This window comes from Planomicrobium sp. CPCC 101110 (genome assembly GCF_007859395.1).
Classification (GTDB): domain Bacteria; phylum Bacillota; class Bacilli; order Bacillales_A; family Planococcaceae; genus Planococcus.
On record NZ_VOHD01000003.1, the window covers coordinates 140,904 to 198,574 of the forward strand.

Here is a 57,671-nt window from a genome sequence, read left to right on the forward strand (position 1 = left end):
TGTATTATTTGCTGGGTCTGCAGTTAAGAACTGCAGGACTATCTTGAAAAGCCCTCCCAGGCGTTCAAGGTGTGCTATCTCAAAGGGGACCAGAAGAGGATTTAAGGCAACTATACATAGTTCGGCTTGAGCTCGTCTCAGGCCGTTTTTTATGCAAGTTGCCTTTTTTGTATAGATGTATAAGGGGAAATTGAAGGGGGAAAAGAAAATGAAGAAAAATTTATCACTATTCTCGATTGTGTTTTTGGCAGCGATGCTGTTTATGGCCGGCTGTGGTTCAGGCGGCTCTGATGCCGGTTCTTCAAGTGAAGGCGAAGACAATACATTCAAAGTAGGCTTGGAAGCTGCGTATGCACCGTTCAACTGGACGCAAGGAGACGATTCCAATGGGGCTGTTAAAATTGACGGCAACGCCGAATATGCGGGCGGCTATGACGTGGAAATTGCAAAACGCATCGCGGAAGACTTGGGCAAAGAATTGGTCATTGTCAAAACAGAATGGGATGGCCTTGTGCCAGCGCTGACTTCCGGAAAAATCGATGCGATCATTGCCGGCATGTCTCCAACGGCCGAGCGTAAAGAAACAATCGATTTCTCAGATCATTATTACACTTCAGAGCTGGTCATGGTCGTTAAAAAAGGCGGCAAATACGAAGGTGCCACAACGCTAGCAGACTTTAAAGGTGCTAAAATCACGGCTCAGCTCAACACCTTCCATTATTCAGTCATTGACCAGATTGAAGGGGTCTCTAAAGAAACAGCAATGGAAAGTTTCCCGGCAATGAGAGTAGCGCTGGAATCCGGCATGATAGATGGCTATGTATCTGAGCGCCCAGAAGCGGTAAGCGCTTCTGCAGCCAATGAAAACTTCGCCATGGTCGAATTTACAGATGGATTTGAAACATCAGAAGAAGATACAGCGATTGCGGTCGGTCTTGAAAAAGGCAGCGACTTGACTGAACAGATCAATGAAAGCTTAAAAGCGATTTCTGAAGAAGAGCGCCAGGAAATTATGGATGCCGCCATTCAAAATCAACCAGCTGCACAATAAAGCCATAGTGGTGCCGACTGCATCTTAGTGCAGTCGGTTTTGTATTTTACGCTTTAAAGGTACTCGAAGTTAAGGAAGTCCACCGCTTGAAGTTATATTTAGGAGGAAAACAATGAGTTACGAATGGATTGTTAACATACTCACAAACAACTGGCCGATGTTTTTGCGCGGAGCGGGCATGACGCTTTTGATATCGATAATTGGAACATTGATCGGCGCATTTATCGGATTGGTGATCGGAATTGTCCATACCATCCCGATGCCTGAACGGGGCATGAAAAAAATCTTGCTGAAAATCATTAATTTTGTTCTTTCAGCCTATATCGAATTTTTCCGCGGTACACCGATGATGGTTCAGGCAATGGTCATTTTCTATGGTTCTGCCCTGGCTTTCGGCATTGACATGGATGTATTCCTTGCGGCTGTTTTCATAGTTTCGATCAATACGGGAGCCTATATGTCAGAAATCGTCCGAGGCGGTATTGTTTCTGTAGACAAAGGCCAGTTCGAATCAGCCCAAGCAATCGGCATGAACCATTTCCAGACCATGATGCATGTTGTATTGCCGCAAGTGGTGCGCAATATTCTGCCTGCAACAGGCAACCAGTTTGTCATCAATATTAAAGACACGGCTGTGCTGAGTGTCATAGGGGTTACGGAGTTGTTCTTTCAGACAAGAACCGTATCCGGAAACAACTTCCGCTATTTTGAATCGTTCTTTGTTGCCTGTGTGTTGTATTTTATCATGACTTTTGCTATCACCTTGCTGCTTCGCAGACTTGAAAGAAGAATGGATGGACCGGAAAACTATAGCATGATCGGCGGCCTGCCGATGCAAGTGGCAAAACCGGAAGATACCGAAAATAAAATCAAAATCTAAAGCGGAAACCAAGCAGAGAATGGAAGAGGAGACCTTATGGAAAAAGTGATCGAGATACAGCATTTAAGCAAATCATTTGGCACTCATGAAGTTTTAAAAGATATCGACTTCGCAGTGCATAAAGGAGAGGTAGTCTGTGTAATCGGCTCTTCAGGATCCGGCAAATCAACGCTTCTGCGCTGCATCAACTTGTTGGAGAAGCCGAGCGGCGGCCAAATTATCTACAATGGTGAAAACATTTTGGATGACCGCCACGATATCCATGCGTATCGTACGAAGCTGGGAATGGTTTTTCAGCAATTCAATTTGTTCAATAACCATAACGTCATCAACAACTGTACAGTAGGGCAAGTGAAAGTGCTGAAGCGCCGGAGGGAAGAAGCTGAAAAAGTGGCGCTAAAGTATTTGAAGGTAGTAGGCATGGACCAATACGTCAACGCGAAAGCCCGGCAATTGTCCGGCGGCCAAAAACAGCGGGTGGCCATTGCCCGGGCGTTGTCGATGGAACCGGATGTCATGCTATTTGACGAACCGACATCCGCTCTTGATCCGGAAATGGTAGGTGAAGTGTTAAAAGTCATGAAGGATTTGGCGAAAAGCGGGTTGACGATGTTGGTTGTGACGCATGAAATGGAATTTGCAAAAGAAGTTTCCGACCGCGTTGTTTTTATGGATAAAGGAGTCATTGTAGAAGAAGGGCCGCCAGAGCAAATCTTCAACAATCCAACACATGAACGGACACGGGAATTTTTGAAACGGACATTGAGATAATAATTGATTTAAGGCTGACTCTGTTAAGGAGTCAGCCTTTTTCTATGAAATTTAATTGATGCAATTTAAGGAGCATTTCCTAAAGGTAGAAAATTAAATTAAGTTCTGACATTAAAATAAAAATAATATTTTATTTTTTCAAAATATTATTTCTAAAAAACAATTAAAAGTGTTATTATAGCCATACACTAGAAACTTACATCAGGAGGTCAGGCAAATGGTCACTTTTTTTGCAGCACTTTTATTTCTTATTTTCGGTTATATCTTTTATTCGAAATTTGTTGAACGGGTATTTGTAGTAGATGACAATACGCCGACTCCGGCCTATACGAAAAGGGACAACTTGGATTTTGTGCCAATGAGCTGGTGGAAAGGCAACTTGATTCAGTTGCTGAATATTGCCGGGCTCGGCCCCATTTACGGAGCGGTAGCAGGAGCATTATATGGCCCGGTTGCGTTTATTTGGATCGTTGTTGGCTGCATTTTTGCTGGAGCGGTACATGATTATTTCTCTGGGATGATGTCGATGCGCCACGGCGGAGAGCAGTTTCCGGCACTGGTTGGACGCTATTTAGGCAAACATGTAAAAGTTTTTATTAATGGGCTTTCATTGGTACTCATGCTTCTAGTAGCGGCTGCCTTTACAGCAGGCCCGGCACAATTGATTGCGCAGATTACACCGATCAGTTTCATGATGGCGTTGGGACTTATCTTTTTCTATTTTATTTTAGCGACAATTTTGCCGATCAACCGGATTATTGGACGCATTTACCCGCTTTTGGGCGGGATTCTATTGTTCATGGCAGTTGCGGTAGCAGTAGCATTAGTGTTTTCAGGAAAGCCGATGCCCAATCTAACGTTTGAAAATTTGCATCCGGGGGGTTTGCCGATTTGGCCGCTATTGATGGTTACTATTTCATGCGGGGCGATTTCCGGTTTCCATTGTACGCAAAGTCCGATTATTGCTTGTACGATGAAGAAAGAAACAGATGGCCGCAAGATTTTTTACGGAGCAATGGTCATTGAAGGTGTAATTGCCCTTATTTGGGCAGCTGCCGGAATGGCGTTCTTCAATGGTACAGAAGGGCTTGGGGCGGCGTTGGCGGCTGGAGGGCCTTCCGGTGTCGTCAATGAAATCTCTACTTCCTTGCTTGGCACGATGGGAGGGCTATTGGCAATTTTCGGCGTTATCATCTTGCCGATTACGACAGGCGATACGGCTCTTCGCTCGTCTCGCATGATTTTAACGGATATTCTTTCCAAATTCACAAACATGGAAGGCAAAGTGAAAATTCTCTTAGTGACAATTCCTTTAGCAATCCCCACATTTTATATGGCGACAATCGATTATACGTTCCTATGGCGTTATGTAGGCTGGACTAACCAAGTCGTGGCGACAGTCATGCTATGGACGGCAACAGTTTACTTATTGAAAAATTTCCGCTTCCATTGGATCTGCGGAGTTCCGGCTAGCTTTATGACAGGCGTCGTTTCCATGTATATCTTCTATGCGCCGGAAGGATTGAACATGGATTATCAAACCTCCGCCATCATCGGTGCCTGCGTCACGCTAGTGGTTCTGTTGTGGTATGCAGCTCAGATTATCAAATACAGAAGTTTGAAAGAAGTTAACTCAGAAATTGGGGCTATATAAAAACACAATACAAAAAGCATCCTGGTGTTATAGGATGCTTTTTGTATTGCCTGCCAATGAAACTTTATCGTAAATCAAAAGGGTTGAATGGTAGATGCCGCAGTAGAGTACCCTAGTAGTTTTATGCCATCTAATCAAGTTGCTCCTTAATTTGAAAAATCCTTGATATCCTGTATTACAGTTTCTAATACCTCAATTGACCTCATAACACCATCTCTGGAATCCAGGCTATGGTCCACATTCGGAAAAAGTTTGCTGCTCATATTCGTCTTTCTTTTGATTTGGGCATAACGGTCTTTGATATAACAGCGATCTACATCGCCAATAAAGCACAATCCTTCATTAGAGCTGTCCAGCATTGCTTGAAACACGTCATCCTGCTGAAGCAGCGGAGTCAGCCATACAGCTTTTGCTTGTTGAAAGATTGGCCTTTGCAATTCTATGCCCATTGCAATGGTGCCAAGGGATTTGCCGATAAGATAAAAATTGGCGTAAGAACTGTCTTCTAGTTCTTGATCAAACACTGTTTTTACATCATGTTTGATGGCTGTGCTCAATTCTTCCATTGTGAAATTATCGTATGCTTCATTTTTGTATTGATAATTCACTTTCAACACATCAACCGAACGATTTAAAAAGAGTTCAGTTGAATAATGGAACAAGGGAGAGCTTGTCGTGTAGCCGGCTCCTGGAAGAAGAATGGCCAAGCTGTTTGCTTCATTTTCTGTTTTGATAAATGCGAAGGGCACTTCGAAATCTTTATAGCCTTCTACACTTCTCTTTTCGATTTTAAACATCCATCATTCCTCCTTTGTTCTATTAGTATACTAAGAAGTTAAACGCTGAGTATGTAAACTTGCTATTTTTTTGTATAATTCGAATATTCTTTGTTTGATTGTCTGTACTAGGGCTATTTAAAAGATACATCTCTCGAGATTAATGGAAGAGCCAGCCCAATATAATATCGCATGTATAAATATACGGATAATTATAAACGAGAAAATTTGCAAGCGTATCTTTTGTAATAATTTTAAATATTATCAATTAAAATATTGACTAAAAATTCTTATTAGTGCATAATAATACAATCTTAGTTTTGGTCATGCATGGGATTTCTGTAGAGAGAATTGATGGAGAACGGTTTGTTTACCTATAAAAATTGGGTGGTGACTAGTAAGTGGAAAAGAAGAGAATTGTTGTGAAAATCGGAAGCAGCTCTTTGCTCAATGGTGAGGGCGGACTGTGTACGGTGAAATTAAAAGAGCATGTGGATGCACTTGCGCGCTTGAAGCAACTTGGGCATGAAGTGGTATTGGTTTCATCAGGAGCAGTGGCAGCCGGCCTTACGGATTTGGGATATCTTTCACGTCCGGCCACAATTGAAGGCAGACAGGCAGCCGCAGCAGTAGGGCAAGGGCTATTGCTGCAAGGGTATACAGAGGAATTCAAAAAACATGATGTTGTAGCGGCCCAGTTGTTGCTGACAAAACAAAACATTCTTTATCAGGACCAGTCGAAAAACGCAAAAGCAACGCTTTGCGAATTATTGAAGCGGGATGTCCTGCCAATTATCAATGAAAACGATTCTGTATCGATAGAGGGGTTGACCTTTGGGGATAATGATATGTTATCCGCGTTAGTGAGTGGTCTTGTGCAAGCGGATTTCCTAATGATTCTTACAGACATCAACGGCATTTACAAACAAAATCCACGCACAAATCCCAGTGCCCAAAGATATGACTTTCTTCCGGATATTCCGGTTGAACTGATAAACGCCACTTCATCTGAAGGATCTACAGTGGGAACCGGCGGCATGAAGTCGAAAATAGAAGCCGCCCGGACGGCCTTGAATTCGGGTGTCCCGGTGTTCATCGGAACAGGCATCGGAGCTGAAAAGCTGGTTGATATCCTTAACGGAAAAGGGGATGGCACGTACATCGGAAATTTTCTTGCAGCCCCTGTGGGAAGCTATAAGGCAGCGGCTGGACACCAATAATCCAGCCCATCAAAGCGAGAAAAAGCAAAAATGGAAGGGGCCCAAAGAATGAGTGGAATTATCGAAGTTGCACAATCCAATGAGTTGGTCCGAAAAGCCCGGCAGGCAAAAGCGGCCGCTTCAGAATTGGCAAAAATGACAACCAAACAGAAAAACGAAGCTCTTCAATTGATTTCAGCGCAACTGTTAGAAGAACAGGAATTTATTTTAACTGCAAACAGCAGGGACTTAGAGATTGGAAAAGGCAACGGAATGAATGATTCGTTACTGGACCGTTTGAAACTGGATGAAAAACGCTTGAGAGATATGGCTGATGCTTTGATGCTGCTGACCGAATTAACCGATCCTGTGGGGGAAGTTCTGGAACAATGGGAACGCCCGAACGGCTTGGCAATTTCTGCGGTACGGGTCCCTCTCGGTGTAGTCGGGATGATTTATGAAGCAAGGCCGAATGTGACTGTCGATGCCACAAGTTTATGCTTGAAAACAGGAAATGCGGTCCTGCTCCGCGGCAGTTCTACAGCCATCCATTCAAACAAAGCACTTGTCCAGGCAATCCATCATGCGCTTGAAAAAAGCGGATTGCCAATTGAAGCGGTGCAGCTGCTGGAGGACACTAGCCGGGAAACTGCTTCAGAGATGTTTAAGCTGAACGAGTATTTGGATGTATTGATTCCGCGAGGCGGAGCCAAGCTGATCCAAACGGTCGTGAAAAACGCCACAGTTCCGGTTTTGGAGACAGGAGCAGGCAATTGCCATATCTTCATAGATAAGACGGCTGATCCAAAAATGGCTATGAGCATCGCCCTCAACGCAAAAACGCAGCGGCCATCAGTCTGCAACGCCTGCGAAAGCATTCTCGTGCAGAAAGACTGGGCAGACAAACACTTGCCGGACTTGCTTGCAGCCCTTCAGGTAAAAGGCGTTCAAATTCATGGAGATGCCGTTGTCCAACAGCAAGGGGAAAAAATTGTCCCTGCTGGCGAAGAAGATTGGGGAACGGAATATCTGGATTTGGAAGTTGCTGTGAAAGTTGTGGAAACAGTCGATGAAGCTATTGCCCATATCAATCAGTACGGCACTAAGCATTCGGAAGCAATCGTTTCAGCAGCAAATGAAAACGTAGAGAAGTTTTTCACGGAAGTTGATGCGGCGGCCGTTTACCATAACGCCTCGACCCGTTTTACAGATGGTTTTGAATTTGGATTTGGAGCTGAAATCGGCATCAGCACCCAAAAGCTCCACGCACGTGGACCAATGGGCTTGCCGGCGTTGACTTCGACCAAATATGTCATTCGGGGCAATGGACAGGTAAAATAGGGATAAAAAAGCTGGAAAGCAATTAGTAATTGGCTGCTTTGCAGTTTTTTTTATGTTAAAGATAGAAGTTTTATAATATATAACAATAAATAGGTAATTAGAATTAAGGAATAACTGGAAATGAATATAGACTATATGACCACTATTGATTATAATGAGAAAAAATCTAGAAAAAGGCAAACTTCTCCGAAAGGGAAGGACGCAAAGCTATGAGCCTAACCGTTTTTCAAACGCATGGTTGTCAGGTTGCCTGGGCTTCCTTTTGTGGGCCACGGCTTTCAATAGGGGGAAAGAATGATGATGAAAAAATTAGTAATGGCGGGTGTGGTGCTATTGTTCCTATTTAGCCAAAACACTGGAAATGCAGAAGCGGCGGATCGGAATGTCCGGGCAACATGGCTATGGAATCCATGGATGATTTATAGCGATGAGGCGGGTACTCTTGCATTCTTGGAAAGCAAACAGGTCAACAAAGTTTATGTGCAAATTGATGCCGATATTCCACCGGCAGTGTATCGCAGTTTTATCGAGAAAGCCAGAGTAAAAGGAATGCGCATTTTTGCGCTTGACGGCGCTCCGGGTTGGGTGGCTCCAAATGGCACAGTCCACCAGGATAAGCTGATGGCCTGGATCAAGTCTTATCAAAATGGCTCAACCACTGCGCAAAAATTCGCGGGCATCCATTTAGACGTAGAACCGTATTTATACAGCGGCTGGAATACTAACCGGGCGGCAACGGTCAAAGCATATCAAGCATTATTGACAAAAGCAAAGAACAGCGCCGCAGCGCTCGCTCTTCCTTTAGAAGCGGACATGCCTTTTTGGTTTGATGAGATTTCCTATAAGAATACGTATGGAAAAGGTATCCTTGCTGAGTGGGTGATTGCCAAGACGGATAGCGTTTCCATCATGTCTTACCGGGACACAGCTCCTTTTATAATAGAACTTGTTAAAAATGAATTGGCGTTTGGGCAAAAACATGGAAAAACAGTTGTTGTCGGGGTTGAAACCGGGCAGACTGACGAAGGCGATTCAATTTCTTTCTATGAAGAAGGAGAAGCTTATATGAATGGCCAGCTTGCCATAATCAACGGACATTATGCAACCCATCCTGCATTTGGAGGCATTGCCATCCACCATGTCGACAGCTGGAAGACAATGGCGCCATAAATTTAAAAACGATAAAAAACAATGCTGCCGTACCCTGGTAGCATTGTTTTTTTTTGGGAAGGATATCTATTAAAAATATTTTATTTTCTTGGAAAGTGATACACTAATTTTTCAATGTGTTTAGCAATTTTCATATCGAGGGAAAAGAGAATGTATTGCTTGAATTTACGAGAGGGAAGGGGGAGTAGGCAGTGCTCGAATTGTTCGTTTGGATAGTTGTGGGTTTGCTTGCTGTACAACTATTTATCTTATTTTGTTTGATTTTATGGAAGGCTAAAGCGATAAGCCATGAAAATAAAATCAATGAAGCTTTAAATTCATTGAAGCCCCAATATATCGAATATATTGAAGGAAACCGGCCGGCTGAACCGAGTTTACCAAGAGGAAAAAGCATCCAAACCATGGTTATGGAAAAGATGCTTGATGAATTTTACAGCAGCAATGACGGGGATTTGGAAGAGCGAAAGCTCAACCAGCTGGCGGAAAAATATTTGTCAGCCCATTACCGGCGGACATTAAAAAGGGGAAGCTGGGCCGAACGGATCAACGCCTTGTATTTTATCGAAGACTTTTATCTGCTTTCACTGCGGGAAGATGCTTATAGGCATTTTCTGAAGTTGAAAAAACAGGATGAAGAATTTCGGCAGTGCCTACGGGTCTGCGCTTCGCTCCAGGAAGATCGGATCCTTCCGGTAATTGTGGAAAAAGAAGGGCTATCAACCGGTTTCATCAAAGAGTTATTGTTTCGATTGAATGAAGTGTTGATGTGGGAAATCTTAGAGATAATTGAGGATAAAGCAGATATAGCTGAAAATGTACTGTTTGCTTTTATTACATTCAATGGAGAACAAAAAAATGAACCATTCTTCTCTTTTGTGGAGAAAAAAATATATGATGAACGAAAAGAAGTTCGCTTGAAGGCTATGAACAGCCTATGCAACTACGGAAAAATTTCAGATTCATCAATCCTGGATCCTTTTTTCGGTTCAGAATATTGGGAGGAACGGATGTACGCGGCAAAACTTGCAGGAGCATGTAATCTTCCGCAATATAAACAAACCTTACTGGAATTGCTTTCAGATGCCGTCTGGTGGGTGCGTTTTTCCGCAGCAGAAAATATCCAAACCTTCCCGGATGGTGAGACTTTATTGAGGCACGTTGCGCTATGGGATGAGGATGCTTATTCCCGGGACATCGCTAAACATATGTTGACGAGAAAAGGGGGAATAAGCGCGTGAATATTGATTATTTGACGGATCTGATTGATATTATTTCCTGGGGAATCATTTTTTATATGATTTCTGCCGGAGTAATTTATATAATACTCTTCTTGATTGCAGGCCCCCGTATAAGAAAAGAGAAAAAGCTGAGCCGGAATGAGCAGATTGAAGAGTTGTCCATCAACAAAGACACCTATCCCATTTCAATATTGGTTCCTGCCTATAATGAAGAAGCAGGAGTCGTCAGTACGGTCCGATCCCTTCTGTCGTTAAACTACCCCCAATATGAAGTGATTGTGGTCAATGATGGGTCAACTGATAGAACGAGCGAAAAAGTGATATCGCAATTCCAAATGGAGCCCATAGATTTGGCGATCCGCACTTACTTTAAAACAGGGGAGATTACACGGGCTTACCGTTCTGCTCTCCATCCGGAACTTTTCCTGATCGAAAAAAAGAATGGCGGAAAAGCGGATGCCTTGAATGCGGGGATAAATTTCTCCCGCTACCCTTATTTTTCTGCAATTGATGGCGATTCGATATTGGAAGAAGACGCTCTTTTGAAAACGATGAAGCCAATTATCGATTCTGCTGGGCGAGTCACTGCGACGGGAGGGACCGTAAGAATCGCAAATGGCTGCAAAATCAACAAAGGCGTCATCGAAAGAGTGGCATTGCCGAGGAAACCGCTGGAAATTATGCAGATTATCGAGTATTTCCGGGCCTTCCTGATAGGCCGCCTTGGGTTTAGCCGAGTCAATATTCTATTGATTATTTCCGGAGCATTCGGGGTTTTTGAAAAAAGCCGGGTCATAAAAGTCGGCGGTTATAAAACCGATACAGTAGGGGAAGATATGGAACTCATCGTCAGGCTCCACCGGTCAATCAAGGACGAAAAATCGAAACAGCGGATTGAATATATCCAGGATCCGGTTTGCTGGACCGAGGCGCCAAGCACCATCGCTTCGCTTCGCGCGCAGCGGATCCGTTGGCAAAGAGGATTGGCGGAAACATTATGGACGCATAGAAAGATGCTCTTCAATCCAAAATATAGGGGCATCGGCCTTTTTTCCTTTCCTTATTATTTGTTCGTTGAATTGCTGAGCGCGGTCTTTGAAGTGATGGGATACTTCATCATTATCGGCGGGTTGGTTTTTTCATTCATCAATCCGGACATTGCCTTGGTAATGTTTTTAGTGATGGTCCTTTATGGTTCGCTATTGTCTTCGCTGGCAGTGCTGCTGGAAGAATGGACATACCATAAATATCCTACGGTGGGAAGCATTGTTGTTTTATACATTTATGCTTTAACAGAAACTTTCTGGTACCGAATTTTGATGAATTTTTGGCGCGTCACAGGGTTGTTCTACGCATTTAAGAAAAAATCGGTATGGGGCAACATGGAGCGTAAAGGCGTTTTCTCAGAAGACTAAAAAAGGGAGCCTGTGACAGGCTCCCTTTTTCTTTTGCTATTCGATTTCAGCGAATTTTTTCTGCAAGATGTAGTAAGACTGCTTCAATCGTTCTTCTGTTTCTGGCAACGTCCATTTTTCCCATGAATAGCTTGCCGGTTGTTCAACATCAAACTTTTCAGAAGCGTTGCCATTCTTATTCGTCAGGGAGGCTGCAATGCCTATGCCTTCAACGGTGATCGACGATTCCAGTCCGCCTTTGCGCATATCGCCCATAAATTCATGCTGGCTCGGGTCTTTTGCGTTAAGCAGCATCCATGGAATGCGGATTTCCAAAATGCCGGTTTCATCTGAATAATAGTAGTCATTCAAAGAATCATAGGCTTCATCTTCAGGATCGGCAATGCCGAACTGGAGTTTTCCAGTTTCGTAGGACTCAAAAGGCAGTACTTCTTTCGTATCCGGACGCACAAGTTCCTTGTTCAATGCCAAACGCATTGGATGGAAGTTGGCATTGATATCTTCCTTAGCTTTTGGAATCATCTTCAGCTTTTCATAATAATCATAGTAGAAAGTGTCATAGTCGCCTGCTGCCAACAAATCCCCTTGCTTCTCATCCTCGATTTTAAGATGGAAATCTGCAGAAAAGCTGCTGCCGGATAGGGCGTCGACAGAAACGCCTTTGTCTCCCCGGACATTGAAGTAGGCATTAAAATCCTGTTCTTCCCACCAGTTTTTGTTTGAAGGGTCGAATTCGGCCTTAAGGTAGACATAGCGCTCATCCGAATCCACGGCCAATTTTCGCAGGGCTCCCGCGTCTTTCTCATAAAGCAGCTTGCCATCTTCCCAATCGTCTTCGCCGTCCACTTTTACTTTATGGCGATCAAAGCTTAAAAGGCCAAATTGTTGTTCGTTTGTTTGGGCATTCGACCAAAACGGCCGTTGGTCTGGGTTGTCGTAATCCATTGTATTCCACGTGCGCTTGAACCATTCATCCTGCCACGTGAACACCAGTCCGCCAAGCATTCCTTCATGAAGGATGTCTTCATAAAGATGGGCCGCGATTTCCCCTTGCTGCTTTTCGGAAAGGAACCCTTGGTTCCAGCCGGATGGATTTTCATGGGTTTTTCCTCGTGAAGCCGGTACCCCAAATTCTGCAATAAGAATCGGCATTTCATGAGAGTCATTCAAATCTTTTAAATAGCCGGCATAGTTGTTTTTCTCGCCTCGATGGTCCGTAAATTCTGTGTACTCCTCTTCAAGAGTCAAGAAATCCGGGTAATAAGGATAAACATGATAAGAGGCGAACATCCCGACTTTTTCAGTCCCGCCTTTAGGTTTAATGTGATTTGGATCAACAGTGGCAATATCTTCCTGCACGTTCGGTTCTGCAGGGTGGTCTAAATTATCCGTTGTCGGCCAGTTGGTGAAACTTAAAGGCCGCATGCTTTGGTAATTATCCAGTTCATAGCCAGCCAAGTGATCCAACTGCTGGGCAAGCCAATGCTCCATCGGACTGGCATCTTCTGTATAGACATGATCTCCGGCGTAATCGCCTAAATCCGGATAATCTTCAGCCATTTGAGCGACCGTCAAGGGGAACCATTCAATACCGATCAGCCATCCAATCACATAAGGGGAAATATCGGCATTGTAGGTTCCGTAAGCGTGGCCGGGTTCTTTTTTCACTTTGGCGTTGCCATGGACAACATCCACCACTTTTTGTATTTCTGCTTGAAACTTCTCTGTGATTTCTGGCGTGAAAGCATCCAGTGTATCAACTAACGGCTCTTCATCAATCCAAATACCGTGATACAAGTAGAGAGGCTCCTCCGCTGACGCGTTATAACGCGCGAAAGCTTCATAAAAAGCAGGAGGATGGAGAGTATAGATGCGTATCGCATTGGCATTCATTTCGCCGATAGCTCGGAACCAGCTGTCATATTCTTCGCGTGTAATCGCCGCTTCCCCCGGGAAAGTTCCGGGCTTTGCCATTCCAAGGTTAACGCCTTTAATCGTAAACGGCTCCCAGTTGCCATCTTTATAAACTTCAAATTCCTGGCCGTTTATTCTCGATGGATAGGAAATGCCATCTGTTTCCGCCTGCGGCACCTGTGCTGTTTTCGGTGCCGGTTCTTTGGCGTGGGTATTCGCCAAAATGGTTTTCATCATGGGCGTATACGTTTTCCAATAGAAATTGCTTTCTCCGCCGAGCGCATCAAAGGACAAAATCGAACGGATGTTGGAGAATGCCGCATAGCGGTAAAAGTTTGGAATTTCCCCGACATCCACGAAGTCACCGGCAAAGTAATACACGTTTGACCGGTTCCTTTGCTGGTATACAACGGCAGGGAATGCTTCAGGAATGCCGGCTTCCTTTAGCTTGGCAGTTCCGGCTTCCTTCAGGTTCCACTGATAATCGGCCAGTACTTCCGCTTCTGGATCGGCCTTGTTGATATCAAACCAATAGCCGAAAGAAGGGCTTTCATCCAAAGAAAAGTGTTCCTGACCTTGTTCGGTAAAGGCCACACGTAAACCGCCAGGGCCTACTTCTCCCCGTTCCTCGGAAAGGACGACCACCGTCCCTTCGAAGTCATTGACCAGCACAAAACCGCCGCCCTCAAAGGACCATTCCCGGCCTTCTTCTTTTTCATAACTGGCGGCAATCCATTGCGGGACTTCGCCGGCCGCGAGATTCAAATCCGCAAAATGCCGGCCGCTCCAGCCGCTCCAGTCCAATGCCAGAAAATCGGTGATATCCCTTCTGACATTTTCCGGTGTAGGGGACGCGAATGTATTGAATTCGACCACCAAATCTGCGCCATTGGATTCCACTTGGGTTTTGATGGCCTGCCACTCTTGCATTTCCAAGCCGCCATGCAGAAGGGAGGAGGAACCGGGTTCTTTTTCTTCCGTTTGCCAAGGAAGATCTTCTTCGTAAACCCCGTATGTATCCGCCAGATAGATCAAATCTTTGTCTTCTAGAGAATCAGGCACCGGACGGGTTTCGTAATCTTTTTCAGATTCATTTGGAACAAAACCGAAATAATCTTCACTGGCTTCATAAGGCTGGCCTGCTGAATCAACATAACGGTTATGATTCAAAAGCCATGAAAGCCCTTGATGCTCCCGATAAGTTTCATCGGGGACGGTTTTATCGATAATTGCTACTTCCACATTCTTTTCATCCTTGAAAAACCAGATTAAAATCGGCAGTGCCAATAATGCCCCGATGACTAACAAGGTCAGGAAAATCCTTTTCACCCATAACCACTCTTTTCTTTTAAAAGTAGAAATACTTAAGGCTATTATAGCTTAAAAGTGTTAAAAAATAGAAATGTTTACTGTGCAACCCTCATTGCTTTCTATGGCAGATTAAATGGATATACAAAAAAAGCTCCTGAAAAATCAGGAGCTTTTTCTAAAAAGTGAACTTTAGTTTTGAACGCCTTCGCTTTCTTCCTGGTAGACAGGAACCCAGCCTTCTGTCGTAACAAAAATGCGGACAGCAACTACTTTGCGGTCTTCTGCCAAAGTGAAGTAATGGGTAATATTTTCTGGAACCGAGATCAAGTCGCCAGGGGACAGGTGAACTTCAAAAAAACGCTCGTCTTTTCCTTGGATGATGAAAACGCCATGGCCGCTGACAATGTAACGGACTTCGTCATCAGTATGGATGTGTTTGCGCTGGAAATTTTTCAGCAGCTCATCCAATTTCGGATTGGAATCAGACAAAGAAATAATATCAGCTGCCTGATAGCCGCGGCGTTCTGAAATGTCGTCGATTTCCGCTTTGAAAGCTTTCAAAATTTCATCTTTTTCTTCGTCGCTCAAATCGAATTTTTCGCGCAGGTGTTCAGGCAATTTATTGATGTCCCAATGTTCATAGACTACTTCCTGTTTTTCCAAGAATGCAGCAACCTCGTTATGCGCTTCAATTGTTTCGTTTGTTCCTTGAATTTTAATAATAGCCATTCGAATCTTCCTCTCTTATTTTGAGTATATTTGGTTGAGTGTCACTTGATACTGAAACAAAAACTCACAGGCTTCAAGCAGCTTTTTGGCTTCAAAACCATCTTTCCCCCAGACCGTGATGCCATGGTTCCGTATCAGTACGGCTCCCTTATCGGTGCCAAGGTGCTGGCTGAATTCATCGGCAAGACGGGGGATATCGGCATAGTTCGGAATGATGGGGATGGACAGCAAAGCGTCTTCTTCCCACATGCCGAATGCCTTGATAAGTTCCTGGCCTTGAAAATCTATTTTACCGTCGTCTCCATATAATTCGGATATGACGTTGTTTGCTACGGTATGGACATGCAGGCTGCATCCGGCTGTGGTTTTCGAATAGACCGCGCAGTGCAGCAAGGTTTCTGCGGAAGGTTTTAAGTGTGTTTTCTCCACCGGTTTCCCGGCTGCGTCAACAAGGAGAAAGTCCTCCGCCGTACGCTTCTTTTTGTCTTTTCCGCTTGCTGTGACCAAAAACTTAACAGGCGCATCGCTCACTTTTATGGCCAGATTTCCACTGGTGCCCATGAACCAATCTCTTGCGGCCAATTCATCTTTTATATCTGCAAGTTCAGTCCATCTCTTCTCTTGGAGCGCTATCATAATTTCACACCTAACCGTGAATCGATAATATCCATGACTTCATGGAAGTTGGAAAATGGTTCATAAGGAATGTCCAGTTCCTCGCATTTTTCAATAAGGAAATCACGGGCAATGACGAGGTCTGCTTTCTTGGCTGCTTCTAAATCAGTGATTGAATCCCCGATGACGATGCTTGTTGAGTCGCTTTCAAGCAAGGTGCGGATAATGGACGGTTTGCAGCATCCACAGCCTTGGCTTGTACATTCTTTGTCGCAGCTATGCGGATAATGGATGCGGATGGTTTCACCCGAGAAATCCGCCTCGTTGCAATAAACCCCGGCGAATGGACCGTATGGTTCAAGCAGGGGATGGACGAAAAAGTCGATGCCGCCGCTGACGACGTAAAGTGGTATATTGTGCTTTCTCGTATAAGCGACAAAGTCACCGAACCCTTCCCGGATCTGGGCTTGCTCAAGCACATAAGAAATAATTTCATCTTTTGCCGAAACTGGAAGAAGTGAAAACATCTTGGCAACACCTTCACGTATGGAGAGAGTCTGGTTGAGCACACCATCTTTGACAGGAAGCCATTCGGGCGGCGCAAATTTCTTCATAATGGCCATGATATTGTCTTGATCGGTGATCGTGCCGTCAAAATCGCAAAAAATGATCGGTTTATTCATGTTGCTTACCCCCATAACTCGAGTGCTGTTTTTAATTCGGGATGCTGTTCAGCCGCGTCCGCTAAGCTGATTCCGTTCAAGACGGCATCGATGGCTTGCCTGAAAGCAAGGCCGCCCCCAGCCGCGCCGCCTGGGTGGCCATGCACACCACCGCCCGCATTAATAATGCTTTCGATTCCATAATCGTTTATCAAAAGCGGGACAAGGCCAGGGTGTATGCCGGCCGAAGGAACGGGGAATGTCCGTTTCGCGGTGCTCGGTTTGGTCAGTTCCTCGCCCAGTGCAAGTGCGGCAGATTTTTCAAGCGCTACACTTCCGTAAGGTGAGGGGAACAAAGAAAAATCAGCGCCGGCATACCGGGTCAGCTTGCCGAGGGCAAGCGGTGTCGCGACTCCGTAAAACGGAGAAGAAGTGAAGGCTCCGCTGAAGGCCGGATGGGCCATGAGCGGCAAACCGATGCTGTCATCTTCCGCCAGCTCCTGCAGAACGTCAAAGCCATATGCATGGACGTTGAACAGGAGGGCATCTGCGCCAAGCTCCCGGGCTTTCCGCGCTTTTCCTTTCAAGTCGGAAGTACGTCCCGTCAAATTGGCTGCGTACAATGTACGGTGCCCTGTTTCCTCATAAACTTGGCGGAGCACTTCTTTGCCGGTTGTAATCCGGCTTTCGAATGGCGTCAACGGATTTTCAAATAGAATCTCGTCGTCTTTGACAAGGTCTACGCCGCCGAGTGCCTGTTGGCGGAGCTGATCCGCCAAATAATCCAGGTCGCGGCCGATTACGCCTTTGAAAATGCTCATGACGAGCGGTCGGCTAGAAACTCCAAGTTGGCTGCGGATTCCGTCGATTCCAAACCGAGGGCCTGGAAAGCTGGACAGCAGCTCTTCGTCAAATTCGAGATCAAGCAGCTTCACTTCGCCGTCAAGCGACAATTTGCCGAAAACGGTTGTCAGGATGGCCGGCAAATCAGGTGAAAAATTAAGGCTCGGATAAGAGATTTTCACTTCTGCCCGGATTTGTTCCGGTTTCAATGGATGGCGGACATCTTCGAATTCAGTAACTGACACGACAGTTCCTTTATGGTGTTTTAATTGTTCCTGTTCCAATAATGGCAAGTCGGTCCATGATCCGACGGTTAGCCCAAGCGCGATGCCTTCTGCTTTCTTTCCGAAAGATCCTGCTTGTCCAAAAAGCTGGTACGTAGCTGTCAATCTGCTCAAATAGTTTCACGCTCCTAGGAAAAAATAAAAACCTCTTCAAACAAGAAGAGGTTAAGGGTTTAACAACTTCTTATTTCCCAGCCTGAAGGCTGCAAGAATTAGCACCGTGTCCATCATAGGACCGGTTGCCGGGTATCATAGGGCTCGTCCCTCCACCTGCTCTAAATAAGAAAATATTATATTGGTTTAAAAGTCATTACTCAAATTAATTTTGATTATTCCACGCTTCAGTAGATCTGTCAATTATGTTCTTTGATAAAAATTTTGAAAAATGTGATTGACACTCTATTCTGAACCATGATAGTATTCATTATCGAGCCAACTAACAAAATAAAATCATAAAGTTACTACTCTTATCAAGAGCTGGCAGAGGGATAATGGCCCAATGACGCCCAGCAACCGACCGTAATACCGTTGTGAAACGGGGCGCTTCTGCGCCGGGATGAAAATTCCGCAAGGCACGGTGCTAATTCCATCAGAGGTGAAAATCTCTGAAAGATAAGAGGTGAAGAATCTATTATTCTGCGCCTCTTTCTTAAATGAAAGAGGCTTTTTATATGCCGGAGAAAGGTAGATGACCATGACAACCACGATACAATCATATAAAGCATTAACTGATGAAAGCGCCATTGAATTGGCGAAAAGCCTGGAGTTCTTCCCGCAAGGCGCCAAATTGGAAAGCCGGGAAATCGGGGATGGCAATTTGAATTATGTGTTTAGAATCACGGATAGCGAAAGCGGCAAAGGCTTGATCATCAAACAGGCATTGCCGTACGCCAAAGTTGTCGGCGAAAGCTGGCCTTTGACATTGAAACGGGCGACGATTGAAGCAAATGCGCTTCGGAAGCACGGTGAATTTGTACCGGAACTTGTTCCGTCTGTATATGCTACAAATGAAGAGCTGGCCATTACCGTGATGGAGGATTTGTCTCATTTGACTATCGCTCGTGAAGGTTTGATCAACGGGGAGGCTTATCCGAATCTATCAAAGCATATTGGTGAGTACTTGGCGAAAACCTTATTCCATACATCGGATTTCGCGTTGCATCCATTCGAGAAAAAACGCTTGGCAGCAGAATTTTCAAACCCGGAGCTCTGCAAGATCACGGAGGACCTTATCTTTACAGATCCGTTCTTCAATCACGAAACAAACGATTTCGAGCCGGAACTTCAAGAGGCGGTTGAGGCCATTTGGAAAAACGGTCCGCTGAAGCTCGAAGCGGCCAAGTTGAAGAAAAGCTTTTTAACGGAAGCTGAAGCGCTATTGCACGGAGACCTTCATACAGGAAGCATTTTTGCGAGTGAGGCGGAAACGAAAGTCATCGATCCGGAATTCGCATTTTACGGGCCGGCCGGTTTTGATATTGGTTTGTTTTTGGGCAACCTTATCGTTCAAGCCATCACACGGGAAGGCGAAAAACAGGAAGCGGTCATTCGCCACATCGATAATACATGGAAAGTGTTTTCTTCTACTTATTTGCTCTTATGGGAAGAGCAAGGAGTTGGAGCCTTCAAAGACACTGAAGGATATAAGGAATTTATCCTGGAGAAAATTTTTCAGGATACAATCGGCTTTGCCGGCTGTGAATTGATCCGTCGGACCATCGGATTGGCGCATGTTAAAGATCTGGACGGCATTGAAGATCCGGAGCGCCGAATCCGTTTGAAGAAGCAAGTGCTGCAGACTGGTGAAGCATTAATAGTAAAGCGCAAAGAACTGCCATCAATTGGTGCAGTGATTGCGTTAGTTGAGGAGCAAAAACGATGAGCATTCCGTTATCGATCAAGTGGACAGATCAGCAGCTTGTAATTTTGGACCAGCAAAAATTGCCTCATCTTATTGAGTACATCACGTTGGAAACAATCGAAGATGTGTATGATGCAATTTTAAAATTGAAAGTGCGCGGCGCGCCGGCAATCGGCATTACTGCCGCTTATGGCTTAGCTATTGCAGCACAGCGCCATGAACCGGAAAGCTTGGAAGCTTTTCACCACTATGTAAGAAAAGATGCCACTTATCTGGCAGAGTCGCGGCCTACAGCGGTCAATCTGGTCTGGGCATTGGAGCGCTTGCTCGGTACTGTACAACAGGCGAAAACGGTTGAGGAAGCGAAAGCGATCCTGATCGATGAAGCGGTGAAAATCCATCAAGAAGATGAAGAATCTTGCCGAAACATCGGGGAATATGCGTTGTCGCTGCTTGAAGGGCAATCAAAAGTCATGACAATCTGCAACGCGGGTTCAATTGCTACAGCAAAATACGGTACGGCGCTGGCGCCTTTCCACCTAGGAAGCGAACGCGGCAAAACCTTCGAAGTGTATGCCTGCGAAACCCGCCCGGTATTTCAAGGCTCCCGCCTGACAGTGTGGGAACTCCAGCAATCAGGTGTTGATGTCACGCTCATCACCGACAGCATGGCGGCCCATACGATCGGCGCTAAAAGTGTGGAAGCGATCATCGTCGGTGCTGACCGCATTGCGGCAAATGGCGATACCGCCAACAAAATCGGGACACTCAATCTGGCATTATTGGCTGCGGCCTATCAAATTCCATTTTATGTGGCAGCTCCGGTGTCAACCTTCGATCTATCGATTGAAAACGGCAAAAACATCACTATTGAAGAGCGCCATCCGGACGAAATCACACACATTGGCGGAGAACCGATTGCTCCGATTGGCACGAAAGTTTTCAATCCGGCCTTTGATGTTACTCCTGGCCATTTAATCACAGCCATCATCACGGAAAAAGGGATCATTCATCCAGAATACGACAAAAATATCCCTAGCTTGCTAGGGGCGTACACAGGAAAAGGGGAAACGAAATGAAAAAACAATCGCTTTGGTTATTATCAGCACTCCTATTGATCGGTATTTTGCTAGCAGGCTGCCAGCCAAAAGGGAACGCCGTCGAAGAAGCTGCTCCTGAAAACAAGACGGCGGCTTCAGACCATCCGCTTTCAGGAAAGAAAATAGCGTTGATCATGCAGATCAACCTTGGGACGTTTTCAGCCCAATATATTGACGGTGTGAAAGAGCAAGTAGAAAAGTTCGGCGGCAGCGTCACTGTATTCACTTCAGACGGTGACTTGGCAAAAATGGCATCAAACCTTGACGCAGCAGTTAACCAAGGCGTAGATGGCATCTTGATTGACCATGGAACAAAAGAAGCATTGAACCAAGGTGTTGAAAAAGCGATTGAAAAAGGAATTCCTGTTGTTGCGTTTGACACTGGAGTAGAGGTGGATGGAGTCGTAAACCTTCAGCAAGGCGACCAGGCTATGGCTGAAATGACTTTGGAAAAGTTGGCTGAAGATGCAAATGGCGAAGCGAACATCGTGAAAATTTGGGTCGCAGGTTTTGCTCCGATGGAAAGACGCCAAGTAGCTTATGAAGAATTTGTGTCAAACAATCCAGGCATCAAGGAAGTCGCGACTTTTGGTGCGGCTACCCAAAATACAGCGCTTGATACGCAATCACAGATGGAAGCAATTTTGAAGCAATATCCAAACGAAGGCGATATTACTGCAGTATGGGCTTCTTGGGATGAGTTCGCGAAAGGGGCTGTCCGCGCCATAGAACAGGCGGGACGTACAGATATTAAAGTATACGGCATTGACATGAGCGATGAAGATTTGCAGATGATGCAAAAAGAAAACAGCCCGTGGATTGCTTCGGCAGCTGTTGATCCGATTGATATCGGGCGCATCCAAGTACGTTATTTGTACCAAAAGATCAACGGAGAAAATCCGGAAGAAAATATTGTGTTGGAACCAGTTTTTGTTGATAAAGAAAGCCTCCCGGAAGAAACGATAACAACAGCTGAGCTTAGCGAGTATGTTGAAGGCTGGGGAGCAAGCGACCAAGGGTACACTGATGCCCTTCGGGAATTGGAAGGCCAATAATTTCTTGCGAAAGAGCTGTCCATTATGGGGACAGCTCTTTTCTCAGAAAGGAGCAAGTCCATGGAAAACTACTTATTATCGATGAACAGCATCCAAAAGACATTTGGAAAAGTAAAGGCGCTTGAAAAGACGAATTTCCATTTGCAAAAAGGAGAAGTCCATGCCTTGCTCGGTGTTAACGGAGCTGGAAAGAGCACGCTTATGAAAATCCTATCGGGCGTCTACGAGCAGGACAGCGGAGAATTGCTGCTAGAAGGGAAAAGCATTCATATGCCATCCCCAAAAGCGGCAAAAGAACAAGGGATTTATTGCGTTTACCAAGAAGTGGACACCGCCATTGTGGCAGAACTGTCTGTCGCGGAAAATATTTTGCTCGATACGTTCGTTTCCGGAAAAAACTTATTTGTCTCCAAATCAAAGCTATACGCAAAAGCAAAGGCGGTATTGGAAGAATTGCATGCAGAAGATATTCCGGTTCAGCAAAAAGCCGCTCAGCTGACATTGGCTGAAAAGCAGCTGGTGTTGATTGCCCGGGCGCTGGTCCATTCGGCGAAAATCATCATCTTTGATGAGCCGACCGCCCCGTTGTCGATCCATGAAGCGGAAAAGCTTTTTTCGGTCATCCGTAAGTTGAAGTCTGAAGGAGTGAGCTGTGTTTTCATTTCCCACAGATTGCCGGAAGTGTTCGAAATTAGCGACCGGATAACAGTGATGCGGGAAGGGACAGTGGTGGAGACCTTTGAAACGTCCCGGGCTGACCAGGATCAGATTGTAGGGGCGATGCTAGGCGCTTCGCTCAGCAACGAACTGATCAACCGGACACATCCGGTTGGCGCGCCGCTGCTGCAGGTAAATGGGTTATCCGATAGCGAAAAACTGAAAGATATTGCATTTGAAGTTGCAGAAGGGGAAATTGTGGGCGTAGTCGGACTGGTCGGAGCCGGCAAAACCGAACTGGCCAAAGCTTTGTTCGGGGGGATGCATTTGACAAAAGGCAGCGTACAGCTGGCAGGAAAAAGCCTGAAGCTGAAACATCCCGAAGACGCCATTAAGGCAGGAATGGCACTTGTTCCAGAGGAGCGAAGAAAAGAAGGGCTGTTCGTCCACGAGTCGCTTCAAACGAATGCATCATTTCCGAACTTGCGCAAATTCTCCCGTGGATTGTTTATGAACAAAGCGGCCGAAAAAGGATTTGCTTCAGATATCATCAGCCGTCTGCGCATCAAAACGGACAGCACGGAAACACCGCTTGTCCATTTGAGTGGAGGAAATCAGCAGAAAGTGGCCATCGGCAAATGGATCTCTCTTGATTCGGCCTTGTACTTGTTCGACGAACCGACAAAAGGCGTCGATATTGGCGCAAAAGTCGACATTTTCAAACTGGTGCGCCAGCTTGCTGCGAGCGGCAAAGGCTGCATCTATTTTTCCAGTGAAATTCATGAAGCTATTGGAATATCAGACCGGATTTTAGTTATGTATAACGGGCAGATCGTGAAAGAGTTTTCGCGAGAAGAAGCGACCCAAGAAAGGATTTTGTTGTATGCAAGCGGTGGAAAAGAAGAGCTCAGCGAAAGAAAACGCGATACAGTTTTTATTTAAATATGGAGCGATTGCCTTATTGGTTTTCATTGTTTTATATTTCAGCACAATCAGCGAAGCATTTTTGACATATGGCAATTTCACGGATATTTTGCGGTCGATTTCCATTGTGACCCTGTTGGCGCTGGGAGTAACATTCACATTGGTTGTAAACGGTTTTGACTTATCAGTCGGATCGACCATGTCGCTGTCAACCGTTGTTACAGCATCTCTTATGGTCTGGTACGAAATGCCGCTATGGCTCGTTTTGGTGCTGCCATTGCTTGTCGGAGTGGCTATCGGCGCGTTGAACAGCTTTTTGATTGTTGTCATCGGGATTCCCGATTTGCTGGCAACGCTAGGGATGATGTATATTGTGGCGGGTCTTCACCGGACTTATACTGAAGGCTATTCGATCTACAATAATATGCCGTTAACATCGGGTGGAACAGCGCCTGGACAACTTTCCGAAGCATTCTTATGGATTGGCCAAGGGAAAATGCTCGGTCTGCCAGTGCCTGTTTGGATTATGCTTGTCATGGTATTGGCAACTTACGTGGTCCTCAATCATACGCGTTGGGGGCGCATTTTGCAGATGACCGGGGGCAACGCGGAAGCGGCAACGCTTTCCGGGGTCAACGTCAAAAAGGTGAAATTCGCAGCGTACGTAATATCAGGCATTTTTGCTTCGATGGCGGGAATTCTATTTACAGCACGTGTCGGCTCAGGACAAATTGATGCCGGCGCCCCGTTGATGATGGAAGCCGTAGCTGCCGTATTCGTCGGTTATTCGGTGCTTGGTGCAGGAAAACCGAATGCGCTTGGAACATTTTTTGGCGCGGCAGTTATCGGTATTTTGCTGAATGGCTTGACGATCTTGAATTTGCCGTATTACGCGTTTGATATTATCAAAGGCGGCGTGCTGGTCATTGCGCTCGCAGTTACGTATGTATACGCAAAACATAAATTTGCGAGAACTTGAATTTGAAAAAGGCTGCCGATTTCTCGGCAGCCTTTTTATGTGCTTAAGTGCCAGCTGGGACATAGCTCGATAAGATAACACCGGTAGTTGTTGCTTTGCTTGTGCCTAAAGAAAATTTCTTTTCTGTCTGTCCCACTTTGAATAGCCGCTTGCCTTCACCAAGCACCAGAGGAAAGACCATCACGTGCAATTCATCGATCAAATCGTGTTCCAGAAGCATTTGAACGAGCCTGGCACTTCCGTATACGAGCATTGTATGGTCGTTTTGTTTCAGCTTTTGCACTTCTTCCGCCAGGTTTCCTTTAAGGAATGTGGCATTCCATTCGGACGTTTCAAAGGTTTCGGAGGCAACGAATTTCGGTAGGCTGTTCATCCGTTCCGCAAACCCTTCTTCGTCTTGCATCTTTGGCCAAGCTTCAGCGAATTCTTCATAAGTGGTTCGCCCGAGCAGCAAGGAATCGCTTTCAAAAAGCAGTGTATGTTGAAGGTTGGCTATTTCATCGTTCCAATATGGTGCTGTCCATGACGGCGCCTCGATTACCCCATCCATTGTCATGTACATTGATACAATAATTTTCCCCATGCCTTTCCCTCCTTTTTCGCCAGTTCATAACTAATTCTGCACGGCAGCAAAATAATCCTATCTGTCGGTATGAATTAATTTAAAGTGGAAAAGAAATTGATCCAGCCAGAAGAACGGCAAGTTGACAACTGAAAGGAATGTTTTATTTGCTTGTGGCATTTCGGTTGGCTGACAAATCTATACAATGGGCAACATACAGATTTAGGAAAAATTATCTAATCTTGCAGTTATTAAGTTGTATAAAGTAAACTGAAGGTATTAGAAATCAGGGAGGAAAACAATGTGGAATGCAATAGTTGTTCGGTTGCCAGTTTGAAATTTGAAATCCGGTTTGAAGGGGAGGCAAACCTTTCATCTGTCGAACAGATTATGGATCATTTGAAGCGCAGGGAAATAACATTCAGCATGAAAGAGCCGGTTCTGCAAACAGATGAAAGAGGCGCCAAGGAATTTCTGGATTTTTGCAATCATTTTCTTGAAACGGACAAAGTGGCATTCCGTATCCATAAAGAAAAATGGCAGCCTGTTTCTGAGCTGCAAAATGTTTTTGATATGGAATGGATTGATGATGTAATTTCAAACGAACGGTTGATTTGCCATTACCAGCCAATAGTGACTGACACTGAAGAGATTTTTGCTTATGAACTTCTTTCCAGATTCAATAACGAAGACGGTTCAACAATTTATCCGAATGAAATTTTTCCAGCTGCCAAAAGCAGAGGCCGGCTATATGCACTTGACCGAATCTGCAGAATGACAGCGGTCAGATACGCAGTGCCGTTAAAAAACAAAAAAGCGTTCATCAATTTTATTCCGACATCTATTTATTCGCCGGAATTCTGTTTGCGGTCTACAACAAATTTGGCAAACCAGCTTGGCGTGGATGCAAAACAGTTGGTTTTTGAAGTGGTGGAAACGGAAAAAGTGGATGATGTGGACCATTTGAAAAAAATCCTGTCTTTTTATAAAGAAAAAGGATTCCAGTACGCCTTGGATGACGTGGGAGAAGGGCATAGCACAATTGAACTGCTGGCAGATTTGCGGCCTCACTATATGAAGCTGGACATGCAATTCGTCCAAGGGGTTGCACATGATGCACGCAAACAAGAAGTGGCTATTAAATTTTTGGAAAAGGCATCAGAAGTTGGTTCAGTTCCATTAGCTGAAGGAGTGGAAGAGAGAGCCGATTTTGACTGGCTAAAACAACAAGGTTATAAATTATTCCAAGGATACTTGTTCGGCAAGCCGGCTGCGGCTCCACTAAAAGAAATGGAATATCAGGCATAAAAAGCGGGAAATCGGTTGAAAAGCCGGTTTCCCGCTTTTTCATAACGAAAATTGACTAAGGCAAGTCGAGGGCATATGCTTTGAGATATATACATACATTTTTGAAAATTTAGGAGGAGTGGCAGTGGATAAAATCAGGTGGGGCATTTTAGGGACGGCAAACATTGCACGAGCGGAATTGGCTCCCGCAATCATGCGCGCAAGCAATGCCGAAGTCGGTGCAATAGCGAGCAGGAGCAGCAAGGTTTTTGAAGTGGCGAATGAACTGAGCATTGAAAGTGCGTATGAATCGTATGACGAGTTGTTGGAAGATGATGAAATTGACGCCGTCTATATTCCGCTGCCAAACCATTTGCATAAAGAATGGGTTATCAAGGCGGCCCGGAAAGGCAAGCATGTTTTATGCGAAAAGCCTGCTTCTTTAACGACAGAAGAAGCCAGGGAGATGGTGCAAGTCTGCAAAGACAGCAATGTAAAGTTCATGGAAGCTTTTATGTACCAATTCCATCCGCAGCATCACCGTGTAAGGAGTATTATTGCATCAGGTGAAATTGGGGAAGTCATGCTGTTCAAGTCGAGCCATTCGTTCTATTTCGCGGAGCGGGCGAATGATATTCGAATGATGAAAGAGGGCGGCGGCAGCATTTATGATGTAGGGTGTTATTCTATCCATGCCATGAGGAGCATCCTGCGGACTGAACCGGTTGAAGTCCAGGCATACGCGGAACTGGATCCAGATGCTCAGGTGGATGTGTCGGCCTACAGTTTCTTGAAATTGGAAAATGGGGCGAAAGCGGTCCTTGATTGCAGCTTTGATATGGTCGATCGCAATGAATATGAGATAGTGGGAACAAAAGGCTCCATCAAAGTGCCTTTTGCATTCCGTCCAGACCATAATGGCGGACTGGGCCATGTGATTGTGCAGACAGGAACCTTCAAAAGAGAAGAAAAAATTTACGGGGACATTTACCGGATGGAAGTGGAGCATTTTTCCAGAGCGGTATTGGAAGACTTGGAACCTGCTTATTCCGGCGCCTCTACCATTCAAAATATGCGCGTAATCGATGCTTGCTACGAATCAATCCGTACAGGGGAACGAGTAAAGATAAAGCGTTAGCAATGCATCCATGCAACATTAAAACCAACAGGAAGACCAAAGAAAGACCAAAGGAAGAGGAGGAGTGGCTATGTTATCTTTTGATCCACAGGAACAGACAGAACGGGAAAATTACAAATTGCTGATTGGCGGTGTCATTCCAAGGCCAATCGCCTTTGTGACGAGCAGATCGGCAGAAGGCGCGCTAAATGCAGCACCGTTCAGTTATTTCAATGTTGTATCTTCAGATCCGCCGATGATTTCCGTTTCTGTACAAAGCAGGGCGGGCGCTCCGAAAGACACGGCTAAAAACGCTGTCGAAACAGGAGAGTTTGTCGTCCATATCGTCGACGAAACCAATGTGGAGCAAGTGAACAGGACGGCAGCCTCCTTGCCGCCAGGTGCAAACGAACTGGAATTGACAGAGTTTACGCTGACCGAAAGTGAAGTTATATCGGTTCCGGCAGTGAATGAGGCAAAAATACGCTTCGAATGCCGCTTGGAGCAAGTGGTAGAGCTCGGCGGCACACGCCTCCTCATTGGCAAAGTGGTCCGTTTTCATGTGGACGAATCCATATACGAAAACGGACGGATTCATCATGAGTTATTGAAGCCGGTAAGCCGTTTAGCCGGTACAAACTACGCCAAGCTTGGAGAAGTTTTTTCGATGGAACGGCCGAAATAACAAAAAGAACCGCTTGGGATTTGGAATCTCAAGCGGTTCTTTTATTTCTTCAAAAGTAAATACATAAAATAAGGCGCTCCGATCAAAGCTGCCATTAGGCCGGCGGCAGTCCGGCTGGCTCCAGCAGGTTCCTGCCAACGGTATCAGGACTAATATCAAAAGGGCATCCTCGTCGTGGAAGATGCCCTTTTGGCATTCATGAAACGGTTGCTGCTGCGTTTTTTGCCAACTTTTTTCTGCCGTGCAGAAAATAATATAAAGCGGAAGTGGCCAAAGCGAAAAGGCTGAGCAGGACATACATTGAACGAAAGCCGGTTACAGGGATGATGAATCCAAGTATGTAAGGGCCAAAGCCGATTCCGGCATCCAAAAAGATGAAGAAGGTCGATGTGGCAAGTCCCATCCGGTGCGGCGCCGTCAATTTAACAGCTATGGCCTGTGTACAGGATTGCATATTTCCGAACCCAAGACCAATGAGGCCGGCAGACAAGAGCAGTGCTGCGGAAGTGGTTGCTGTGCTTAACAGCAAGAGTCCGGCTGCCAAGAGCAAGAAAGCGGGATACATGACAAAGTTCGCACCTTTTGTATCCAATAGGCGGCCGGTAATCGGACGGGATACCAGTACGGCTATTGCATAAACAAGAAAGAAAAAGCTTGCGGCTTTAACCAGTTCAATTTCACTGGCATAAAAATTGATGAACGACAGGATGCTTGAATAGCAAAAAGCGATTGCCAAGGTAATGATAGCTATCGGCACCGCTTTCGGCTCTATAAACTGCGACAGTTTGATGCCTTTTGTTTCTTCGCTGGATTCCGGCCGAACTACTGATGGGGCTTTTACAAAAAAGGCGACGATAAGACTAAAAAGCCCAAGAATCAGGCACAGGGTGAAAATCATTTGAAAATTGCCGTTTTGGCTCATGTAAATGCCGATAAAAGGGCCGATCGCTGTAGACAATGTAGTGCTCATACTAAAATAGCCGATTCCTTCTCCTTTTCGTGAATCCGGTATGACTTGAGCTATGATCGTCCCGCAAGCGGTGACGGCAATTCCCAATGTAAATCCATTCAGGAAGCGGGTGATCAGGAGAAACAGCAGGCTAAACTCCACAAAGTATAAAAGTGTTGTTACTGTAAAAAGAACGAGTCCGGCAATCAATGTTTTTTTTGTGCCGATTCGATCAATTTCCCGGCCGACAATTATTCTTCCGATCAGAGTCCCGATAATGGAAATCCCTGCTGCTAGCCCGGCTTGGCTGGTAGATGCACCATATACACCGACAGCGTAAAGTCCAATGGTTACTATCAACAAGTTGAAGATCAAGGTGAGGAAAAAGTTGACTCCGGAAACAACGACAAAGTCTTTTGTCCATAATTTTGTATAGTTTTTATCCACCTTATGCTGTTCTCCTTTTTATAGTGTTTTTATTTCGTATTACTAATAATTTTAACGTATCTTGCGCAAAAGAACAGCTTTTGAGAAAAAGCTCATGTGACGGCAAATAAAAGTTTATTGTGAGAAAAGAACGGGAAAAGACAAAAATAATATGTTACTTTGTGCTTATTTTGTATAATATAATAAGCAAATATAAAAAATTAGAGGGCAAACATGATGCTGCAAACGAGAAGTGCCGATTTTATGCCTATGTGCATTGAAAAAGAAAAATTATATAACGACCATCTCCTGGAAGAAAACATGCAAAGAAGCAAGCTCTTCGCCAAAATAGTCATCTTTTTTGAAGTTATATTGATTTGCATGAATATATTCTCAAGCTATGCGGCCAGCCAAGGTATAACGATTGACTTTTATTTGTTCATGTATATTTTTTTATTGGGTATAAGCATTTGCATGGTATGGTATATAACCAGGTTTGAGAGAAAAGAAACGGCGACAGCGGGCCAAAAACAAAAATTCCAGAAAGGGTTAACGGGATTTGTCATGTTCTTTTTGTTGTGGGGAGCTGCGGTGGCATTGGCTGACCAAAAGGACTATGGCAATGTTATGGCTTTTGCCGTTAATTTTATGTGCGTATCCATTTTGTTCCATGCTTCAAGCAAGAAGATTCTTCAGCTTTATGCGTTGCCTGTTGCAGTAATGATTATTGGATTGCCGTTTTTCCAAACTTCGCAATATATCTTAATGGGGCATTACATCAACCTTTCTGTTTTTTTATTTTTTTGCTGGTTGGCTTCGCGAATGCTTTATCGAAGCCATCAGGCAAATTTCTATAACAAATTGCTTTTGACTGCAATGAATGAAGACCTGGCACAAACAATTGAAAAAAACGCTCAAATCAATCAGGAGCTGGAAGCGGCGAATGCAAGGCTCAAAAAAATGACGCTCATGGACGAATTGACGAAAATCCCGAACCGGAGAGGGCTGCAGCAATACATCGAGAACGCATTGCAGACGTCCAATGGAAGCCGCACTCTTTCTTTCATTATGCTGGATATCGATGCTTTCAAATTATTCAATGACAACTATGGACATTTTGAGGGGGATAAGGTGCTTCAATTGGTCGCCCAGCAGATAAATAGCTGCATGGATTCTGCTGATTGCCATGTCTCCCGCTTTGGCGGGGAAGAATTTATCGTAGCTGTTTTCGACCGGAATCCGCAAGACGTGTTCGAGCTTGCCGAATGCGTCCAAACTTCTTTGGAGGAAATCAGCATTCCGCATAAGTTTTCGCCCATTGCAGACCGTATAACAGTCAGCATCGGAATAGCTACAGGTGAAGTGGAAAACGAAGCCCAGATTGAAGCGGTAAAAGAACAAGCGGATTTTGCGCTTTATGAAGCAAAGTCGCAAGGAAAAAATCGAATTAACGTCAGCAAGGAAAATCTTATGGCAGAGACCAGCCAATAAAGAAACATAGAAGATTTCCTAGGATTGAAAGCCCTATTCTTATGTAGCAGCAAAAAATGTATGTTGATGATCAGTTGAAACAAGCGCAAGAGCTCTTTGAAAAAGAAGGGCTTTTTGTTTTGGCATGTGCCGGTAAAAAAGACAGGCCGTCGTGTAAAGCGGCAAAAAGTTCCCATAGAAAGTGGATTGGTTCACGAAGAATTTTAAACAGTTCATGAAGAAAATATTGAGCATCCAATTCATAACCATTTTTAATCTTTAGGAATAACTTCCATTTTTATTTTGATTAAACTATACTTTAAAAAATGTTTCGAAAGGAAGAGGAGCCGAAATGGAAACAAAAATGGAAGATTTCAGTTGGATTGGCAGCAGGCGGCATTTTGTAGATCAGCCGGATGTGCAGCAAGTGGGCAATGTAATCGTCGGTCGTTTCGGCGGAAACTCCTTTGCTGGGCAATACAAAAACGAAGATGCATGCATGGTCTGGACAAACAAAAAGGAAGATTGGGAATTTGTAGCGGTGCTCGACGCCCATAACACAGCTGAAAGTGCGGAACTTGTGGTAAAAGAGTTTGAGGAAAATAAAGAAAAGTTCACAAACCAGCTGGCGGCACCTGTGAATGCCGCTTTTTTTCGCAATTTGGAAGAAAAGGTTTTGAACGTTTTTCAAAACGAAGCATTTCGTGCGGCTTGCCGGCAAATCCAAGGAGAAACTGCCTGCATGGTTGTCGCGAGAAAAGGCAAGTATGTCTGGTGGCTGTCGATTGGCGACTGTGTTTTGTATTTGTTTCATCGGGAGCTTGCAGAGATGGGGCAATTTCAGCTGAACCAACGGCATTTCTATGAATGGGTGGGGAAAGTGAATACCTTTGACCGGCTTGCTCCATGCTACAGCAGCGGCACAAAAGAACTACGGGAAGGCAATAACCGGTTGTTTGTGACGACGGATGGTTTGCTTGAATGTCCCGGAGAACCTTATTCCGATCCAAGAAATTTACTGGCGGAATTTGCTGACGTTCCGCTTTATGAAGGCGTTTGGAACTTGTTAAAGACGATTCAAGGAAAAGGCGTCAAGGACAGCACGGCCATAGTGTCTTGGAACGTTGACGTGGCGGAATCGGCAGCCTATGCCAGCAATCAGCAAGGGGAGGGGAAAGAGCGCAATGCAAAAGAGCGAAGTTGACTATTCAGCCGGTTTTCAGCATGAGCTTGAAGGGGTTCTATCTTTAGCAACGTCGAAAGCGGATGAAGAATACGCTAAATACATGAAGTCAGCTAACCGAAAGCTTTATGTGTGTGAAGTGAACCATACAATCGCCGGCTGCATTGGCATCAGATTCCTAGCAGTAAACAGCTGTAAAATTAAACACATTGCTGTAGCCCCTGAAAATAGAAGCCGAAGAATTGCCAGTGAGATGGTCGATTTTGTCTATAGGAAGTACGGGTTTTCTTCGATCCATGCCGAAACTGATCGAGATGCAATGGGTTTTTATCGAAAGAATGGCTTTGCGGCGACAAACCTGGGTGAAAAGTATCCAGGGCGCGAGCGGTTTTTATGCCGCAAAGAATTCTTCGGAGCCAAATAAAAAATTCCAGCATCAATCATCGATGCTGGAATTTTATTTGTTTATCATATCGCTTGTCGTTAAGTGCCGGGTGCAATTATACAGCGTGCAGTCCCACCGGCTTTCCAAATTTTCTAAGATGGTGATGGAAGTGTTGTTCATATGGGTTTCTTTGAAGCGTTCAGGAAGCAAGCTTTTCAGCGTAATGCCGATCAATCCGCCGTGGCTTACCAGTAGCACCCGGTTGCCTTTATAGTTTGAGAGGATATCTTCTAAAAACTCGACCGACCGTTTGGCCGCATCTTCAGCGCTTTCCATTCCAAGATCAAGCGACCGCCAATTCTCGCCCCATTTTTGGACGCGTTCCTCTTCAGTCGTGCCTTCGATTTGACCGCCGTTGATTTCACGGATCCGTGGGTCTGCAAAGCTGACCGGCAGCTTGAGTCGGTCAGCTATGATTTGAGCCGTCTCCTTCGCGCGCAAAAGGTCGCTTGAGACAACCATATCCCATTTTTCAGATGCCAGCCTTTCCGCCAATGCAGCGGCTTGTTGCCTGCCTGTTTCGTTCAATGGGATATCGGAACTGCCTTGGGCGATGCCAAGCAAATTCCATTCGGTGATGCCGTGTCGCACTAATCCTATCGTAGTCATAGCTTCATCTCCTTTATCTTCTACCATTGTAAATAATTGTGGGCAAAATAGGAACGTCTTTTGGAAGGGATTTTTCTTCTCTTTATGGAATTTATTAGTAAAGGAATGGAGGAGGAAGAAAAGGTGGCGAATATAAAAGAAATCGGCAGCCATTTGCCTGTTTTAGAAACGGAGCGTCTAATGCTCCGGAAACTGACGTTAGCGGATGCCGAAGACATGTTTGAATATGCCTCCGAACCGATAGTGTCCCGTTATGTGCCTTGGGAAGCACATAAATCAGCGGAGGATACGAAAGGGGTTATATCATCAATAATAGCGGCTTACGAACAAAAGAAAAAATTGACTTGGGGAATTGAATTGAAGGGGAAGAACAAACTGGTCGGCACCATCGATTTTATCAACTGGATGCCGAAACGGCATAAAGCGGAACTTGCCTATACCTTGTCACACAACTATTGGGGGAAAGGAATTACAGTAGAAGTGGCTGGAGCAGTGCTGGCTTTCGGTTTTGGGGAAATGGGGCTGAACAAAGTGGAGGCGCCAATTATGCTGGATAATCTTCAATCCCAGCGGGTGGTTGAAAAGCTTGGCATGAAGCGCGAAGGAATTGCGCGGCAGCATATGATCATCAAGGGGCAATTTGTCGATTTAGCGATGTATTCTATACTGAAAAGCGAATATGCCGAAGACAAATAAAAGAACGTCAGCGCGTATTTCAGCGCTGATGTTCTTTTATATGCGTGGTTGATTTGTTGCCCAAAAACCCAATGTCTTCTGTTTCAGACAACCGGTAATGCCCTTTGCCGTTTTCCTTCACTTGATACATGGCTACATCAGCTTTTTTCAGCAATGCCGCTGGTGTCGTGCCATTTAGCGGATACAGTGCAATGCCGATACTGGGGGAATTGAAAATTTCTTCTCCCTCTACCATATAAGGTTGCGACAAGGATTTGATGATTTTTTCCGCGATAAAAGCGGCGTCTTGGGGACTGGAAATATCACGTATCAAAAATGTGAATTCATCTCCTCCCAAACGTGCCACTAAATCATTTTTGCGGATGCATTCCTTCAATCTATGGGAGATCATAATCAATAATTGGTCCCCGGCATCATGCCCCATCGTATCGTTCACTTTTTTGAAATTATCGAGATCCAAGAACATGACTGCAAAAAAGTGGTTGTGCAACTGGGCATTCAAGACTGCCTGATTCAGCGTCGCTTCAAACAGGGCCCTATTGGCCAACCCTGTCAGCGAATCATGATAGGCAAGAAATTGGATTTTCGCATCAGTGTCGCGGAATTTCGGCAACGCCGCCGAAGCTGATTCTGTACTTGGCCCCCGAAAGGTTGAGGAAGAGCCATCAAACTTTCTGCCGGCTTCCAGCTCCTCTTTTTTATCGAGAACTTGATCGAGAAGTTTTTGGTTTTCCCTTAATACAAAAATTTGCCTTATAATAACCAATAATATAGAAAAGGCGGAACCGATTGTAACGACATCAACCCCGTTTGACCGTGAAACCATGAAAACAAACAATATCGTAACGTTAATGTATGGAAAAGCGATACGGAAAACACCTAACAATTGGTTTGGATTTCGTTGAATCTGCGGTTTTTGGTTTTGCGCCTTAGCCTCCTTGTCAACAAGGCCAGTAAAACCGATCAGCAAAACCGCTAATGTAAACAATGGATCGATAAAGCTTCCGGAAAAATAGCTGTCACTAGAAATCAAATACAAATAAGAAGAATCTGCAAAAATTTGGGTCAACAGGCCAGAAAATAAAACGACTATTGTTTTGCTGTAGAAAGTTTGGCTCATGAAGAAGAGTGTGACTGTGCCAAACAGCAAAACCAAATCCCCTACAGGATAGGCCAAAGATACAACTAACGAAAAAGAGGAAACTTGGCTTGACGCAATGATTGGCTGAAGGAGGAAATGCCAACTGAACGTGGAAGCCACTGTCATAATGATCAAGATATCAAAAATGAAAGTTATGAGATGATGCTGTTTTTTTTCTTTGATTACTTTATACACGAAAGCGGCAAGATAGAAGACAACTTGCAGCAGGTAAAACAAATCAGGGAGCCCGGGAAATGGAACTTCCATTTTTAACAGATTTTCATAAGTCAGCCATAAGAACTCGGCAAGAAAATTACTGTAAGCGCCAGCTGCTAAAAACAGCCAAAAAGGCTTGTCACTTTGCAGGCTTTTATGTGCGGAAAGGAGAAGCCAAGTTGTTGCAATCATGCCGCCTCCAACTGAGAGGATATTCCCGCCCAGCGTTAAAAGACCCTCGTTGGATTTCCAATTCAGCAACCATCCATAGTAGAGGAAAGTATAAAAAAATATGAAAACAAGCCAAAAAGTAATTTTTCTTTGTATATTCATGTTCACAGCACCTTACGCCAAAGGCTGACTATTTTTAGTTCTTTATGCTTAATTCACCAAAAATTAGAATCGGATTTAAGGGTATAATTATCTATAATTATCATACTAAACTTTAGATTTAAATGGTAGAGTTTTCAAAAAAATTTTGAATAATTTTCCTATTTCAGGAAATTGAATCGTTGATCTCGATTGGAAAAAAAGGTGCCAAAAGCTTTCTTGCTGTCTCAACAAAGCATAAAAAGACCGGAATCCACAGTAACAGATCATTAAAATGAAGGCAAGGAGGGATAGCTATGGGATGGGCGGAATCATTGCAGCAAGCCATTTCTTCGGTGTTCCTTTTTTAGCGGACATATCCTTCTGCTGCAATAAAGAAAGATGGAAGAATATTCGAATGCGTTGCTGCGGGGATAAGTAATGAAGCAATTGTAATGGGAGGATCCAGATCGAGTGCCGCCGAAAGCTTTCCATAGATTTGATTCCGAAAAGAGAAACAGACAGAAAGGATGATCATTATGGCGATAGAACCTATGGGCTTAACAATCCGGCCTTATGAAGAAAAGGATTTTTTTGAAATCAATTTGCTGAATCAAGCGGAAGCCTGGGCTAATCTAGTTGAAAAGCAGGAAGACACAAAGCAAGCCTGGGCAAATTCCCCAGTCGCTTTCGTGGCGGAATGGGACGGCAAAATCGCCGGATGCCTCCGGGGATTGACCGATGGTTCGATCACCTTATATATTTGCGAACTGCTGATCCACCAAGAGTGCAGAGGACAAGGCATCGGGAAGGCATTGCTGGATCATGCCCACCAACTTTACCCCAAAACACGGATGGAGCTGCTTGCCGGCAGCACATCCCATACTTATTACGAATCGCAGAGCTTCCGGCCGTTCTACGGGTTCCGCAAGACACTTTTGGAATAAAGGCTTATTTTCAGAAGGGCGGTTTTCAATGGCTTAGGAGGGTAAGAATAGGGAACTATATTTACACCGAAGAAAAGTGAAGGGCAAAGGAGGGCGCGGCGATGAAAGGTGAACATGTTTACTTGAGGGCATTCAGATTGCAAGATGCAGAAGCGAAATTGAAGCTGGAAAAAGACAATAGCAAGTTTTTTGAAAAATTTTCGATGACCCGCTATCCGGATTTTTATACATTGGTGATCCAAAGGGAAATCATTGAAATAGGCAATGCTCAACGAGAAGAGGGACGGGAAGAAAGTTTCGGAATCTTCAAAATCGAAGATGACACATTGATTGGGACAATCACGCTTTTTCAAATTTTTCGGGGGCCGCTTCAAAGCGCGTTTCTTGGGTATGCGCTCGATAAAAGCCACAATAACAAAGGGTATACCACTGAAGCGGTAAGGCTCATTGTCGACTACGCTTTCGAGAAACTGAAGCTGCATCGCATTGAAGCTGGGGTCATGCCGCATAATATCCCTTCAATTCGTGTGCTGGAAAAGGCAGGATTCCACAAAGAAGGAATTGCTAAGAGCAACGTGAAAATCAACGGCAAATGGGAAGACCATCAAGTGCTTGCAATCATCAATCCAAAAAATGAATCCGATTCTTTCTGAAGGGAGGGGCATTTATCTGGCCAGTCGAAGATGACCGAAATGACTGTCTTTCGTGCCAACATTTTGGCACCAGTTCATCTTCAAATTGATCGATAGAAGAAAGCTCCGCTTCCATTGCAAGCCCTTCCCGCGATTCGTCTCTGTTGACTCTTCAACTTACTAATGGTAAGTTCGTTTTATTAACTTACCTTTAGTAAGCCCATAAGAGGAGGAAATTTCATGACAATCAAAACAGAATCGCCCCTTTATAAAGTGATGACCGAAAGAAAATCGGTCCGAGCATATGATCCGGATTTCAAAATTTCAAAAGAAGAAATCACGGAAATGTTGAAGCTTGCTACTACAGCGCCTTCATCAAGCAATTTGCAGGCTTGGAACTTTATTGTCATCCAAGACCAGGAAGTGAAAAAAGAATTGCGCGCAATTGCCAACAATCAGGCACAAGTGGAAACATCTTCAGCGATTATCGCTGTTCTTGGAAATATTGACGCTTATAAAAACGTCGAGAAAATCTACACGCAAAACGTAGAAGAAGGATATATGGACGAATCGGTCAAAGAACGGTCGGTCGCCAATACGTATAAAGTTTATCCGAATGCCCCTGTTGAAGCTCGGATGAACATCGCTTCATATGATGCCGGACTTGCATCGATGCAGTTGATGCTCGTTGCAAAAGAGCGCGGCTACGACACCATTCCGATGGGCGGTTTCGACAAAGCGAAATTCGCTGAACGGTTCGACCTTCCGGAACACCTTTTCCCGATTGTCTTGATTGCAATCGGTAAAGCGGCAGCTCCAGCGTTTGGTACATCACGCCTCCCAATCGAAGAAGTCACACGCTTTATTTAATATATAGAAGACCCGGCATTATTGTGCCGGGTCTTTTTTATTGGGTTAAAGCAGGAAGGCGCTGGGCCGATGGCGAAAAAATAATGACTAGCCGATTAGGCGGGCAGAACAGCGGGAAAGAGGAATGGCGATGACGATTCAAACAGCGCGGCTTGTAATGCGGCCATATCAGGATGAAGATTTCGGTTTTCTCTGTTCTCTTTTTTCAGATCCGGAAGTGGTCCGTTTTATCGGCAACGGACAGACGCGCAATAAGGACGGAGCGATGGAGTTTTTGTATTGGATTTACAGGTCCTATAAAACCCACCCCAAACTTGGGCTGCGTGTTTTGGTCCGAAAAAATGACGGGAAATTGATTGGCCATGCCGGTCTGGTTCCTCAGACGGTAAATGGATTCGAAGAATTGGAAATCGGTTATTGGATTGCCCGGGATCACTGGGGACAAGGCTACGCCACAGAAGCTGCAGCGGCATTGAAAGAATACGGCAGACGGCAGCTTGGCAAAAAGCGGTTTGTTTCCCTGATTCAGCCGGCTAACGAAGCATCGAGAAAAGTGGCGGAGCGGATCGGTATGGAACTTGAAAAAGAAATTATGCTGGCAGGCAGAAAAGTCTGCGTTTATTCGAATATGAGGAGGAAGTGAAATGGGATTTCACGAGTAAAAAGGATTGGCCAGCATGAGCTGGCCAATCCTTTTGATTATCCCGTGAAAACCTGGTCGTAAGGGAAGCGGTAGTTTTCTTTTTTCGGCTTCAGCAAAATAAGGAAAAGTGTCAATGGTCCAATGCGCCCGATAAACATGACAATGCATAGCAGTACTTCGCCGATGCTGCTCAAGTCTGCTGTAATCCCCATAGACAGGCCGACTGTTCCAAAAGCGGAAACGACTTCAAAGGCCAATGGGAGGAATGGGATCGTTTCAAAAACCATCAGCAAGAACATGAATACCAGAATCAGCAGCAAACTGATTGTAGTAACAGCCAATGAGCGAATAACCGCTTCAATGCGGATGGAGCGCCCGAAAATTTCCGGTTCTCTGCGGGCTTGCAAAAAAGCCATAGAAGCAAGGATGACTACGATAAATGTGCTGAGTTTGATGCCGGAAGCTGTGGAGGCGCTGCCTGCTCCTATGAACATCAAAGCCATGGTGATCAATAAGGTCGGGTCTTCCATCGCTCCGTAGTCCAATACGTTGAACCCTGCAGTCCTTGGAGTTACCCCGGTGAAATAAGAAGCGACAAGTTTCTCCTGCAAATTCAAGTTTCCGATTGTTTCCGGATTGCTGTATTCAAGGATGAATACAGTAAACATCGCCAATATGTTAATCAGGAGAGTCCCTGAAACCATCAGTTTGGTATGGAGCGACCAAGAGTGAAACGATTTCTTTAGGTAAATATCCATAATGACCGTAAAGCCTATTCCCCCAATGATAAAAAGTGTGGACAGTAAGATCGTGACAAACGGATCTCCTGCAAAACTCATAAGATTGTCTGGAAATAAAGAAAAGCCGGCGTTATTGAAAGCGGAAATTACATGGAACACGCTTAAGTTCAAAGCCTGCTTCAACCCGTAGTCTGGAAACCAATATAACGTAAGGATAATAACGCCAAGCGTTTCTATTATAAAGGCGAAACCAAGGATTATTTTAACGAGCCGGATAATGCCGCCTAATGAGTTTTGAGAAAAACTTTCTTGCAGGTACATCCGGTTTTGAAGGCCGATTTTCTTTCGGAACAGCAAAAGCAAGGCGGTCGCAAAAGTCATCAATCCGATGCCGCCGCATTGTATAAGCGCCAGCAACACAATTTCTCCGAAAGCGGTAAGTGTCGTTCCTGGATCGAACACGCTCAAGCCGGTTACCGTAGTAGCGGAAGTAGCCGTAAACAAGGCGTTCACCCAAGTGATTGGTTCTGTAGTAGCGATAGGCAGCTTCAATAAAAGCGTACCGACAAGAATGAGAAACAAAAAGCTTCCGGCAATCAGAAGCGGGGCAGATACGGATTCCCGCTTTTTTTTCATGGACTTCATAAAGACACTTCCTAATCTTGATTGATAAAAACGGTGGGTACAAAGCGGTGCATGGGTGGAAGTCCTATAAAAGTCCTGTTTTTGCATCAAAAAAAGACCTATTCAAATAGAATGGTCTTAGGCGATGCCTTTGGCCCTTCTCCCGAAATACAAAATAACGCTTACGAGGTTAGCTGCCGGATTAGGGATTGAGAGTATCCCTTCTTACAAAGTAAGATTCACCCCGAGATAGAAAAAGTCCTATCTATTGTGGTTCCCCCGCTCAAGAAAGATTCAGCGATTAAAAGGTAATCTTGGTGATTTGTTTTTCAATAAGATAAAATCTACTCCCGTTTACAGGTATTGTCAATACATTTTAGTACTGGCATGAATTCGGATTTTCCGTGCTTGAAAACAGAAGATTGCCACTCTATTTCCGGTTCTGCTATAGTGGGAGTGAGGGCAGTATCTGAAGAGAACTGCACCAGTAAGGCTATTGGCATTTCAAATGAATAGTTCTGCCTTGATCTTAACGCGACAGGGACGGAGGAAACCTTTTCTCTAACATTCCGCCCTTTTGTCTCATTTATGAACAAAAGGGTTTTTTCAATTGGTTTTCTCCTCAGAAGGAGGAGTAGAAGATGAAGAACACCGCATCATTTCTAAAGATGAAAGCGGAAGGTGAAAAAATCGCCATGCTGACAGCTTATGATTATCCGTCGGCGAAGCTTGCTGAAGAAGCGGGAATGGATATTATTTTAGTGGGCGATTCGCTGGGCATGGTGGTCCTGGGTTATGACTCCACTGTAAAAGTGACAGTCGATGATATGATCCATCACGGAAAAGCCGCACGCCGCGGGGCGCCGGACACTTTCATAGTCGTGGATATGCCGTTTGGCTCCTTCCATGGCAGCCTGGAAAAATCGCATGAGAACGCGGTTCGGATTTTCCAGGAAACCGGAGCGGAAGCTTTGAAACTGGAAGGTGCAGATGAAGTCGTCGAAGTGACCCGCATGCTTACCCGTACAGGCATTCCGGTCGTCTCGCATCTCGGCTTGCTTCCGCAAAGCGCGGGGGTTCTCGGCGGCTATAAGGTCCAGGGGAAAACAGCGAATGCCGCTAAGAAATTGATTGAAGACGCGAAAGCCTGTGAAGCTGCCGGAGCGTTCATGCTGGTGCTCGAATGCATCCCGTATCAATTGGCGCGCGAAGTGACGGCCGCTGTATCCATACCGGTCATCGGAATTGGGGCGGGCGGTGAGACGGATGGACAAGTGCTGGTTTATCACGACACGCTGAAGTACGGCTCGCACCATTTGCCGAAATTTGTCCGTTCCTACGCAGAAACAGGAACAATCATGAGAGCAGGGCTCAGCGACTACGTCGCTGAAGTGAAGTCGGGCGCATTCCCGAGGGAAGAACACCGCTTCACGATGAAAGAAGACGAATTGCAGCAATTGTACGGCGGAAAATCGTAACGGTGCAATACATGCACCTATAAAAAAACGGAAGCTTAGCAAATGAAAGTTGCTTAGCTCCCGTTTTTGTTTTGTGGATTGTGATTTAAAATGAATATAAATTTATTGAATAGCCGTTAACATATGATGTTAAAATTTAGCTGAAGAATGAAGCAGTCTTTTAAAAAGCCGATTGTAAAAAGAAGAGGCAAAACGGTTAATACGTAAAGGGAAAGCAGGTGCAATCAATGTTAAAGAAGCTGACGGAAAGAGTATATTACAAACCCCATTTTCAGAAAACCGACCGTCCTGTTATCGGAGTGATTACTGGGGATGATTTCAGTTTGGTGGTGGATGCGGGAAATTCTCCGGCTCATGCATCGGAGTTTCTGGAAAGCATAAGAACGGAAAGTGTTTCACCTTTGAAATTTCTTGCTGTTACACATTGGCACTGGGATCATATTTTTGGTATTCATACAATGGACTTGGTAACCCTTAGTCATCTGGACACAAAACAGAGAATAGATTATTTAAGTACCTTACAGTGGGATGATGACTCTCTGGATCTGCGTGTCCAAACAGGGGAAGAGATTGAATTTTGCAGGGATATGATAAAGCTGGAAATGCCTGAAAGAAATCATCTGCAATTCAAGTCGCCTGAACTTTCTTTTTCCGACAAAATGGAAGTGGATTTAGGAAACTTGACTTGCGTAATCGAACATGTTGGCGGTGTTCATGCCCAAGATTCATCTATAATTTACATACCTCAAGAAAAAGTGATGTTCCTGGGAGATTGCCTTGCGCCTGATTTTTACAGCGGAGATTGGAGCTACGATAGAAATGAACTTCAGCTCCTGCTAAAAAAGATCAGTAAATATGAGGTGGACTACTATGTAACTTCCCATAATGAACCGGAAACTTACCAGGAATTATGGAATTACTTGAATATGCTAAAAGGCATCGGAAACATTGTCGGAGCTGACGTATCCATCTTAACAGTAAAAGACCGATATAAAAAAGTGGAAAACAAAATCCCGAACGAAGAGGAAATAACTCTTATGGAGTATTTTATAAATGGGAATATAAAAAGAGGAATAAAAAATTGAAAACTTACCATTTGACGCCGAGAGATTTTCAGTTGATTGATGAAGCCAAAAGAAAAATAACTTTGCTCTATGAAGAAGATAAACACCATGTGGGCGCGGCGCTGCATACCGAATCCGACAACATAGTTTCAGCGGTCCATATCGAAGCATATATTGGAAGAGTCACCGTCTGTGCTGAAGCCATCGCTATCGGAAGCGCAATTTCGAGCGGCGAAAGCGGATTTGATACGATTGTGGCTGTCAGACATCCTCATTCAGACGAAGAAAATCAGCAATTGAAAATTGTTAGCCCCTGCGGCATGTGCAGGGAATTGATTTTCGATTATTCACCAGCCTGTTTCGTGATTCTGGAGATTGATGAGAAATTGCAGAAAACGAAAATTGAAGAATTGCTTCCTCTGAAGTATACGCGGTAATTTGGAAAGAACTTTTCGCTTCTAAGCTTCACTGATATTGAAAGACTAACAAGAAATCAAAAGAAAACTTTTTCAGGAGCTTAGAGGATTTATAAAATAGCGAGCAAAAAGAAGCCCATGCACTTATCTTAAGTGATTGGGCTTCTTTTCTGAGTAAACAATATATTTAGAAGCAACAGAGCATGAACTAAATTGCTGCCAACTTCTGGCTCATATCTTCAGTTATCACTCGGCAGGTTCAGATTTAGCTGCGCCTCTGTCAGGGAACTCCAATCCAAGTTCTGCCATATGCGCTTCGGCTTCTTCCTGTGTGAGGGTGCCGTCCATGACTTGCTGCGTAATTTCTTGCATTTTTGCCTTGGATTCTTCGTCGAGCCCTTCAAACATACCACCCATGCCGCCTTCTGGAGGCGTGCCGGTTCCACTCCTCATACCGCCGCCCATGCTACCGATGCCAGCCTCGGTAATGCCATTTTCATCGACCCAGCTGACAGTTTCCGTAATCGTGAAATCAACGATTTGTGTACCGCCTTCGTAAGTTCCGTCTTGATAAAGGCCGTTTGCTTCTGTTCCAGTGGAAGTTCCGCCTGTAAACAAGGTGTAAGACGAATCGGCCATTAAATCAGGGGAGCTGATGAAGATTGCCTGGAATTCCTTCGCCGGTGCAAAAGTGGCAATTTCATTTCCTGCACTGTCTTCGATATGGACAAGGGTTCCCGGTGCCTGTGTTTCCGGGAAGGTCATGACGACTGAAGATTGGGCTGATTCTTCGGACGCTGCCTGGAGCATCCCGGAACTTCCTGCGGCAATCAACAGGCCGCCTTCCATCATCAAACTGCCGTCATAATCCAGCGAACCATTCATATTTTCTGTCGGTCCGTCGACTAATACGGTGCCGCCAGTGATTTCGATTGAACCGTTCGAATCCAGGCCATCTCCCGCTGCGTTGACTGAAACAAATCCGCCGTTGACCGTCAGCTTGGATTCCAGTTCTTCTTCTGCTGCCGCATCGGCTTCTGCCTCTTCTATTGCCTCCGCTTCATCAGTTGTTGAACTTTCTGCCGCATCGGTTTCGCGTGCCATCCCGCCTGGCATCATTGTGGAACCGCCGCTGACATTTATGCCATCGTCTGCTGCCGTGAGCACCAAAGTTCCGTCGTTTACTGTAATATTATCGGCTTCCAGTGCCTCATTGCTTTTCGCAACTTCAATGGTTCCGCCTGCGACCAAAGCGGCATTGTTTGCGTGGATGCCGTCATCTCCCGCAGCAATTGTCCACTCTCCGCCGCTGATGGCCACATCTCCATCACTATGGACAGCATCATCAAGTGAATCGATAGCAAATGTTCCTCCGCTGACGGCAAGGTTTGTCACCGCTTTTATGCCTTTAGCACTGTCGCTCGCGGTTTCTTCCGCCGTTTCATCTGTAGTTTCTGCCTCTTCCTGAGATGCCCGCATCATGCCACCTGAAGGGGCAATCGTCTCGGGGCTTCCTCCTCCTGCCGCAATCGTATAAGCGCCGTCCGTAATGTATACCGAAGCAGTTGATTGAATGCCATCATTTCCGGAAACAATCGAAAACTTGCCGCCTTCTATGGCAATGGTGCCTTTGGCGGCCTCTTCATCGTTGGAGGATTTGATGCCATCGCCACCCACTTCAATAGCTATGGTGCCATCTTTTACAGCTACAAGATCACGCCCCATCAAACCATCGTCCACCGCGGTAATCTGAATATCCCCTCCGGTGATTTTCAGCTCATCCTTGCTGGTGATGCCATTATTATAATTTCCGTTGACGACTAAACGGCCGCTTCCGTTAATGGTCAAGTCGTCTTTACTGAAAATCGCCGCATTCGGTTCGTCCGCATCGGAATCTTCAAAGACATATTCCTCGCCGTCAGAAAGGACGTTTTCGGTTCCTTCTTCCAGCGATATCACGGTTTTCTTGGCATTCACGACATTAATGGCTGATGTATCAGAAGAGTTTATTTCTACACCATCGAGCACCAGCCGTACGGTCTTCTTGTCTTCGGAATCGATGCTGATTTGGCCATTATCCAGACTTCCGCTGAGAACATATGTCCCGCCAGCTTTGATGGTCAGTGTATTATCATCAAAAATGACAGCTGCGGAAGAGTCGAAGTCCGCTTCTGTGCCATTCAGCTGAATGGTTTCAAAATTTTCCACTGCACTGTACTGGTCATCGTCTGAGTAATTGACTGCAGCTTCCACCTGTGTCTGGACTTCTTCAGTGGCCGCTGCGCTTGCCACAGTTACATCACTGTCCTCTTTATTGCTGCAAGCAAAAAGAAGGCTTGCGGACAAGGCAACTGCCGCCATCTTAAAAGTTTTTTTCTTTATCATTGTCTTCACTCCTCCAGGATTAAAAAATGAGTGTCTCCCTCATGGCCCTTAGTTTGAATCCGCAACCTTAACAAAACCTTAAAACGGCAACAATTTGCATTTATTTTATTTCCCCCTATAATCAAGTCTATTATTGCCATTCCATATATCGATATGAAGGAGCCATTAAAATGAAGCTATTAATCATAGAAGATGACCGGCATCTGTCTAACGCGATCAAGGAAACAACAGAGGAAATATTTGAAGCCCAGCAAGCTTTTGACGGAGAGGAAGGATTGTTTTTAGCGGAGCAGAACATCTTCGACTGCATCATCTTGGATATTATGATGCCCGGCATGAATGGCTATGAAGTGTTGAAGGAATTGAGGGCAGGAGATAATACGACGCCAGTCATCATGCTGACAGCAAAAGACGGGATCAGCGATAAAGTGCAAGGGTTTAAAGCCGGCGCTGATGATTACCTTGTGAAGCCGTTCCACCGGGAGGAGCTGCTTTTGCGGCTGGAGGCCATTGTCCGCCGTTCCGGAGGAGAATTAAAGGAGAACACGCTGGCATTCAAAGAGCTGAAGTTGAATATCAAAAACAAAACCGCCTTTATTGGGGATGAACCCGTCAAACTGAACGGAAAGCAGTTCGACCTCCTGGAGTATCTGTTGAACAACAAGAACATCATTTTAACGAAAGAGCAGATTTTCGACCGGATTTGGGGATTCGAATCGGATACTTCGACCACTGTGGTGGAGGTATATGCCAGCAATTTAAGGAAAACCTTGAAGAAATTCAATTACGATTCCTATATCAAGACATTCCGCGGCCTTGGTTACATGCTGTCGGATAATGGTGGATCTGATGAATAGAAAATCCATCTTCAGGAAACAACAGCTCCGATTTATGATACTGAACTTGTTGGCATTCACTATTATTTTCACGATTTTCGGGGTTATCATATTCGGGCAGGTACAAAATACGCTTTTTTCTAAAGCTGATGAGGAAATCATGAAATTCAAAGAAATGATGGTTGAAAATCCTTTTCCAAACGAGAGGATTCCCCCCGCTGATGAAGAGCAGCAAGGCTCGCCTTCTTTCGATTCAAGAGGGCCGAACCCTAACCCGCGTGTGATTCTGCTCCATTGGAACAAAGCTGGTGAAATCGTCAATGAAGACCAAATCGGGACTTTGCTGTATGAAAACTATTTTGAAGAATACACAGTGGACACAGAAAACTTGGATGCCTTTACCAATATCACGTTCGACGAAACCTATACGTTCCGTTATTTGCTTTTCAAAGATACAGACCCGAATGATGAAATCGCCTATACCCAGCTCTTGGTGAATATCGACCCCGAACAGACGATTATTGAAAACTTTGGAAGGCTGCTTTTCATCTGTTCGCTGCTTTTCATCATCCTGTCGATTTCGGCAAGTTACTTCTTATCAAAGAAAATGATGAAACCCATTATCCAATCGTGGGACAAACAAGCGGAATTTGTCGAAAATGCTTCCCATGAACTGCGTACTCCTTTAACGATCATCCAGAACAAATTAGAATTGCTGCTGGTGGCGCCCCAGGAAAAAATCATGAACAAATTTGAAAATATAGCCCTTAGCTTGTCGGAAACGCGGCGCCTGTCGAAATTGACTTCCGACCTGTTGACCTTAGCGAGGGCGGATTCCGCTGAAATGCAGCTGTCCAAACAAACCATACCGGTAGATTCGTTCATCAAGAAAGCGGCTGCCCCTTACAAGGAAATCGCTGAATCCCAAGAGAAGCATTTATGGCTCGATTTGAATAGCGATGTAAACATGGAAGCGGACGAAAGCCGCATTCATCAGTTATTGGTCATCCTGCTTGATAATGCGTTGAAATATACGGAAGAAAAAGATAGTGTCGGAGTCAAGTCGTATATAGAAGACCAGAAAGTGGTCATCGAAGTCAGTGATACAGGCGTCGGCATCAAGGAAGAAAACATTTCCCATGTTTTTGACCGATTTTACCGCGAAGACAAGGCACGTTCCCGGGAAACCGGAGGCATGGGGCTCGGCCTTTCAATTGCCCAGTGGATTGTTGCCAGCCATTCAGGAACAATCAGTGCAGCTTCGAACAAGCAGCAAGGAACAACCTTTAAAGTGAAATTGCCAAAGTAAGAGATCACAACGTTGTGGTCTCTTTTTTATTATTCTTCTAAAGTTTTAAGGTTTGTTTAAGGTTAGCACTCAATAATAGGTTTCAAGAGCTTGATGAAAAAAGAAACCTGGTTCGTTGGAGCAAGGCATAGGAGTGATAAAAGATGAAGGCATTAAGTTTAAATGGCGTCCAAGGCCGAAGAGAGCTGAAGCATGAAATGACCAATATGGATTGCTACCTGCTAAGGAATAAATTGAAACATTATATGGAAAAGGATCCCCATGCAAAAGAAAACGGCATGTATTCCATCCGCAGTGTCTATTTCGACAACTTTGACAACAAAGTCATGAATCAGAAAAAAGAGGGATTGTTCGAGCGCGATAAATTCCGGGTCCGGCTTTATGACAATAATATGGATTTCTTGAACCTGGAGAAAAAAAGCAAGCGCAATAACCTCACTTATAAACAGAAATGCCCCATTACGGCTAAAGAGTATGAAAGGATCCGTTTTGGCGATATCAGTTGGATGGAAACTGATTCAAGGCAGCTTATGCAGGAGCTCTATTGGCAAATGGCGATGTTCCAGCTAAGGCCTGTCACTGTCGTCGACTATGAGCGTGAGGTATTCATCTATAGATACGGCAATGTCCGGGTGACATTCGACAGTTCCATCCGCACAAGCCTCCGGAATAACGATGTCCTTAATCCGAACATCCCGATGGTCGATACAGAACCGGACATTGTCCTGCTGGAAGTGAAATACGATGAGTTTCTGCCTAATGTCATCAAGCAGCTGCTGCAAGTAAGCGATTTACGCGCAGGTGCATATTCGAAATACCAAGTCAGCCGGATGTATGGCTAATATGCCTTCATTAGGCTATCAAACTATTACTGGAGGAATTAATAATGGAAAGTGTAAATTTTAGTGATATTTTCAAATCCAACTTTTTGGAGAATACGGGAAGCTTCTCGCTTGTCGATTCGTTGATCGGCTTAGCTGTGGCATTTGCTATCGGGCTGTTCATTTATATGATTTATAAGAAAACCTTCTCGGGCGTGATTTATTCGCATAGTTTCAACATTTCCCTTATCGTCATGTCGATGGCTACCGCATTGATCATCATAGGGATTTCGACCAACGTTCTACTGTCGCTCGGAATGGTCGGTGCCTTGTCTATCGTCCGGTTCAGAACTCCGATCAAAGATCCGATGGACCTTGTTTACCTGTTCTGGACCATTGTTTCAGGAATCCTGTGCGGAGCGGGATTTGTGGTGCTTGCCATTCTTGGTTCGCTGCTGATCGGATTGGTATTGATTGTCTTCATTAACAAGATTAAAATCGAGAACCCTTATCTTTTGATCATAAAATACGAGGACAATGATATTGAGAAGCCATTGGAACATCTCATATCTTCAAGTGTACGGAAACATCTGGTCAAATCGAAATCCGTCGCCCAAGGCTTCGATTATGAAGTGACTTATGAAGTGCGTGTCAAAGATTCGGACATGAATTTCATTTCCCGCATCTCGGAAATGTCCGGAGTTAAATCAGCGGTCATGCTGAGTTATGATGGCAACTTTACGGCTTAAATCACGAAAGCGTTCCACTCACCGTCGTCGGTAAGTGGAACGCTTTTTTTTTATAAAAATGAGGGTGGAAAGATTTTGGGAAGGCAGGATGAGTTTCGGCTTTTTCGTGCGAGTTCCAACTTTTACGGCATGAGTTCCAACTTCAAGCCCGTGAGTTCCAACTTTTGTGGTGAGATGAAGAACGGAAAAGGTTTTCCCTGTTATTTGAAGAAATAATAATCAAGCGACTTGAAGGAGGAAGGGAAATGAAACAAATTATTGCGCTTGGCGGAGGCGGCTTCTTGATGGAGCCGAACAACCCGCTATTGGATTCATACATATTGGCTCAATCAAAGAAAGAACGACCGAAGATCTGTTTTATTCCAACGGCAAGCGGCGACTCGGAGAACGCTACATTGAGGTTCTATGAATTTTTCACACAACAAAATTGCCAGCCGTCTCATCTTTCTTTGTTCAAACCGCCGACAAGGGATATTGAACGTTTCATACTGGAAAAAGACATCATATATGTCGGGGGAGGAAACACCAAAAATCTGTTGGCCATATGGAAAGACTGGGGATTGGATGGCATTTTGAGAAAAGCCTGGGAACAGGGCATCGTTCTCGCGGGAATCAGTGCAGGTTCGATCTGCTGGTTTGAAGAAGGGGTGACCGATTCGTTCGGAGAAGGGCTTGAACCGATCAAAGCGCTTGGTTTCCTGAAAGGCAGCAACTGTCCGCATTATGACGGAGAAGAAGATAGAAGGCCGACGTACCGTCAGCTTGTTGAAGAAAAGAAGCTGCAAGCAGGGATTGCGGCAGATGACGGAGTAGCGGTCCATTATGTAGATCAAGAAATTGAAAGGGTCGTAAGCTCTCGCCCGAAGGCAAAGGCTTATGAAGTTTCTTTTGATGGCCATATAAGAGAAACAGAGGTCCCGACGATATTTTTAGGCGCTTAAACTCTTGCCCGAACACTGCTGAGAAGAATGCGCAAAAAGGCTCCGATTGCGTGAAGGTATAGGCCAGAGATACTTCTGCTTATTCCTTATTTGGCGGGAAATCGTGTTATTTGCTGTATTAACATCGAGGAACCAATTTAAAGCGAATGAAGTTCGGGCAGAAAGATTAAGTTCAAGTTAAGAGATGTTGCCAAATGTGATTTTCACCCTTTTTCACAGGGAGGAGGTGTGATTGTAATTACCCTACAAAGGAGAGCAGCGGATATGAAATTTGCAGTATTTACGGATGTTCATGGAAACGCGCCGGCATTAAAGGCTGTTTTGGATAAAATTGATGAGACAGCGGAGATCGAACATGTTTTTTGTTTAGGGGATATGATCGGCATCGGTCCAAACACGAATGAAGTACTTGGAATGCTGTTTTCGCGAACTGACGTCTCGATGGTTACGGGAAATCATGACGAAGCGATTTTGGCATTGGCGCGAGGCCAGGAACATCCGCTTAGCCATTCTCATGTGAAAACCCATCACCGATGGATGGCTGATCGGCTTGATCCGGCTTTCATCCCAAAACTGGCAGCTTTGCCTCGGATTATAAAAAAGAGAATAAACGGACGCTCCACATTATTTGCCCATTACAAGATTCGTGATGTGAAATTGCAGGCGCCGATCAGCGAGGATCCATTCGAACCAATTGTGGAGCCGAACCTTTTTAACATGGAAAAATTATTCAACAAAACGAATGAGGAGCTGATTTGTTTCGGTCACCATCATCCGCTTCACTTTTTTAAGAACGAAAAAACCATATACCTTAATCCAGGCGCTCTAGGCTGCAGCAATCAGGCAATTGCACCTTACTCTATCGTTAGTGTTTCGGCACAAGGAATTGAAGTTAGCCTAGAGGAAGCCGAGTACGACAACCGGGAGTTTCTGCTGTCGTACGAAAAACTGAAGGTGCCGGAACGGGAATTTATTTTGAAAGTGTTCCATGGAGATCAATTGAGCAATAAAGTCTGAAGGATCGGAAAGCAATGGCTGGATCTGAAAATTGATTCATCAATCTGTGGGTAAAACGCTGAAGGTGAAAAAAGAAGCCGGTACGATTAAAAATAATCGTACCGGAAAGGAGATGCTTGGAGCGAGGAAGAGACTTCGAAGATGGAACAGAGAGGTTAGACCTGAGGTGCTAACTGACAGAAAGCCCAAAAGTTTTAAGGGAAAGCCGCTCCAAGAGCGGCTTTTATCAATCGATAATAAGCGGCACTTGATGGCAGTAAGGACACGGTATATAAGCTTGTTGATTTTCGAGCAGTTGGATGTAAAGGCGGGAGTCTGCAAACTCCTTGTCTTCGGGTGCGCTGTCATCCAGATGGCAGCGGCTTCCCATATATCGGCTTGCATGAACGGATTTTTGTTGATGACCAATTATATATTGCAGCATGAGGAAGCACTCCTTTTCTCTTGGCTGGCTTTTCAAGTGAATAGTCTTTAAAAACATTCTGTTCTGCCTTTCTGAGGGATTTTTTACCAACTATTTATTTTTGCTTAATCCAAAAAAAACGCCGAAAAGAATCGTTGCGATTCTTTTCGGCGTTGTCCACGGCGCTAATGTCCGGTACACATAGCCACACTATGAAGTTTATTTTACGATTAAGAATTTGCGAAAGGCAAAAATCTGCGATTGCTCCAATTAACATTTCGATTCCCGTTTTTGCCGAACTTAAACTCTTTGTACCTAGTTTTTTATACAAAATTTTCAAAGGTGAAATCAATGCCTGGTTTTTATGAAAACCCATTTGCTGCGCAACCAAATTTCTTCAACTGCGATATCATGGATATTGAAATTGGCAACTTCTTTTGGGTGCGCGCAGAAAGCAGGGTAATCTGCGAGATGGCCAGCTCCAGTTTTTTCTTGAGGAAGCCGGCAGCCTGCTGGCTGCCCTTGATGTGCCCTTGATGGTATGTCCGGTTGACGGCAGCTGCTAGGTGCAGGCGAGAAAGCGGCCGATGCTGACAATGATTGCTTTGGCAAGCGCCGGCGCATGGATCTGGAATGCCGCAAAAAAAGATGAAAAAACAACAAAAAGCCTTCCCCAAAATTTTTGGAGAAGGCTTTTCAGCTTAAAATGAGGCATTCGCTTTTCTTTTCGTAAAGTCGAGTTCAGGATAATAAGCGTCTTTGACCAGCAGATTCGGACCGAGGCAAGAAACCGCGGGACAGTGGCAGCCGACGGTTTTCGCAAGGGGGCGATCCAGCCAGCTGCCGAGCATGGCTGGAAGAGAGTCTGTCTGAATGTTGCCCATAGAAGGTGTATCGCCAAAATCGGTGACAATGACGTCGCCCGTGAAAATATTGACGTTCAGGCGCGAGCGGCCATCCGGATCGTTTCGGACTGTGATGTTTTTGCTGGAACGGATGCGCTGGAGCAAAGCCACATCTTCTTCATTTGAACTGCACGGATAAAATGGCAGCGTGCCAAAGAGCATCCAGACGTTTTCATCCCGTTGGTCCAAAAGCTCATGAATGGCTTTCCGGGTTTCATCCAGCGACAGGACTTCAAGCTGGGAAGCAAAGTCGCTCGGATACATTGGGTGAACTTCATGCCGTGCGCATTTCATTTCTTCGACGATTTGTTTATGTATTTTCGCAAGATGCGGAAGTGTCCGTTTGTTGAGCATTGTTTCCGCTGACACCATCACCCCTGCTTCGGAAAGTGCGCGGCTGTTATCGATCATCCGCTGAAATTGGTCTGCACGGCGCTCTTCCGAAGGTTTACGCTCCATATTGGCGAATCCGCCAGTTACAAAGTCGTCAATAGTGCCCCAGTTATGAGAAATGTGCAAAACATCCAAATAAGGTGCGATAAGCATATACCGCTCAAGCGGCATGGTAAGGTTGGAGTTCATCTGCGTCCGTACTCCTCGCGCATGCGCGTATTTCAACAAAGGCAGCACATAGCGCTCGACCGATTTTTTGGAAAACATCGGCTCGCCGCCGGTCAAGCTGATGGTCCGGAGATGCGGGATTTCATCCAGCCGGGCTAACAGCAATTCGATCGGCAGGGCATCGGGATCTTTCTGGGCGAGCATGTAGCCGACGGCGCAATGTTCGCAGCGCATGTTGCACAGGTAAGTGGTTGTAAACTCTATACTGGATAATGTCAGTTTTCCATGTTCTTCAATATCCATATAAGCTTCCCATGGATCATGATCCGGCGAAATGTTTTTAGAAACGGTGTTAATTAATGTCATAGTCAAGGACTCCCATAATATTTATCAACGTTAATTATGGACTTCACCCATGGGTTCTACAACCTTTGATGAAGATGTCCAATTTTTCTGATTGGACGGGAAAATAAAAAACCATTCCCTATGAGGTGTGGGAACGGCTTTGCGCATGAGATCATTCAACTGGTTTCCCCTTCGCCTCAATAACAGGGGTGCGGACAACCAGCACGTCGCATCTTGCCGAGCGGACAATGCGTTCAGAAACGCTGCCCATAAGGAAGCGTTCGGCTGAATTCAAGCCGGTCGCCCCGCAAACGATCAAATCAGCATCCAGCCGTTTGACCATGTCCACTGGAATCATGGATTTAGGGGAACCGTATTCCACTATGGAATTCACTTGCGGCACTCCCGCTTCTGTGGCGACTTCTTTGTATGTGGTCAATAAGCCCTCCGCTGCCGTTTTTGCCCCTTTGGCAAAGGCTTGGCCATAAGCCTCGATAGATCCGAACGAACGGTTGTCGACAATGCTAACCAAATTCAAAGTTGCGTTATTCCGCACCGCGATATCGACCGCCTTTTTGAATGCGATGGCTGCTTGATCCGATCCGTCTACCGCTACGATAATTTGTGAATACTTTAAAGTCATAATGTATTCCTCCTTATCTTTCTTATATAAGAGAATTCGATAACTCTTTTCCAATCCCTGCTTATCCAAAAACTTTTGGGTCCTGTCTTCGAGGAGATTCCATCGATGGCTTGGTTTTTCGCAGCCCAAATTATAGCACTGGCAGCCTGGAATTTTCAGTCTTTTATTTCGCGGGGTTTTTGTTAGGGTTAAAGGAGAAGGAAATTAGGGGGATTGCCATGATTGACTATCAAGTATCTTCGCTTGAAGGGTTTACCGATAAGATTGGGGAACTGTGTTTTCTGCTGGAACATGCGAGAGCTGCTACATTGAGTGAAATCGGGAGCCTTAGCCAAGCTGAGTTGGATTATTGGGAACACGCTGACGATAATTCCATTGGAGCTCTATTGTTTCATATCGCATCGATTGAAAAAGTCCACCAGGTGATTTCGTTTGAAAAAAGGGATTTTACTGCTTCGGAATTCGCGGAATGGGGAGCGGGAATCGACCTGCATGACAGCGCCCGCATGGAAATCCGAGGAAAAGGGCTGGATTTCTATCTTCAGCAGCTTTCGGATGTCAGGGAGCAGACATTGAAGCAATTGCGTCTGCGCGGCGATGGCTGGTTGTACGAACAAAACCATTGGCCAAATGGGACGCCTTATAACAATTACTATTTATGGTTTCATGTACTGGAGGACGAAATCAGCCACCGAGGCCAAATAAGGTCGATCAAACGGAGAATAACGAATTGCGGAAAGCAGGGGAACGGATATGAACATTGAATTGGAAGGCGGCCGCTTTTATCTGCGGGAATTGGCTGAGAATGATTGGGCGGCTGTACACGACTATGCTTCACAGGAAATTGTTTCCCGTTATCAGCCGTGGGGGCCGAATTCCGAGGAAGACTCCCGGAAGTTCGTAAACGATAGCCTTATGGACGCGGCTAAGGATCCAAGGACACGCTTTGTGTTTGCGATTGTTTTAAAGGATACCGAAAAATTGGTCGGAGCCGGGGAGTTCAATTTGCGGGACAGAGCAAATAAGGCAGGGGAAATAGGCTATATCATCAACCCGGCATTTTGGGGGCAAGGCATCGCGACCGAAGCGGCAAGCAGGCTAATCGATTTCGGATTCAAGGAATTGGGCCTCCACCGGATCTACGCCACATGTGATCCTGAAAATGCCGCTTCCCAAAAGGTCTTGGAGAAAATCGGACTGGTGAAAGAAGGGTGGATGCGTGAAAACCTGTTGATGAACAATGGTTGGAGAGATTCGCTGTTGTACAGCGTCCTTGAACACGAATGGCACAGCGGTAAAAAGGTTATAAGATGGAAAAAATAAAATGCAATCAATTTACATACAACTTACTAAGGCCGGAAAATGCCATGCAAAATGGCTTTGCAATTATTTTGTACCATGGCTGGGGAACGACCGCTGACAGTTACACAGAATTGGGGGAGCGAATTGCGGGTAGGGGATATACGGTCATCATTCCGGAAATTCTGTATCACGATTCCAGAAACCCCTTACCGAACTGCTTCAATCAAGAAATCATACAGGCGTTTTTTTGGAAGACGATTAGGGAGAGCATCAAGGAATTTGATGATTTTTTTCAAATACTTCAGATATCCAAAGAGCAGGCTATTCTTGTCGGAAGTTCGATGGGTGGTTTTATTGCAAACGGCATTTTTGCTTTCCAGGAGAACATCGGCGGACTCGTTAATATTAATGGTTCAGGATCTTTTGCCCTTACAGAAAAGTTGTTCAGGAAAAGGGATGGACGTCCTGATCTGACAACAGAAGAAGAGACTGTTTTAAAACGAATTGATCCGATTCAAAAAGAAAATGCCCTTGCTCCTGTCCTTCTAATGCACGGCGACAAAGACACCACGATTCCAATTGAAATCCAACAGAATTACTTTCAGCATTTAATGAGAACAAACTGTAAGGCAGAAATAAGGTTCCTAATTTTTCCGGATGTTAATCATCAATTTACCGAGGAAATGGTGGAAGAGCTCTTGGATTGGTTGAAAGAGGTGCAGACGAAAAGATGAATGTGATATTGGAGAAAGGGAGAGAAGCGGATACACAAGCCCTCTTTGATATGCAAAGAGCGGCTTTTCTGCCTTTGCTTGAAAAATACCAGGACTTTGAAACGAGCCCGGCGAACGAAACGATAGAGCAATTGCGTTCCAAAATAACTGATGCCCGAAATGATTTTTTAAAAATTTGGGCAGACGGCAAGCTTGCGGGAGGAATATGCATAAAAAAGAAAGCGGAAACGTGTTTCCAAATCAGTCCGCTTTTCATTCTTCCTGAATATCAAGGGCACGGCATTGCCCAAAAAACCATTCGGCAAGCCGAAATGCGCTATCCGGAGGCAGAAATTTGGACACTCTTTACTTTGCTTGAAGAGCCGGGCAATTGCTACTTGTATGAAAAAATGGGATATATACAAATTGGCCAACCTCGAAAACTAACTGACAGTGCAACACTGGTCCATTATCAAAAAGGCATGGGGACGAAACTGCAGCAAAACAGTTAAACGCTTCTCCTGCTCTCTTATCAAGCCGAAAAGAAGAAAGCCCCTTGGCAAATTGACCTTCAAAAAATAAAAAATATCAAACGCATGATAGGAGAAGAGACTGGCATCTGTTAAAATCAATTGAAAAGTAAAAAAGTAATTATTTATTACCATTTATTTCAAAAGTTTAGGGGTCAGAACGTGAAGCTTAAAATGAGAACAGCAGGTATGATTGGAATAACAATGGGTCTATTTATCATTGTGTTATTTTTGTTTATCCGCCCATTCATAATAGAAGATGCCAAATTGATGGATGAAGAATCACTTATGATTGACCAGCGGCGGGTAGAAAATTATATCAGGGGCGAAGCGGAGGACCTGCAGCGGATCAGCCGTGATTGGGCTTATTGGGACGACACGTACCAATTTGTTATGGATCAGAACAAGGCATATATCAATTCCAACTTAGGGTTAGAGACGTTTTCAAATCATGGCAATAACTTCATGATTTTCACAGACAAGCAAGGCAAGGTGGTTTACTCGGCGGGGTTTGACTTAGCGGATGCTTCCCGGCTCGATTTGAAGCGGGACTTTCCGCCGGCTACTGAGGTTCTGGCAACAGCGGCAAAACAAAAAGGAACGGCCATATTAAAGAATGAAAAATACGGCCGTTTTTTAGTCTCGGTGGAGCCGATTCTGACCAGCAAAAGGGAAGGACCGGAAGCAGGCTATCTGATCATGGGCAAACTGCTGGATATCTCGTTTTTTGATTTGATGAAAAATCACTTGGCTGTAGAATTGGAAACAGTAGTGCCCGGAACCGAATCAGGAATCAAAGAGTTAGGCAAGGACCGATTAAGCGCAATATTTTCGGTTGGCGACGAATTGAGTTTTGAGGTCCGGAAAGACCGTAAATACTACAATGAAAAATTGGACAGCATCAATAATTTGTTCCTGGCTTTATCGCTTGCCACGCTGCTTCTGGTGTTTTTGGTTTACTATCTGCTTGATTTGTTTGTCCTATCGCGTATCTCGTACCTTTCTGTGCAAATGAAAGGCATCAATTTTGACGAACGCCTTTCATTGGATATTAAAAAGACGCGAAAAGCGAAAGACGAAATTACGGATCTTGAAAATTCGATCCAGGAAATGCTGCAAAGCCTTGAAAAAGCCCATGCCAAAGTTTCGAATCTCGCTTTCTACGACCAGTTAACAAGTTTGCCAAACCGGTTCAATCTGTATAAAGAATTTGAAAAGCGCATTGAAACAAACGGATCGTCGTTTGCGGTTTTGTTCTTTGATTTGGACGGTT

53 protein-coding genes, 2 pseudogenes and 5 riboswitches (2 of these 60 cut by a window edge) are annotated in these 57,671 nt (G+C 44.9%); of the genes and pseudogenes, 39 read left to right on the plus strand and 16 right to left on the minus strand.

The annotated features are described in order from the left end of the window. A riboswitch (Lysine riboswitch) is annotated at nucleotides 1-85 on the plus strand; it begins 99 nt to the left of the window's first position. 123 nt (nucleotides 86-208) lie between these two features. The 4 genes from FQV30_RS00915 to FQV30_RS00930 all read left to right on the plus strand — a co-directional run bounded on the left by FQV30_RS00915 (nucleotide 209) and on the right by FQV30_RS00930 (nucleotide 4,356). Beyond that, nucleotides 209-1,051: a transporter substrate-binding domain-containing protein gene (locus FQV30_RS00915; protein WP_146498274.1), complete on the plus strand. Its 843-nt coding sequence runs from the start codon at nucleotides 209-211 to the stop codon at nucleotides 1,049-1,051. A 112-nt stretch (nucleotides 1,052-1,163) separates the two neighbouring features. After that, entirely contained in the window at nucleotides 1,164-1,931 is a 768-nt protein-coding gene (locus tag FQV30_RS00920) for an amino acid ABC transporter permease (RefSeq protein WP_146498275.1), read from the plus strand. 36 nt (nucleotides 1,932-1,967) lie between these two features. Further along, nucleotides 1,968-2,702 (plus strand): amino acid ABC transporter ATP-binding protein, encoded by a 735-nt coding sequence (locus FQV30_RS00925; protein ID WP_146498276.1) that lies wholly within the window; start codon nucleotides 1,968-1,970, stop codon nucleotides 2,700-2,702. Between the two features lie 217 nt (nucleotides 2,703-2,919). Next, entirely contained in the window at nucleotides 2,920-4,356 is a 1,437-nt protein-coding gene (locus tag FQV30_RS00930; RefSeq protein ID WP_146498277.1) for a carbon starvation CstA family protein, read from the plus strand. 146 nt (nucleotides 4,357-4,502) lie between these two features. Here the strand turns inward: FQV30_RS00930 and FQV30_RS00935 are convergent, their stop codons facing one another. Next, complete coding sequence (locus FQV30_RS00935) at nucleotides 4,503-5,153, minus strand: alpha/beta hydrolase (RefSeq protein ID WP_146498278.1); 651 nt, start codon at nucleotides 5,151-5,153, stop codon at nucleotides 4,503-4,505. 380 nt (nucleotides 5,154-5,533) lie between these two features. On the opposite strand from FQV30_RS00935, the pseudogene proB reads away from it, so the two are divergent. From proB to FQV30_RS00960, 5 genes and pseudogenes are all read left to right on the plus strand, one after another. Further along, nucleotides 5,534-6,301 (plus strand): annotated as a pseudogene (proB, locus tag FQV30_RS00940) (glutamate 5-kinase); the annotation flags it as partial. A 99-nt stretch (nucleotides 6,302-6,400) separates the two neighbouring features. Further along, nucleotides 6,401-7,672: a glutamate-5-semialdehyde dehydrogenase gene (locus tag FQV30_RS00945; protein WP_146498280.1), complete on the plus strand. Its 1,272-nt coding sequence runs from the start codon at nucleotides 6,401-6,403 to the stop codon at nucleotides 7,670-7,672. A 165-nt stretch (nucleotides 7,673-7,837) separates the two neighbouring features. Next, a riboswitch (cyclic di-GMP riboswitch) is annotated at nucleotides 7,838-7,926 on the plus strand. Nucleotides 7,927-7,969: 43 nt separating this feature from the next. Beyond that, nucleotides 7,970-8,842 carry an amidase gene (locus FQV30_RS00950; protein ID WP_255473272.1) on the plus strand — a complete coding sequence of 291 codons (873 nt, stop codon included), beginning with the start codon at nucleotides 7,970-7,972 and terminating at the stop codon, nucleotides 8,840-8,842. A 191-nt stretch (nucleotides 8,843-9,033) separates the two neighbouring features. After that, entirely contained in the window at nucleotides 9,034-10,080 is a 1,047-nt protein-coding gene (locus tag FQV30_RS00955) for a HEAT repeat domain-containing protein (protein ID WP_146498281.1), read from the plus strand. A gap of 56 nt (nucleotides 10,081-10,136) precedes the next feature. Further along, nucleotides 10,137-11,495, plus strand: a complete 1,359-nt coding sequence (locus FQV30_RS00960; protein WP_146499525.1) for a glycosyltransferase family 2 protein — start codon at nucleotides 10,137-10,139, stop codon at nucleotides 11,493-11,495. A gap of 36 nt (nucleotides 11,496-11,531) precedes the next feature. Here the strand turns inward: FQV30_RS00960 and FQV30_RS00965 are convergent, their stop codons facing one another. The 5 genes from FQV30_RS00965 to mtnW all read right to left on the minus strand — a co-directional run bounded on the left by FQV30_RS00965 (nucleotide 11,532) and on the right by mtnW (nucleotide 17,967). Further along, a complete protein-coding gene (locus FQV30_RS00965; protein WP_146498282.1) occupies nucleotides 11,532-14,738 on the minus strand; it encodes a hypothetical protein in 3,207 nt (1,068 codons plus the stop codon). Between the two features lie 171 nt (nucleotides 14,739-14,909). Beyond that, on the minus strand, nucleotides 14,910-15,449 hold the full coding sequence (locus FQV30_RS00970) for a 1,2-dihydroxy-3-keto-5-methylthiopentene dioxygenase (protein WP_146498283.1): 540 nt from the start codon (nucleotides 15,447-15,449) through the stop codon (nucleotides 14,910-14,912). A 15-nt stretch (nucleotides 15,450-15,464) separates the two neighbouring features. Beyond that, nucleotides 15,465-16,085, minus strand: a complete 621-nt coding sequence (locus FQV30_RS00975) for a methylthioribulose 1-phosphate dehydratase (protein ID WP_186725483.1) — start codon at nucleotides 16,083-16,085, stop codon at nucleotides 15,465-15,467. Next, complete coding sequence (locus FQV30_RS00980) at nucleotides 16,082-16,747, minus strand: 2-hydroxy-3-keto-5-methylthiopentenyl-1-phosphate phosphatase (RefSeq protein WP_146498284.1); 666 nt, start codon at nucleotides 16,745-16,747, stop codon at nucleotides 16,082-16,084. The genes FQV30_RS00975 and FQV30_RS00980 overlap by 4 nt, the downstream gene beginning before the upstream one ends. A 5-nt stretch (nucleotides 16,748-16,752) precedes the next feature. Further along, nucleotides 16,753-17,967: a 2,3-diketo-5-methylthiopentyl-1-phosphate enolase gene (mtnW, locus tag FQV30_RS00985; RefSeq protein WP_146498285.1), complete on the minus strand. Its 1,215-nt coding sequence runs from the start codon at nucleotides 17,965-17,967 to the stop codon at nucleotides 16,753-16,755. Nucleotides 17,968-18,034: 67 nt separating this feature from the next. Beyond that, nucleotides 18,035-18,139, minus strand: a riboswitch (SAM riboswitch). Nucleotides 18,140-18,317: 178 nt separating this feature from the next. Next, nucleotides 18,318-18,472, plus strand: a riboswitch (SAM riboswitch). Between the two features lie 75 nt (nucleotides 18,473-18,547). Here mtnW and mtnK point away from each other — a divergent pair. The 5 genes from mtnK to FQV30_RS01010 are packed head-to-tail and all read left to right on the plus strand — an operon-like array spanning nucleotide 18,548 to nucleotide 24,429. Next, nucleotides 18,548-19,735, plus strand: a complete 1,188-nt coding sequence (gene mtnK / locus FQV30_RS00990; protein WP_146499527.1) for an S-methyl-5-thioribose kinase — start codon at nucleotides 18,548-18,550, stop codon at nucleotides 19,733-19,735. After that, nucleotides 19,732-20,793, plus strand: coding sequence for an S-methyl-5-thioribose-1-phosphate isomerase (gene mtnA / locus FQV30_RS00995; protein WP_146498286.1), 1,062 nt, complete (start codon nucleotides 19,732-19,734; stop codon nucleotides 20,791-20,793). Before mtnK ends, mtnA begins: the two co-directional genes overlap by 4 nt. Continuing rightward, complete coding sequence (locus tag FQV30_RS01000; protein ID WP_146498287.1) at nucleotides 20,790-21,869, plus strand: sugar ABC transporter substrate-binding protein; 1,080 nt, start codon at nucleotides 20,790-20,792, stop codon at nucleotides 21,867-21,869. The genes mtnA and FQV30_RS01000 overlap by 4 nt, the downstream gene beginning before the upstream one ends. Before the next feature lie 60 nt (nucleotides 21,870-21,929). Continuing rightward, entirely contained in the window at nucleotides 21,930-23,468 is a 1,539-nt protein-coding gene (locus tag FQV30_RS01005) for a sugar ABC transporter ATP-binding protein (protein ID WP_146498288.1), read from the plus strand. Beyond that, on the plus strand, nucleotides 23,410-24,429 hold the full coding sequence (locus FQV30_RS01010) for an ABC transporter permease (protein WP_146498289.1): 1,020 nt from the start codon (nucleotides 23,410-23,412) through the stop codon (nucleotides 24,427-24,429). Before FQV30_RS01005 ends, FQV30_RS01010 begins: the two co-directional genes overlap by 59 nt. A gap of 43 nt (nucleotides 24,430-24,472) precedes the next feature. Here the strand turns inward: FQV30_RS01010 and FQV30_RS01015 are convergent, their stop codons facing one another. Continuing rightward, the gene (locus tag FQV30_RS01015) at nucleotides 24,473-25,012 is read right to left on the minus strand and encodes a dihydrofolate reductase family protein (RefSeq protein WP_146498290.1); all 540 of its coding nucleotides are present in this window, start codon (nucleotides 25,010-25,012) and stop codon (nucleotides 24,473-24,475) included. 282 nt (nucleotides 25,013-25,294) lie between these two features. Between FQV30_RS01015 and FQV30_RS01020 the strand changes: the two genes are divergently transcribed. From FQV30_RS01020 to FQV30_RS01030, 3 genes are all read left to right on the plus strand, one after another. After that, nucleotides 25,295-26,299, plus strand: a complete 1,005-nt coding sequence (locus FQV30_RS01020) for an EAL domain-containing protein (protein WP_146498291.1) — start codon at nucleotides 25,295-25,297, stop codon at nucleotides 26,297-26,299. 124 nt (nucleotides 26,300-26,423) lie between these two features. Further along, nucleotides 26,424-27,416 (plus strand): Gfo/Idh/MocA family protein, encoded by a 993-nt coding sequence (locus tag FQV30_RS01025; RefSeq protein ID WP_146498292.1) that lies wholly within the window; start codon nucleotides 26,424-26,426, stop codon nucleotides 27,414-27,416. 70 nt (nucleotides 27,417-27,486) lie between these two features. Then, entirely contained in the window at nucleotides 27,487-28,080 is a 594-nt protein-coding gene (locus FQV30_RS01030) for a flavin reductase family protein (protein ID WP_146498293.1), read from the plus strand. Nucleotides 28,081-28,121: 41 nt separating this feature from the next. On the opposite strand, the pseudogene FQV30_RS18305 reads toward FQV30_RS01030, so the two are convergent. Continuing rightward, nucleotides 28,122-28,225 (minus strand): annotated as a pseudogene (locus FQV30_RS18305) (iron chelate uptake ABC transporter family permease subunit); the annotation flags it as partial. Nucleotides 28,226-28,276: 51 nt separating this feature from the next. Further along, the gene (locus FQV30_RS01040; RefSeq protein WP_146498294.1) at nucleotides 28,277-29,476 is read right to left on the minus strand and encodes an MFS transporter; all 1,200 of its coding nucleotides are present in this window, start codon (nucleotides 29,474-29,476) and stop codon (nucleotides 28,277-28,279) included. Nucleotides 29,477-29,689: 213 nt separating this feature from the next. On the opposite strand from FQV30_RS01040, the gene FQV30_RS01045 reads away from it, so the two are divergent. The 3 genes from FQV30_RS01045 (at nucleotide 29,690) to FQV30_RS01055 (ending at nucleotide 32,532) form a co-directional block, all read left to right on the plus strand. Then, complete coding sequence (locus tag FQV30_RS01045) at nucleotides 29,690-30,946, plus strand: GGDEF domain-containing protein (RefSeq protein WP_146498295.1); 1,257 nt, start codon at nucleotides 29,690-29,692, stop codon at nucleotides 30,944-30,946. Between the two features lie 331 nt (nucleotides 30,947-31,277). Beyond that, entirely contained in the window at nucleotides 31,278-32,129 is an 852-nt protein-coding gene (locus FQV30_RS01050) for a protein phosphatase 2C domain-containing protein (RefSeq protein WP_255473273.1), read from the plus strand. Beyond that, entirely contained in the window at nucleotides 32,110-32,532 is a 423-nt protein-coding gene (locus FQV30_RS01055) for a GNAT family N-acetyltransferase (protein ID WP_146498296.1), read from the plus strand. Before FQV30_RS01050 ends, FQV30_RS01055 begins: the two co-directional genes overlap by 20 nt. A 33-nt stretch (nucleotides 32,533-32,565) precedes the next feature. Here the strand turns inward: FQV30_RS01055 and FQV30_RS01060 are convergent, their stop codons facing one another. Continuing rightward, complete coding sequence (locus FQV30_RS01060; RefSeq protein ID WP_146498297.1) at nucleotides 32,566-33,162, minus strand: histidine phosphatase family protein; 597 nt, start codon at nucleotides 33,160-33,162, stop codon at nucleotides 32,566-32,568. 123 nt (nucleotides 33,163-33,285) lie between these two features. On the opposite strand from FQV30_RS01060, the gene FQV30_RS01065 reads away from it, so the two are divergent. Further along, nucleotides 33,286-33,858: a GNAT family N-acetyltransferase gene (locus FQV30_RS01065; protein ID WP_255473274.1), complete on the plus strand. Its 573-nt coding sequence runs from the start codon at nucleotides 33,286-33,288 to the stop codon at nucleotides 33,856-33,858. A gap of 19 nt (nucleotides 33,859-33,877) precedes the next feature. Here the strand turns inward: FQV30_RS01065 and FQV30_RS01070 are convergent, their stop codons facing one another. After that, the gene (locus FQV30_RS01070; protein ID WP_186725484.1) at nucleotides 33,878-35,407 is read right to left on the minus strand and encodes a diguanylate cyclase domain-containing protein; all 1,530 of its coding nucleotides are present in this window, start codon (nucleotides 35,405-35,407) and stop codon (nucleotides 33,878-33,880) included. 656 nt (nucleotides 35,408-36,063) lie between these two features. Between FQV30_RS01070 and FQV30_RS01075 the strand changes: the two genes are divergently transcribed. From FQV30_RS01075 to FQV30_RS01090, 4 genes are all read left to right on the plus strand, one after another. Continuing rightward, nucleotides 36,064-36,471, plus strand: a complete 408-nt coding sequence (locus tag FQV30_RS01075) for a GNAT family N-acetyltransferase (RefSeq protein ID WP_255473275.1) — start codon at nucleotides 36,064-36,066, stop codon at nucleotides 36,469-36,471. Between the two features lie 101 nt (nucleotides 36,472-36,572). Next, nucleotides 36,573-37,124: a GNAT family N-acetyltransferase gene (locus tag FQV30_RS01080; protein ID WP_146498299.1), complete on the plus strand. Its 552-nt coding sequence runs from the start codon at nucleotides 36,573-36,575 to the stop codon at nucleotides 37,122-37,124. Between the two features lie 219 nt (nucleotides 37,125-37,343). Then, a complete protein-coding gene (locus FQV30_RS01085) occupies nucleotides 37,344-37,973 on the plus strand; it encodes a nitroreductase family protein (RefSeq protein ID WP_146498300.1) in 630 nt (209 codons plus the stop codon). A 130-nt stretch (nucleotides 37,974-38,103) separates the two neighbouring features. Continuing rightward, a complete protein-coding gene (locus FQV30_RS01090; RefSeq protein WP_146498301.1) occupies nucleotides 38,104-38,616 on the plus strand; it encodes a GNAT family N-acetyltransferase in 513 nt (170 codons plus the stop codon). 56 nt (nucleotides 38,617-38,672) lie between these two features. On the opposite strand, the gene FQV30_RS01095 is transcribed toward FQV30_RS01090, so the two are convergent. After that, nucleotides 38,673-40,001 carry a TrkH family potassium uptake protein gene (locus FQV30_RS01095; RefSeq protein ID WP_146498302.1) on the minus strand — a complete coding sequence of 443 codons (1,329 nt, stop codon included), beginning with the start codon at nucleotides 39,999-40,001 and terminating at the stop codon, nucleotides 38,673-38,675. 143 nt (nucleotides 40,002-40,144) lie between these two features. Next, nucleotides 40,145-40,290, minus strand: a riboswitch (cyclic di-AMP (ydaO/yuaA leader). A 331-nt stretch (nucleotides 40,291-40,621) separates the two neighbouring features. Here FQV30_RS01095 and panB point away from each other — a divergent pair. From panB to FQV30_RS01110, 3 genes are all read left to right on the plus strand, one after another. Beyond that, nucleotides 40,622-41,458: a 3-methyl-2-oxobutanoate hydroxymethyltransferase gene (panB, locus tag FQV30_RS01100; protein ID WP_146498303.1), complete on the plus strand. Its 837-nt coding sequence runs from the start codon at nucleotides 40,622-40,624 to the stop codon at nucleotides 41,456-41,458. Nucleotides 41,459-41,685: 227 nt separating this feature from the next. Beyond that, nucleotides 41,686-42,543, plus strand: coding sequence for an MBL fold metallo-hydrolase (locus FQV30_RS01105; protein WP_146498304.1), 858 nt, complete (start codon nucleotides 41,686-41,688; stop codon nucleotides 42,541-42,543). Then, complete coding sequence (locus FQV30_RS01110; protein ID WP_146498305.1) at nucleotides 42,540-42,959, plus strand: cytidine deaminase; 420 nt, start codon at nucleotides 42,540-42,542, stop codon at nucleotides 42,957-42,959. Before FQV30_RS01105 ends, FQV30_RS01110 begins: the two co-directional genes overlap by 4 nt. Nucleotides 42,960-43,184: 225 nt before the next feature. Here the strand turns inward: FQV30_RS01110 and FQV30_RS01115 are convergent, their stop codons facing one another. After that, nucleotides 43,185-45,323, minus strand: coding sequence for a carbohydrate-binding domain-containing protein (locus tag FQV30_RS01115; RefSeq protein WP_146498306.1), 2,139 nt, complete (start codon nucleotides 45,321-45,323; stop codon nucleotides 43,185-43,187). Nucleotides 45,324-45,493: 170 nt separating this feature from the next. Here FQV30_RS01115 and FQV30_RS01120 point away from each other — a divergent pair, with 170 nt between their 5' ends. From FQV30_RS01120 to FQV30_RS01145, 6 genes are all read left to right on the plus strand, one after another. After that, entirely contained in the window at nucleotides 45,494-46,180 is a 687-nt protein-coding gene (locus tag FQV30_RS01120; protein ID WP_146498307.1) for a response regulator transcription factor, read from the plus strand. 34 nt (nucleotides 46,181-46,214) lie between these two features. Continuing rightward, the gene (locus FQV30_RS01125) at nucleotides 46,215-47,468 is read left to right on the plus strand and encodes a sensor histidine kinase (protein ID WP_370512344.1); all 1,254 of its coding nucleotides are present in this window, start codon (nucleotides 46,215-46,217) and stop codon (nucleotides 47,466-47,468) included. 143 nt (nucleotides 47,469-47,611) lie between these two features. Beyond that, nucleotides 47,612-48,310, plus strand: coding sequence for a polyphosphate polymerase domain-containing protein (locus FQV30_RS01130; protein WP_146498309.1), 699 nt, complete (start codon nucleotides 47,612-47,614; stop codon nucleotides 48,308-48,310). Between the two features lie 44 nt (nucleotides 48,311-48,354). Further along, entirely contained in the window at nucleotides 48,355-49,038 is a 684-nt protein-coding gene (locus FQV30_RS01135; protein WP_146498310.1) for a DUF4956 domain-containing protein, read from the plus strand. A gap of 245 nt (nucleotides 49,039-49,283) precedes the next feature. After that, nucleotides 49,284-49,979: a Type 1 glutamine amidotransferase-like domain-containing protein gene (locus tag FQV30_RS01140; RefSeq protein ID WP_146498311.1), complete on the plus strand. Its 696-nt coding sequence runs from the start codon at nucleotides 49,284-49,286 to the stop codon at nucleotides 49,977-49,979. A gap of 264 nt (nucleotides 49,980-50,243) precedes the next feature. Continuing rightward, on the plus strand, nucleotides 50,244-50,996 hold the full coding sequence (locus FQV30_RS01145; RefSeq protein ID WP_146498312.1) for a metallophosphoesterase family protein: 753 nt from the start codon (nucleotides 50,244-50,246) through the stop codon (nucleotides 50,994-50,996). Nucleotides 50,997-51,222: 226 nt separating this feature from the next. On the opposite strand, the gene FQV30_RS01150 is transcribed toward FQV30_RS01145, so the two are convergent. From FQV30_RS01150 to FQV30_RS01165, 3 genes are all read right to left on the minus strand, one after another. Then, nucleotides 51,223-51,420 carry a hypothetical protein gene (locus tag FQV30_RS01150; protein ID WP_146498313.1) on the minus strand — a complete coding sequence of 66 codons (198 nt, stop codon included), beginning with the start codon at nucleotides 51,418-51,420 and terminating at the stop codon, nucleotides 51,223-51,225. A 680-nt stretch (nucleotides 51,421-52,100) separates the two neighbouring features. Further along, nucleotides 52,101-53,231, minus strand: a complete 1,131-nt coding sequence (gene yfkAB, locus FQV30_RS01160) for a radical SAM/CxCxxxxC motif protein YfkAB (protein WP_146498315.1) — start codon at nucleotides 53,229-53,231, stop codon at nucleotides 52,101-52,103. A 151-nt stretch (nucleotides 53,232-53,382) separates the two neighbouring features. Continuing rightward, a complete protein-coding gene (locus tag FQV30_RS01165; RefSeq protein ID WP_146498316.1) occupies nucleotides 53,383-53,853 on the minus strand; it encodes a universal stress protein in 471 nt (156 codons plus the stop codon). A 218-nt stretch (nucleotides 53,854-54,071) separates the two neighbouring features. Here FQV30_RS01165 and FQV30_RS01170 point away from each other — a divergent pair, with 218 nt between their 5' ends. From FQV30_RS01170 to FQV30_RS01190, 5 genes are all read left to right on the plus strand, one after another. Beyond that, nucleotides 54,072-54,617: a DinB family protein gene (locus FQV30_RS01170; protein ID WP_146498317.1), complete on the plus strand. Its 546-nt coding sequence runs from the start codon at nucleotides 54,072-54,074 to the stop codon at nucleotides 54,615-54,617. Further along, nucleotides 54,607-55,176, plus strand: a complete 570-nt coding sequence (locus FQV30_RS01175) for a GNAT family N-acetyltransferase (protein ID WP_146498318.1) — start codon at nucleotides 54,607-54,609, stop codon at nucleotides 55,174-55,176. The genes FQV30_RS01170 and FQV30_RS01175 overlap by 11 nt, the downstream gene beginning before the upstream one ends. Next, a complete protein-coding gene (locus FQV30_RS01180) occupies nucleotides 55,164-55,889 on the plus strand; it encodes an alpha/beta hydrolase family protein (RefSeq protein ID WP_146498319.1) in 726 nt (241 codons plus the stop codon). The genes FQV30_RS01175 and FQV30_RS01180 overlap by 13 nt, the downstream gene beginning before the upstream one ends. Further along, the gene (locus FQV30_RS01185; protein ID WP_146498320.1) at nucleotides 55,886-56,380 is read left to right on the plus strand and encodes a GNAT family N-acetyltransferase; all 495 of its coding nucleotides are present in this window, start codon (nucleotides 55,886-55,888) and stop codon (nucleotides 56,378-56,380) included. Before FQV30_RS01180 ends, FQV30_RS01185 begins: the two co-directional genes overlap by 4 nt. Nucleotides 56,381-56,560: 180 nt before the next feature. Then, a protein-coding gene (locus tag FQV30_RS01190) for a bifunctional diguanylate cyclase/phosphodiesterase (protein ID WP_146498321.1) crosses the window boundary here: on the plus strand, nucleotides 56,561-57,671 show its beginning. Its footprint extends 1,169 nt past the window's final position; only the first 1,111 of its 2,280 coding nucleotides appear in the window; the start codon lies at nucleotides 56,561-56,563; the stop codon falls past the right edge of the window.

Coding starts and splice junctions, on each gene's coding strand:
- FQV30_RS01115 (WP_146498306.1), bottom strand. CDS start 45,323: ATGATAAAGAAAAAAACTTTTAAGATGGCGGCAGTTGCCTTGTCCGCA.
- FQV30_RS01120 (WP_146498307.1), top strand. CDS start 45,494: ATGAAGCTATTAATCATAGAAGATGACCGGCATCTGTCTAACGCGATC.
- FQV30_RS01080 (WP_146498299.1), top strand. CDS start 36,573: ATGAAAGGTGAACATGTTTACTTGAGGGCATTCAGATTGCAAGATGCA.
- FQV30_RS00915 (WP_146498274.1), top strand. CDS start 209: ATGAAGAAAAATTTATCACTATTCTCGATTGTGTTTTTGGCAGCGATG.
- FQV30_RS01170 (WP_146498317.1), top strand. CDS start 54,072: ATGATTGACTATCAAGTATCTTCGCTTGAAGGGTTTACCGATAAGATT.
- FQV30_RS00970 (WP_146498283.1), bottom strand. CDS start 15,449: ATGGCTATTATTAAAATTCAAGGAACAAACGAAACAATTGAAGCGCAT.
- FQV30_RS01130 (WP_146498309.1), top strand. CDS start 47,612: ATGAAGGCATTAAGTTTAAATGGCGTCCAAGGCCGAAGAGAGCTGAAG.
- FQV30_RS00935 (WP_146498278.1), bottom strand. CDS start 5,153: ATGTTTAAAATCGAAAAGAGAAGTGTAGAAGGCTATAAAGATTTCGAA.
- FQV30_RS00930 (WP_146498277.1), top strand. CDS start 2,920: ATGGTCACTTTTTTTGCAGCACTTTTATTTCTTATTTTCGGTTATATC.
- FQV30_RS01070 (WP_186725484.1), bottom strand. CDS start 35,407: ATGATTGCAACAACTTGGCTTCTCCTTTCCGCACATAAAAGCCTGCAA.
- FQV30_RS01135 (WP_146498310.1), top strand. CDS start 48,355: ATGGAAAGTGTAAATTTTAGTGATATTTTCAAATCCAACTTTTTGGAG.
- FQV30_RS01015 (WP_146498290.1), bottom strand. CDS start 25,012: ATGGGGAAAATTATTGTATCAATGTACATGACAATGGATGGGGTAATC.
- FQV30_RS01185 (WP_146498320.1), top strand. CDS start 55,886: ATGAATGTGATATTGGAGAAAGGGAGAGAAGCGGATACACAAGCCCTC.
- FQV30_RS01055 (WP_146498296.1), top strand. CDS start 32,110: ATGCAAAAGAGCGAAGTTGACTATTCAGCCGGTTTTCAGCATGAGCTT.
- FQV30_RS01010 (WP_146498289.1), top strand. CDS start 23,410: ATGCAAGCGGTGGAAAAGAAGAGCTCAGCGAAAGAAAACGCGATACAG.
- FQV30_RS00920 (WP_146498275.1), top strand. CDS start 1,164: ATGAGTTACGAATGGATTGTTAACATACTCACAAACAACTGGCCGATG.
- FQV30_RS01105 (WP_146498304.1), top strand. CDS start 41,686: ATGTTAAAGAAGCTGACGGAAAGAGTATATTACAAACCCCATTTTCAG.
- FQV30_RS01030 (WP_146498293.1), top strand. CDS start 27,487: ATGTTATCTTTTGATCCACAGGAACAGACAGAACGGGAAAATTACAAA.
- FQV30_RS01140 (WP_146498311.1), top strand. CDS start 49,284: ATGAAACAAATTATTGCGCTTGGCGGAGGCGGCTTCTTGATGGAGCCG.
- FQV30_RS01095 (WP_146498302.1), bottom strand. CDS start 40,001: ATGAAGTCCATGAAAAAAAAGCGGGAATCCGTATCTGCCCCGCTTCTG.
- FQV30_RS01045 (WP_146498295.1), top strand. CDS start 29,690: ATGATGCTGCAAACGAGAAGTGCCGATTTTATGCCTATGTGCATTGAA.
- FQV30_RS00960 (WP_146499525.1), top strand. CDS start 10,137: ATGATTTCTGCCGGAGTAATTTATATAATACTCTTCTTGATTGCAGGC.
- panB (WP_146498303.1), top strand. CDS start 40,622: ATGAAGAACACCGCATCATTTCTAAAGATGAAAGCGGAAGGTGAAAAA.
- FQV30_RS01050 (WP_255473273.1), top strand. CDS start 31,278: ATGGAAACAAAAATGGAAGATTTCAGTTGGATTGGCAGCAGGCGGCAT.
- FQV30_RS00950 (WP_255473272.1), top strand. CDS start 7,970: ATGATGAAAAAATTAGTAATGGCGGGTGTGGTGCTATTGTTCCTATTT.
- mtnK (WP_146499527.1), top strand. CDS start 18,548: ATGACAACCACGATACAATCATATAAAGCATTAACTGATGAAAGCGCC.
- FQV30_RS01180 (WP_146498319.1), top strand. CDS start 55,164: ATGGAAAAAATAAAATGCAATCAATTTACATACAACTTACTAAGGCCG.
- FQV30_RS01125 (WP_370512344.1), top strand. CDS start 46,215: ATGATACTGAACTTGTTGGCATTCACTATTATTTTCACGATTTTCGGG.
- FQV30_RS01175 (WP_146498318.1), top strand. CDS start 54,607: ATGAACATTGAATTGGAAGGCGGCCGCTTTTATCTGCGGGAATTGGCT.
- FQV30_RS01145 (WP_146498312.1), top strand. CDS start 50,244: ATGAAATTTGCAGTATTTACGGATGTTCATGGAAACGCGCCGGCATTA.
- FQV30_RS01090 (WP_146498301.1), top strand. CDS start 38,104: ATGACGATTCAAACAGCGCGGCTTGTAATGCGGCCATATCAGGATGAA.
- FQV30_RS00925 (WP_146498276.1), top strand. CDS start 1,968: ATGGAAAAAGTGATCGAGATACAGCATTTAAGCAAATCATTTGGCACT.
- FQV30_RS00975 (WP_186725483.1), bottom strand. CDS start 16,085: ATGATAGCGCTCCAAGAGAAGAGATGGACTGAACTTGCAGATATAAAA.
- FQV30_RS01085 (WP_146498300.1), top strand. CDS start 37,344: ATGACAATCAAAACAGAATCGCCCCTTTATAAAGTGATGACCGAAAGA.
- FQV30_RS00945 (WP_146498280.1), top strand. CDS start 6,401: ATGAGTGGAATTATCGAAGTTGCACAATCCAATGAGTTGGTCCGAAAA.
- FQV30_RS01075 (WP_255473275.1), top strand. CDS start 36,064: ATGGCGATAGAACCTATGGGCTTAACAATCCGGCCTTATGAAGAAAAG.
- FQV30_RS01150 (WP_146498313.1), bottom strand. CDS start 51,420: ATGCTGCAATATATAATTGGTCATCAACAAAAATCCGTTCATGCAAGC.
- FQV30_RS00980 (WP_146498284.1), bottom strand. CDS start 16,747: ATGAATAAACCGATCATTTTTTGCGATTTTGACGGCACGATCACCGAT.
- yfkAB (WP_146498315.1), bottom strand. CDS start 53,231: ATGACATTAATTAACACCGTTTCTAAAAACATTTCGCCGGATCATGAT.
- FQV30_RS01060 (WP_146498297.1), bottom strand. CDS start 33,162: ATGACTACGATAGGATTAGTGCGACACGGCATCACCGAATGGAATTTG.
- FQV30_RS01005 (WP_146498288.1), top strand. CDS start 21,930: ATGGAAAACTACTTATTATCGATGAACAGCATCCAAAAGACATTTGGA.
- FQV30_RS01000 (WP_146498287.1), top strand. CDS start 20,790: ATGAAAAAACAATCGCTTTGGTTATTATCAGCACTCCTATTGATCGGT.
- FQV30_RS01165 (WP_146498316.1), bottom strand. CDS start 53,853: ATGACTTTAAAGTATTCACAAATTATCGTAGCGGTAGACGGATCGGAT.
- mtnA (WP_146498286.1), top strand. CDS start 19,732: ATGAGCATTCCGTTATCGATCAAGTGGACAGATCAGCAGCTTGTAATT.